Annotated in this window: 61 protein-coding genes (1 of these 61 only partly in view); 41 read left to right on the top strand and 20 right to left on the bottom strand. The window is 57.3% G+C overall.

Annotated elements, in window-relative coordinates; translation table 11 throughout:
• The 13 genes from JK199_RS05770 to JK199_RS05710 all read left to right on the top strand — a co-directional run.
• On the top strand, positions 1-160 hold the final stretch of the coding sequence (locus JK199_RS05770; RefSeq protein WP_212374441.1) for a SurA N-terminal domain-containing protein. Its footprint begins 1760 nt before the window's first position; the window shows 160 of its 1920 coding nt (coding positions 1761-1920); its start codon lies off the left edge, out of view; it ends in the stop codon at positions 158-160.
• On the top strand, positions 157-1695 hold the full coding sequence (gene trpE / locus JK199_RS05765; RefSeq protein ID WP_212374438.1) for an anthranilate synthase component I: 1539 nt from the start codon (positions 157-159) through the stop codon (positions 1693-1695). Before JK199_RS05770 ends, trpE begins: the two co-directional genes overlap by 4 nt.
• 54 nt (positions 1696-1749) lie before the next feature.
• A complete protein-coding gene (locus JK199_RS05760; protein WP_086655196.1) occupies positions 1750-2346 on the top strand; it encodes an anthranilate synthase component II in 597 nt (198 codons plus the stop codon).
• A 1-nt stretch (position 2347) separates the two neighbouring features.
• Positions 2348-3469 (top strand): anthranilate phosphoribosyltransferase, encoded by a 1122-nt coding sequence (gene trpD / locus JK199_RS05755; protein WP_212374436.1) that lies wholly within the window; start codon positions 2348-2350, stop codon positions 3467-3469.
• Positions 3470-3540: 71 nt separating this feature from the next.
• Positions 3541-4338, top strand: coding sequence for an indole-3-glycerol phosphate synthase TrpC (gene trpC, locus JK199_RS05750; RefSeq protein ID WP_370684584.1), 798 nt, complete (start codon positions 3541-3543; stop codon positions 4336-4338).
• A gap of 1 nt (position 4339) precedes the next feature.
• Positions 4340-4816 (top strand): cyclic pyranopterin monophosphate synthase MoaC, encoded by a 477-nt coding sequence (moaC, locus tag JK199_RS05745; protein WP_077929933.1) that lies wholly within the window; start codon positions 4340-4342, stop codon positions 4814-4816.
• Positions 4817-4915: 99 nt separating this feature from the next.
• Positions 4916-5926: a pyruvate dehydrogenase (acetyl-transferring) E1 component subunit alpha gene (gene pdhA / locus JK199_RS05740; RefSeq protein WP_077929934.1), complete on the top strand. Its 1011-nt coding sequence runs from the start codon at positions 4916-4918 to the stop codon at positions 5924-5926.
• A gap of 6 nt (positions 5927-5932) precedes the next feature.
• Positions 5933-7306, top strand: a complete 1374-nt coding sequence (locus JK199_RS05735; RefSeq protein WP_212374432.1) for a pyruvate dehydrogenase complex E1 component subunit beta — start codon at positions 5933-5935, stop codon at positions 7304-7306.
• 10 nt (positions 7307-7316) lie between these two features.
• Positions 7317-8588, top strand: coding sequence for a pyruvate dehydrogenase complex dihydrolipoamide acetyltransferase (locus tag JK199_RS05730; RefSeq protein WP_212374430.1), 1272 nt, complete (start codon positions 7317-7319; stop codon positions 8586-8588).
• A 23-nt stretch (positions 8589-8611) separates the two neighbouring features.
• Entirely contained in the window at positions 8612-10021 is a 1410-nt protein-coding gene (lpdA, locus tag JK199_RS05725) for a dihydrolipoyl dehydrogenase (RefSeq protein ID WP_212374428.1), read from the top strand.
• A gap of 133 nt (positions 10022-10154) precedes the next feature.
• Positions 10155-11129, top strand: a complete 975-nt coding sequence (gene lipA, locus JK199_RS05720; protein WP_212374426.1) for a lipoyl synthase — start codon at positions 10155-10157, stop codon at positions 11127-11129.
• Positions 11129-11605 (top strand): type II toxin-antitoxin system RatA family toxin, encoded by a 477-nt coding sequence (locus JK199_RS05715; RefSeq protein WP_025825073.1) that lies wholly within the window; start codon positions 11129-11131, stop codon positions 11603-11605. Before lipA ends, JK199_RS05715 begins: the two co-directional genes overlap by 1 nt.
• A 142-nt stretch (positions 11606-11747) precedes the next feature.
• On the top strand, positions 11748-12122 hold the full coding sequence (locus JK199_RS05710) for a hypothetical protein (protein WP_086655204.1): 375 nt from the start codon (positions 11748-11750) through the stop codon (positions 12120-12122).
• A gap of 104 nt (positions 12123-12226) precedes the next feature.
• On the opposite strand, the gene JK199_RS05705 is transcribed toward JK199_RS05710, so the two are convergent.
• From JK199_RS05705 to JK199_RS05690, 4 genes are all read right to left on the bottom strand, one after another.
• Positions 12227-12742, bottom strand: coding sequence for a CinA family protein (locus JK199_RS05705; RefSeq protein ID WP_212374424.1), 516 nt, complete (start codon positions 12740-12742; stop codon positions 12227-12229).
• A gap of 5 nt (positions 12743-12747) precedes the next feature.
• Entirely contained in the window at positions 12748-13236 is a 489-nt protein-coding gene (locus JK199_RS05700; protein WP_212374422.1) for a phosphatidylglycerophosphatase A family protein, read from the bottom strand.
• A 2-nt stretch (positions 13237-13238) separates the two neighbouring features.
• Entirely contained in the window at positions 13239-15209 is a 1971-nt protein-coding gene (locus JK199_RS05695) for a lytic transglycosylase domain-containing protein (RefSeq protein WP_212374421.1), read from the bottom strand.
• A gap of 73 nt (positions 15210-15282) precedes the next feature.
• Positions 15283-15900, bottom strand: a complete 618-nt coding sequence (locus JK199_RS05690; RefSeq protein WP_212374418.1) for a YjbE family putative metal transport protein — start codon at positions 15898-15900, stop codon at positions 15283-15285.
• A gap of 158 nt (positions 15901-16058) precedes the next feature.
• On the opposite strand from JK199_RS05690, the gene purB reads away from it, so the two are divergent.
• From purB to JK199_RS05645, 9 genes are all read left to right on the top strand, one after another.
• Entirely contained in the window at positions 16059-17408 is a 1350-nt protein-coding gene (gene purB / locus JK199_RS05685) for an adenylosuccinate lyase (RefSeq protein ID WP_212374416.1), read from the top strand.
• Between the two features lie 133 nt (positions 17409-17541).
• Complete coding sequence (gene purC / locus JK199_RS05680; protein ID WP_025825081.1) at positions 17542-18309, top strand: phosphoribosylaminoimidazolesuccinocarboxamide synthase; 768 nt, start codon at positions 17542-17544, stop codon at positions 18307-18309.
• Between the two features lie 28 nt (positions 18310-18337).
• The gene (purS, locus tag JK199_RS05675; protein ID WP_086655209.1) at positions 18338-18580 is read left to right on the top strand and encodes a phosphoribosylformylglycinamidine synthase subunit PurS; all 243 of its coding nucleotides are present in this window, start codon (positions 18338-18340) and stop codon (positions 18578-18580) included.
• On the top strand, positions 18577-18948 hold the full coding sequence (locus tag JK199_RS05670) for a Rap1a/Tai family immunity protein (protein ID WP_077929945.1): 372 nt from the start codon (positions 18577-18579) through the stop codon (positions 18946-18948). Before purS ends, JK199_RS05670 begins: the two co-directional genes overlap by 4 nt.
• Positions 18945-19646, top strand: coding sequence for a phosphoribosylformylglycinamidine synthase subunit PurQ (gene purQ, locus JK199_RS05665; protein WP_212374413.1), 702 nt, complete (start codon positions 18945-18947; stop codon positions 19644-19646). The genes JK199_RS05670 and purQ overlap by 4 nt, the downstream gene beginning before the upstream one ends.
• Positions 19643-21841 carry a phosphoribosylformylglycinamidine synthase subunit PurL gene (purL, locus tag JK199_RS05660; protein ID WP_212353417.1) on the top strand — a complete coding sequence of 733 codons (2199 nt, stop codon included), beginning with the start codon at positions 19643-19645 and terminating at the stop codon, positions 21839-21841. The genes purQ and purL overlap by 4 nt, the downstream gene beginning before the upstream one ends.
• A gap of 24 nt (positions 21842-21865) precedes the next feature.
• Positions 21866-22096 carry a BolA/IbaG family iron-sulfur metabolism protein gene (locus JK199_RS05655; RefSeq protein WP_077929948.1) on the top strand — a complete coding sequence of 77 codons (231 nt, stop codon included), beginning with the start codon at positions 21866-21868 and terminating at the stop codon, positions 22094-22096.
• Between the two features lie 40 nt (positions 22097-22136).
• Positions 22137-22475, top strand: a complete 339-nt coding sequence (gene grxD / locus JK199_RS05650; protein WP_025825091.1) for a Grx4 family monothiol glutaredoxin — start codon at positions 22137-22139, stop codon at positions 22473-22475.
• A 71-nt stretch (positions 22476-22546) separates the two neighbouring features.
• Complete coding sequence (locus JK199_RS05645; protein WP_212353424.1) at positions 22547-22852, top strand: hypothetical protein; 306 nt, start codon at positions 22547-22549, stop codon at positions 22850-22852.
• Between the two features lie 60 nt (positions 22853-22912).
• On the opposite strand, the gene JK199_RS05640 is transcribed toward JK199_RS05645, so the two are convergent.
• Entirely contained in the window at positions 22913-23329 is a 417-nt protein-coding gene (locus JK199_RS05640; protein ID WP_212374411.1) for a YraN family protein, read from the bottom strand.
• 32 nt (positions 23330-23361) lie between these two features.
• On the opposite strand from JK199_RS05640, the gene cls reads away from it, so the two are divergent.
• Positions 23362-24789: a cardiolipin synthase gene (gene cls, locus JK199_RS05635; protein ID WP_212374409.1), complete on the top strand. Its 1428-nt coding sequence runs from the start codon at positions 23362-23364 to the stop codon at positions 24787-24789.
• On the opposite strand, the gene JK199_RS05630 is transcribed toward cls, so the two are convergent.
• Both JK199_RS05630 and JK199_RS05625 read right to left on the bottom strand, forming a co-directional pair.
• The gene (locus JK199_RS05630; protein WP_077929951.1) at positions 24784-25488 is read right to left on the bottom strand and encodes an endonuclease/exonuclease/phosphatase family protein; all 705 of its coding nucleotides are present in this window, start codon (positions 25486-25488) and stop codon (positions 24784-24786) included. The genes cls and JK199_RS05630 overlap by 6 nt on opposite strands.
• A complete protein-coding gene (locus JK199_RS05625) occupies positions 25485-26573 on the bottom strand; it encodes an AI-2E family transporter (RefSeq protein WP_086655214.1) in 1089 nt (362 codons plus the stop codon). The genes JK199_RS05630 and JK199_RS05625 overlap by 4 nt, the downstream gene beginning before the upstream one ends.
• On the opposite strand from JK199_RS05625, the gene JK199_RS05620 reads away from it, so the two are divergent.
• The 4 genes from JK199_RS05620 to metC all read left to right on the top strand — a co-directional run bounded on the left by JK199_RS05620 (position 26536) and on the right by metC (position 29809).
• A complete protein-coding gene (locus tag JK199_RS05620; protein WP_167552520.1) occupies positions 26536-26754 on the top strand; it encodes a hypothetical protein in 219 nt (72 codons plus the stop codon). The two genes, JK199_RS05625 and JK199_RS05620, sit on opposite strands and share 38 nt — an antisense overlap.
• Before the next feature lie 24 nt (positions 26755-26778).
• Positions 26779-27660, top strand: a complete 882-nt coding sequence (locus JK199_RS05615) for a helix-turn-helix domain-containing protein (RefSeq protein ID WP_212374407.1) — start codon at positions 26779-26781, stop codon at positions 27658-27660.
• 91 nt (positions 27661-27751) lie between these two features.
• A complete protein-coding gene (locus tag JK199_RS05610) occupies positions 27752-28594 on the top strand; it encodes a sulfurtransferase (protein WP_212374405.1) in 843 nt (280 codons plus the stop codon).
• A 3-nt stretch (positions 28595-28597) separates the two neighbouring features.
• Positions 28598-29809: a cystathionine beta-lyase gene (metC, locus tag JK199_RS05605; protein ID WP_212374403.1), complete on the top strand. Its 1212-nt coding sequence runs from the start codon at positions 28598-28600 to the stop codon at positions 29807-29809.
• A 6-nt stretch (positions 29810-29815) separates the two neighbouring features.
• Here metC and JK199_RS05600 read toward each other — a convergent pair whose 3' ends face one another.
• From JK199_RS05600 to JK199_RS05585, 4 genes are all read right to left on the bottom strand, one after another.
• Positions 29816-31315, bottom strand: coding sequence for a YifB family Mg chelatase-like AAA ATPase (locus tag JK199_RS05600; protein ID WP_212374401.1), 1500 nt, complete (start codon positions 31313-31315; stop codon positions 29816-29818).
• Positions 31316-31339: 24 nt separating this feature from the next.
• Positions 31340-32593: a phosphoglycerate dehydrogenase gene (serA, locus tag JK199_RS05595; RefSeq protein ID WP_025825108.1), complete on the bottom strand. Its 1254-nt coding sequence runs from the start codon at positions 32591-32593 to the stop codon at positions 31340-31342.
• Positions 32594-32692: 99 nt separating this feature from the next.
• The gene (gene hisN, locus JK199_RS05590; RefSeq protein WP_212374399.1) at positions 32693-33487 is read right to left on the bottom strand and encodes a histidinol-phosphatase; all 795 of its coding nucleotides are present in this window, start codon (positions 33485-33487) and stop codon (positions 32693-32695) included.
• Positions 33484-34011, bottom strand: a complete 528-nt coding sequence (locus JK199_RS05585) for a c-type cytochrome (RefSeq protein WP_212374397.1) — start codon at positions 34009-34011, stop codon at positions 33484-33486. The genes hisN and JK199_RS05585 overlap by 4 nt, the downstream gene beginning before the upstream one ends.
• Positions 34012-34161: 150 nt before the next feature.
• Between JK199_RS05585 and JK199_RS05580 the strand changes: the two genes are divergently transcribed.
• From JK199_RS05580 to smpB, 4 genes are read left to right on the top strand one after another with little or no spacing between them, the layout of a single operon-like run.
• Positions 34162-34896: a 3-deoxy-manno-octulosonate cytidylyltransferase gene (locus JK199_RS05580; protein WP_212374394.1), complete on the top strand. Its 735-nt coding sequence runs from the start codon at positions 34162-34164 to the stop codon at positions 34894-34896.
• Between the two features lie 8 nt (positions 34897-34904).
• Positions 34905-35801: a prephenate dehydratase gene (locus JK199_RS05575; RefSeq protein WP_212374392.1), complete on the top strand. Its 897-nt coding sequence runs from the start codon at positions 34905-34907 to the stop codon at positions 35799-35801.
• A 10-nt stretch (positions 35802-35811) separates the two neighbouring features.
• Positions 35812-36702 carry a 4-hydroxy-tetrahydrodipicolinate synthase gene (dapA, locus tag JK199_RS05570; RefSeq protein ID WP_212374390.1) on the top strand — a complete coding sequence of 297 codons (891 nt, stop codon included), beginning with the start codon at positions 35812-35814 and terminating at the stop codon, positions 36700-36702.
• Positions 36703-36705: 3 nt separating this feature from the next.
• On the top strand, positions 36706-37203 hold the full coding sequence (smpB, locus tag JK199_RS05565; protein ID WP_212374388.1) for an SsrA-binding protein SmpB: 498 nt from the start codon (positions 36706-36708) through the stop codon (positions 37201-37203).
• 121 nt (positions 37204-37324) lie between these two features.
• On the opposite strand, the gene JK199_RS15950 is transcribed toward smpB, so the two are convergent.
• The gene (locus JK199_RS15950; protein ID WP_212374385.1) at positions 37325-38035 is read right to left on the bottom strand and encodes a cold-shock protein; all 711 of its coding nucleotides are present in this window, start codon (positions 38033-38035) and stop codon (positions 37325-37327) included.
• 309 nt (positions 38036-38344) lie between these two features.
• On the opposite strand from JK199_RS15950, the gene JK199_RS05555 reads away from it, so the two are divergent.
• From JK199_RS05555 to mltG, 10 genes are all read left to right on the top strand, one after another.
• Positions 38345-39406 (top strand): lipid A deacylase LpxR family protein, encoded by a 1062-nt coding sequence (locus JK199_RS05555; RefSeq protein WP_025825122.1) that lies wholly within the window; start codon positions 38345-38347, stop codon positions 39404-39406.
• Positions 39407-39613: 207 nt separating this feature from the next.
• Positions 39614-39970, top strand: a complete 357-nt coding sequence (locus JK199_RS05550; protein ID WP_025825125.1) for a hypothetical protein — start codon at positions 39614-39616, stop codon at positions 39968-39970.
• A 238-nt stretch (positions 39971-40208) separates the two neighbouring features.
• Positions 40209-40958 (top strand): glycine betaine ABC transporter substrate-binding protein, encoded by a 750-nt coding sequence (locus JK199_RS05545; RefSeq protein WP_212374383.1) that lies wholly within the window; start codon positions 40209-40211, stop codon positions 40956-40958.
• 14 nt (positions 40959-40972) lie between these two features.
• Positions 40973-42232: a class I SAM-dependent methyltransferase gene (locus tag JK199_RS05540; protein ID WP_212374381.1), complete on the top strand. Its 1260-nt coding sequence runs from the start codon at positions 40973-40975 to the stop codon at positions 42230-42232.
• Entirely contained in the window at positions 42169-42774 is a 606-nt protein-coding gene (locus tag JK199_RS05535) for a YdcF family protein (protein WP_342356291.1), read from the top strand. The genes JK199_RS05540 and JK199_RS05535 overlap by 64 nt, the downstream gene beginning before the upstream one ends.
• 111 nt (positions 42775-42885) lie before the next feature.
• Positions 42886-43830 (top strand): ACP S-malonyltransferase, encoded by a 945-nt coding sequence (gene fabD / locus JK199_RS05530; protein ID WP_212374377.1) that lies wholly within the window; start codon positions 42886-42888, stop codon positions 43828-43830.
• 19 nt (positions 43831-43849) lie between these two features.
• Entirely contained in the window at positions 43850-44593 is a 744-nt protein-coding gene (fabG, locus tag JK199_RS05525; protein WP_212374375.1) for a 3-oxoacyl-[acyl-carrier-protein] reductase, read from the top strand.
• Positions 44594-44865: 272 nt separating this feature from the next.
• Positions 44866-45105 carry an acyl carrier protein gene (locus JK199_RS05520; RefSeq protein WP_006557907.1) on the top strand — a complete coding sequence of 80 codons (240 nt, stop codon included), beginning with the start codon at positions 44866-44868 and terminating at the stop codon, positions 45103-45105.
• A gap of 83 nt (positions 45106-45188) precedes the next feature.
• Complete coding sequence (gene fabF, locus JK199_RS05515; RefSeq protein WP_035373290.1) at positions 45189-46475, top strand: beta-ketoacyl-ACP synthase II; 1287 nt, start codon at positions 45189-45191, stop codon at positions 46473-46475.
• 11 nt (positions 46476-46486) lie between these two features.
• Complete coding sequence (mltG, locus tag JK199_RS05510; protein ID WP_212374373.1) at positions 46487-47482, top strand: endolytic transglycosylase MltG; 996 nt, start codon at positions 46487-46489, stop codon at positions 47480-47482.
• A 63-nt stretch (positions 47483-47545) separates the two neighbouring features.
• On the opposite strand, the gene JK199_RS05505 is transcribed toward mltG, so the two are convergent.
• From JK199_RS05505 to JK199_RS05470, 8 genes are all read right to left on the bottom strand, one after another.
• A complete protein-coding gene (locus JK199_RS05505; protein WP_077929965.1) occupies positions 47546-48397 on the bottom strand; it encodes a lipid-binding SYLF domain-containing protein in 852 nt (283 codons plus the stop codon).
• A gap of 94 nt (positions 48398-48491) precedes the next feature.
• The gene (locus JK199_RS05500; RefSeq protein WP_212374371.1) at positions 48492-49289 is read right to left on the bottom strand and encodes an inositol monophosphatase family protein; all 798 of its coding nucleotides are present in this window, start codon (positions 49287-49289) and stop codon (positions 48492-48494) included.
• Positions 49290-49403: 114 nt separating this feature from the next.
• Entirely contained in the window at positions 49404-50324 is a 921-nt protein-coding gene (locus JK199_RS05495; RefSeq protein WP_212374369.1) for a lysophospholipid acyltransferase family protein, read from the bottom strand.
• On the bottom strand, positions 50321-51307 hold the full coding sequence (gene lpxK, locus JK199_RS05490; RefSeq protein WP_408742341.1) for a tetraacyldisaccharide 4'-kinase: 987 nt from the start codon (positions 51305-51307) through the stop codon (positions 50321-50323). The genes JK199_RS05495 and lpxK overlap by 4 nt, the downstream gene beginning before the upstream one ends.
• A complete protein-coding gene (locus tag JK199_RS05485; protein ID WP_212374366.1) occupies positions 51307-53319 on the bottom strand; it encodes a glycosyltransferase N-terminal domain-containing protein in 2013 nt (670 codons plus the stop codon). The genes lpxK and JK199_RS05485 overlap by 1 nt, the downstream gene beginning before the upstream one ends.
• Positions 53320-53337: 18 nt before the next feature.
• A complete protein-coding gene (locus tag JK199_RS05480) occupies positions 53338-53826 on the bottom strand; it encodes a DUF934 domain-containing protein (protein ID WP_212374364.1) in 489 nt (162 codons plus the stop codon).
• A complete protein-coding gene (locus tag JK199_RS05475) occupies positions 53813-55507 on the bottom strand; it encodes a nitrite/sulfite reductase (protein ID WP_212374362.1) in 1695 nt (564 codons plus the stop codon). Before JK199_RS05475 ends, JK199_RS05480 begins: the two co-directional genes overlap by 14 nt.
• Positions 55508-55533: 26 nt before the next feature.
• A complete protein-coding gene (locus JK199_RS05470; protein WP_212374360.1) occupies positions 55534-55878 on the bottom strand; it encodes a DUF2849 domain-containing protein in 345 nt (114 codons plus the stop codon).
• Positions 55879-56019 lie beyond the last annotated feature (141 nt).

Here is a 56019-nt window from a genome sequence, read left to right as displayed (position 1 = left end):
CTACCAGCGTCTGAAAACAGCCCTTGCACAGTCCACCGGGGACGATCTGGTTGCGTCCTATGTTGAAGCACTCAGCAAGCGCACACCGCCCGTTATCAACCAGCGGGCCGTGCAGGCAGCGTTGTCTTCCCTTGGATTTGACGGAAGTGCCGCGCCATGAGCGTTACAGCACGCATTGCGGCCTCTCCGTCACGCGAGGCCTGTCAGGACGCATGGAAAGCGGGAAAACCGTCCGTTGTCTTTTCTGTAGAACCGGCAGATCTGCTCACCCCGGTTTCCGCTTACATGCGCCTTGCCGGGTTTGATGGTGGCACGGGGCGTTACACGCTGCTGCTGGAAAGCGTTGAAGGCGGGGTGTCACGCGGCCGGTATTCCGTGATTGCCCTGAAACCGGATCTGGTGTGGACCTGCCACAACGGGCGGGTCACAGTTGATGAAAATCCGGCACAGCCTGATATCCAGACCCGTTCCGTCGATGGCGCGGCTCTGGCCTCCCTGCGCAGCCTGATCCGCGAGACGCAGCTTGATCTGCCAGCAGGCCTCCCTCCCATGATTGCCGGGCTCTTCGGTTATCTGGGGTATGACATGGTGCGGCAGATGGAATATCTGCCTGACGCCCCGCCGGATGACCTCAACCTGCCGGAAGCCGTCATGATGCGCCCCGGTCTGTTTGCGGTTTTTGATACGGTCAGTGATGAGCTGATTCTCGCGGCTCCGGTCCGCCCGACAGCAGGGGAAGACGCCGGGGCCGCGTGGGATAAAGCGCAGACTCTTCTCTCCCGCGCACGTACCTGTCTGGTCGGGGCGTTGCCCGCTGCCTCTGACGCTGCGGCGCCGTTGGCGTTTGAAGCACCGCACTCCACATTCTCGCGCGAAGAGTTCTGTAACGCCGTCAAAAAAATTCAGGACTATATCGCCGCAGGGGATGCCTTTCAGGTTGTCCCCAGTCAGCGTTTTTCTGCTCCGTTTACGCTGCCGTCTCTGGCGCTGTATCGCTCTCTGCGCCGCGTTAACCCGGCACCGTTCCTGTTCCATCTGGATCTTGGGGCATTTTCGCTCGTGGGATCGTCCCCTGAAATTCTGGTGCGGCTGCGTGACGGCACCATGACGGTCAGGCCTCTGGCAGGCACGCGCCCACGCGGCAAGGATGAAGCCGAAGATCTGTGGCTGGAGCAGGATCTGCTCGCGGATGAAAAAGAACGTGCCGAGCATCTGATGCTGATTGACCTCGGCCGTAATGACGTTGGGCGTGTCTGCAAGCCGGGTTCCGTCCATGTCACAGAACGGTTTGTGATTGAGCGTTTCAGTCACGTCATGCACATCTCCTCCAACGTGGAAGGCACAATCCGGCCCGATCTGGACGCTCTGGATGCCCTGATTGCCGCGTTCCCGGCGGGTACGCTCACGGGTGCGCCCAAAATTCGCGCCATGGAAATTATTGACGAAATTGAGCGTAGCCGCAGGGCGACATATGCCGGGTGCATCGGGTATTTCGGGGCAGGGGGCGATATGGACACCTGCATCGGGCTGCGCATGGCCGTTGTTAAAGACGGCATGATGCATGTGCAGGCCGGATGTGGCGTTGTGGCCGATAGCGTGCCCGAACTGGAATATGAGGAAACCCGCCACAAAGCCCGTGCTGTTTTCCGGGCTGCGGAAGAAGCCATTCACTATGCTACACAGGCAAAGGGCTGAGTTCTTGCTCTTCCGTCATTTGACCCGTGTGCCGCATAAGGTCATCATAAAGTCATGATCCTTCTGATCGATAATTATGACAGCTTTACCTTCAACCTTGTCCATTATCTGGGCGAGCTTGGGGAGAGCTGCGATGTGCGCCGCAACGATTCTCTGACGGTCACAGAAGCTCTGGCACTTCAGCCAGAAGCAATTGTGCTCTCGCCGGGGCCGTGCTCCCCGAATGAAGCTGGAATCTGCTGTGATCTGATTGCAGCGGCCGCCGGAAAAATTCCGGTTTTCGGGGTGTGCCTCGGGCATCAGGCAATCGGGCAGGTCTTTGGGGCCAAGGTTGTGAGGGCCGCAACGCCGATGCATGGCAAGATCAATCCGGTCTTCCATAATGGGAAAGACGTTTTTGCGGGCCTCCCCAGCCCCTTTAATGCCACGCGATATCATAGCCTCACTCTTGAGCCGTCAAGCATTCCTGACAGTCTTGAGGTTACAGCATGGACCGAAGATGGCGTGATTATGGGGGTATGCCATAAGCAGCATCCCATCTCCGGTGTTCAGTTTCACCCGGAAAGCATTGCATCAGAATACGGGCACGATCTTCTGAGGAACTTCCTTGAAGACGCGCGGGCCTGGAACAAGAAGAAAACAGCGGCCTGACATGGCGGAGATCACTCTTTCTCCCTCAGCAGATCCGGACGTTTTTTTTACTTCCATCCTCAACACCCTCGCGCATGGGAATACACTGACCAGCGCAGAAGCTGAAGCCGCCTTTGGCATCATCATGGACGGCACACTCCCGGCAGAGCGCGTGGCGGCTTTTCTGATGGCGCTGCGCGTGCGGGGAGAAGACGCCAGAGAAGTGCAGGGGGCCGTCACGGCGTTACGAAACCGTATGGTCTCTGTGCCGCACGTACCCGCAGACACAATCGACGTGTGCGGGACAGGCGGTGACAATTACGGCACCCTCAATGTCTCTACAGCCGTGGCATTTGTGCTGGCGGCCCTTGGCGTGCCCGTAGCCAAACATGGGAACCGGGCCGTCTCGTCACGCGCCGGGGCATCAGACGTTCTGCAGGCGCTGGGCGTGCCCTTGCTGGCAGACCCTCAGCAACTCTCTCTCCAGCTTAACCAGCATAAGCTGGTTTTTCTTGCAGCCCCCCATCATCACCCGGCCATGCGGCATGCCGCCCCGATCAGAAAAGCATTGGGTATCCGCACCCTGTTCAACCTGCTGGGGCCGATGGTGAATCCGGCAGGTGTCAGGCATCAGCTCATTGGTGTGTTTGCTCCGGAATGGTTGCAGCTTGTGGTGGACGTGTTGCATCAGCTTGGCTCGGAGAGAGTCTGGGCAGTCTGCGGTCAGCCTGTGGGAGAAACGCAGGGAATTGACGAACTGACACTGGCTGGCCCCACCCGCGTTGTCGCGCTTGAAAACAGCACAACCCATTCCCTTGTTATAGAGGCCGAGATGGCGGGGCTGCCTTACGCGCCTGTTTCTGCCATTCAGGGGGGCGACGCTCAGCATAATGCTGAAGCACTGGAAGCCTTGCTCCGTGGTGCCCATGGGGCTTATCGTGATACTGTTTTACTGAATGCCGCCTGTGCCCTGCATGTGGCTGGACGACGTTCAATCCTGACGGGTTTGCAGGTAAACCCGCAGGCCTTCAGAGAGTCCGTGGCCGATGTCAGCCGCGTGCTTGATAATGGCGCCGCGCTGGCGGTGCTGACCGGTTTGCGTACATCATCTTCTGGTACGTATGCTCAAGACAAGACAGGATGATTATGAACGAAATACCCAATTCGTCCGCCGCTGGAAATTCCGACGCAGAGGCCTGCATTCAGGCTGATCACATGCCGGATGTACTCTCGCGGATCTGTGCGCGGACAAGAGTTGAGGTTGAGCACCGTTCAACCCTCGTCTCGCTGAAAGAGATGATGGCCAAAGCGCAGGACGTAAAAGACGCTCCGCGCGGCTTTGGGCGCGCCCTGAAGGAAAAGGCTGCTGACAGAACAGTCGGGCTGATTGCTGAAATCAAAAAAGCCTCCCCCTCAGCAGGTATCCTGCGTGAAGAGTATGACCCCGCCCAGATTGCTGTTGGCTATGAACAGGCAGGAGCTGCCTGCCTGTCTGTTCTGACGGAAAGCTCCTGCTTTCACGGCCAGAACGAAGATCTCCAGATTGCGCGCGCGGCCTGCTCTCTTCCGGTCCTGCGCAAGGACTTCATTCTTGACCCCTGGCAGGTTTATGAAAGCCGGGCGATGGGTGCGGACTGCATTCTTATCATCATGTGCATCCTGACAGATGAAGAAGCCCTGAGTCTGGTCGACCACGCCAAGGGGCTGGACATGGATGTTCTGGTGGAAGTGCACGATGAGGAAGAGCTGAACCGCGCACTCGCGCTGGACACTTTCCTGATCGGCATTAATAACCGTAATCTCAAGACGTTACAGACGGATATTGAGACAACAAAACGTCTTACGCCACTGGTTCCGCCAGACCGGATTATTGTCTCTGAAAGCGGCATCAAGACACATGGAGACGTCATGGCGCTGGCCGAAATTGGCGTGACTGGTTTTCTTGTAGGAGAGTCTCTGCTGCGTCAGCCTGACCCCGGCAAGGCGGCCCGTGCGCTGCTCGGATTTGCCTGACGTGCCTGAAAAGACGCTGACGCATCTTGATGCATCCGGTCATGCGCACATGGTGGATATCTCAGAAAAATCTGACACGCACCGCAAGGCAATTGCGACAGGCTCTATTTCCATGCTGCCCGAAACCCTGAACATGATTGTTTCTGGCAGCATGCCGAAGGGCGATGTTCTGGCAACAGCACGCATCGCAGGCATTATGGCGGCCAAGAAAACGGCGGATATCATACCGCTGTGTCACCCGCTGGCCCTCAGTCGTGTTTCGGTTGATCTGCTTCCGGCAGATGACAAAATCGAGATCACCGTTTCTGTTACAACAAAAGGCGCAACCGGGGTCGAAATGGAAGCGTTAACTGCGGTAAGTGCCGCAGCGCTGACCCTGTATGACATGTGCAAGGCGGTTGATCGGGGCATGAGGATTGACGGCATCAGGCTCCTGCATAAAAGCGGGGGACGATCAGGCGACTTTAATGCGGAATAATTGAGAGAAGCTTACGGGCTCCTTCGCCTCGACATACACCCTGTGCCCGTAACTGACTGAGTTAGCAGTATAACTTTTAAAGCCAATAAGGATGAGCCGATGACGGCGGGTCAAAAAAACGTAGCACGCGTGGGAGGCAACGGCCCCTCCTTAACCCGTGAGCAGTTTATTGATGCATTTCACGAGATGTTGCTGATACGCCGGTTTGAAGAAAAAGCGGGCCAGCTTTACGGCATGGGACTGATTGGCGGTTTTTGCCATCTCTATATCGGGCAGGAAGCCGTCGTCGTCGGGATTCAGATGACGCTGAAGGACGGTGACAAGCTGATCACCTCCTACCGTGACCACGGACAGATGCTGGCTGCCGGGATGACGCCACGCGGCGTTATGGCTGAACTGACTGGCCGCGCCACCGGATATTCCCGCGGTAAAGGCGGGTCCATGCACATGTTCTCCCGCGAGAAAAATTTCTACGGCGGACACGGTATCGTGGGCGCGCAGGTCGCACTGGGCATCGGGCTGGCATTCGCCAACAAATATCGTGGAACGGATGAAGTCTCAGTCGCATATTTCGGGGATGGTGCCGTCAATCAGGGGCAGGTGTATGAAAGCTTCAACCTGGCTGCGCTCCATAAGCTGCCCTGCCTGTTTGTGATTGAAAATAACCTCTACGGCATGGGGACAAGTGTGGAACGCGCCTCTGCCTCGCACGAACTCTGGCGGAATGGTGAGCCATGGGGCATCCCCGGTCGTCGTGTTGACGGCATGGATGTTGCCGCCGTGCATGAAGCCGCAGCCGAGGCCGTAGCCCATTGCCGTGCTGGCAAAGGACCGTATCTGCTGGAGATGATGACGTATCGTTATCGTGGTCATTCCATGTCTGACCCGGCCAAATACCGTAAGCGTGAGGAAGTGGATGAAGTCCGCAAAACGCGTGACCCCATTGAACATGTCCGACGGATTTTGGTGGATGCGGGGGTCAGTGAAGATGATCTGCGCAAGATTGAAGACGATATCAAAGCGACAGTGAACGATTCTGCTGAATTCGCGCAGACAAGCCCCGAGCCTGATCCTGCCGAGCTTTATACAGATGTGCTGCTAGAGGCGTAACGGATTATGGCGACAGATATTTTAATGCCGGCTCTTTCCCCGACCATGACGGAAGGCGCTCTGGCACGCTGGGTTAAAGCGGAAGGGGATGCGGTTTCTATTGGCGATGTGCTTGCCGAGATTGAAACCGACAAGGCAACCATGGAAGTGGAAGCCGTCGAAAGTGGCGTTCTGGGCCGTATTCTCGTGCCCGAAGGGACGCAGGATATCGCGGTGAACACCCCGATTGCCATTCTGGTGGCTGAGGGTGAAGCTGTTCCCGATGCAGCATCCGCATCGACAACTACGTCAGAAGCAAAGTCAGAACTGGCCACACAAACGCCGGTTGAACAGCCGTCTTCTGCACCCGCCCACGTTGCCAGCACTCTGCTGAATGCTCCGGAACCGGAAAAAGACTGGGGGCCGACGGCTGAAATTACCGTGCGTGAAGCCCTGCATGACGCCATGCAGGCGGAACTGCGCCGGGACCCCGATGTTTTTCTGATCGGCGAAGAAGTCGCGGAATATCAGGGGGCTTACAAAATCTCTCAGGGCCTTCTGGCTGAGTTTGGTGATAAGCGTGTCATTGACATGCCAATTACCGAGCATGGTTTTACAGGCATGGCGGTTGGCGCAGCCCTGACGGGCCTGAAGCCGATTGTGGAGTTCATGACCATGAACTTCTCAATGCAAGCTATTGATCATATTATTAATTCTGCCGCAAAAACTCTTTATATGTCTGGTGGACAGATGGGGTGCCCCATCGTCTTCCGTGGTCCGAACGGCGCGGCTGCCCGCGTCGGCGCACAGCATTCTCAGTGCTACGGGAGCTGGTATGCCCACGTTCCGGGCCTCAAAGTTGTGGCACCGTGGTCCTCGGCGGATGCCAAAGGGCTTCTCCGCGCGGCCATTCGGGACCCGAACCCGGTTGTCGTGCTTGAGAACGAAATTCTCTATGGCCGCAAATTTCCATGTCCGGTTGATGAAGACTTTATCCTTCCCATCGGCAAAGCCAAGATTGAGCGGGAAGGGCGCGATGTGACCATCGTGACATTCTCCATCATGGTCACAACGGCACTGGAAGCAGCAGAGGCTCTGGCTCAGCAGGGGATTGAAGCTGAAGTCATCAACCTGCGCAGCCTGCGCCCGCTGGATACGGCAACTATTGTAGAAAGCGTGAAAAAAACCAGTCGTCTGGTCACGCTGGAGGAAGGCTGGCCGTTCGCGGGGATCGGTGCCGAAGTGGCGATGCAGGTTATTGAACATGCTTTTGACTGGCTGGACGCACCGCCTGTGCGCGTTGCTGGCGTGGATGTTCCGATGCCGTTTGCCGCCAATCTTGAAAAACTGGCCCTGCCACAGCCCGAGCACGTGGTTGATGCCGTGCGTCGCCTGATCTGAGGAAAAAGAGATGGCTATTGAAGTTCTGATGCCGGCCCTTTCCCCCACCATGACGGAAGGCGCGCTGGCCCGCTGGGTTAAAGCGGAAGGCGATAAGGTTACGATTGGCGATGTGATTGCCGAAATCGAAACCGATAAGGCGACTATGGAAGTAGAAGCCGTCGAAGACGGGATTCTCGGCCGTATCCTTGTGCCGGAAGGCACGCAGGAAATTGCGGTGAATACACCCATCGCACTGCTGATTGCTGAGGGCGAAGCTGTGCCGGAAGCAGGACCGGTCAGGCCGCAGGCTCCGGCGGCCGCAGCCCCGCAGAAGGCAGAACAACCGGCGGCAACTCACCAGAAATCTGCGTCCGCTACTGTTCCCGCCCAGACGACATCGTCCGTTCAGCCTGCCGCCGGGAAACGGATTATTGCGTCTCCTCTTGCAAAACGTATTGCGGGCCAGAAAGGGGTGGATCTTTCCACCATTAAAGGTTCCGGCCCGAATGGCCGTATTGTCCGCCGGGATGTTGATAGCGCCGCGGCTCAGGGCAAGCCGGTCACGTCCGCTACCGGACAGGGAGCTGCCATCGCGCTGTCTTCCTCCAGTCGCTCTGTGCCGCATTCCGGGATGCGGAAAGTCATTGCGCGCCGCCTGACTGAAGCAAAAAGCACAATTCCGCATTTCTACGTCTCGGTCGATGTCGAACTGGATGCGCTGCTTGCTCTGCGCTCTCAGCTGAACGCAACCTCTCCGGAAGAGGGGCCGGATGCTTTCAAGCTGTCCGTCAATGACATGCTGGTCAAAGCCTCAGCGATTGCGCTCAAACGGGTGCCAAACGTGAATGCGTCCTTCACCGATCAGGCCATGATCCTGCACGACAACGTGGATATTTCTATCGCCGTCTCCATTCCGGACGGGCTGATTACCCCCATTGTGACGCATGTTGAGCAGAAAAGCCTGAAGCAGATCAGTCAGGAAACCAAAGATCTGGTGAAGCGCGCCCGCGCAGGCAAACTGAAGCCCGAAGAGTTTCAGGGCGGCACGTTCTCCATCTCCAATATGGGGATGTTCGGCGTGCGTGATTTCTCCGCCATCATCAACCCGCCGCAGGCCGCTATTCTGGCCATTGCAGCCGCAAAAAAGCAGCCTGTGGTGAAGGGGAATGAACTGGCGATTGCAACCGTGATGACGGTCACTCTCTCCGTTGATCATCGCGTCGTGGATGGTGCGGTTGCGGCGGAATGGCTTTCAGCTTTCCGGTCGGTGGTCGAATCTCCTCTGACACTTGTTCTTTAACATCGCGTTTGCAGGAAACGACCATGAGCGGAACCGATTTTGACATTATCGTCGTGGGTGGCGGACCGGGTGGCTATGTTGCGGCGTTACGGGCCGCACAGCTTGGTCTTTCTGCCGCGGTGGTGGAAGCACAGCATCTGGGCGGAATCTGCCTGAACTGGGGCTGCATCCCCACCAAGGCTCTTCTGCGCGCTTCGGAAATTAACCACCTTCTGCATGATCTCGGCACTTACGGGTTCAGTGCGGAAAAGGTGAGTTTCGATTTCTCCAAAATTATTGCCCGCTCAAGAGCCGTCTCCAAACAGCTCTCGGGCGGCGTGGCGCATCTTCTGAAAAAAGCTAAAGTTCGGGTTTTTGACGGCTATGGCAAGCTGGATGGTGTTGCCGGGCGCAAGCGCAAAATTCTGGTGACGCCTGCCAAAGGCGCTCCCGTTACGCTCACAGCAAAGCATGTCATTCTTGCTACCGGAGCGCGCGCCCGTACTCTGCCGGGACTGGAACCAGATGGAAAACTGATCTGGTCTTACCGTGAAGCTCTGGTGCCTGATGAACTGCCACGCCGCCTGCTGGTTATTGGATCTGGTGCGATCGGTAGCGAATTTGCCTCTTTCTATCGCAACATGGGGTCAGAGGTGACGCTGGTTGAAGTCGCCCCACGTATCCTGCCGGTAGAAGACGAAGAAATCAGCGCACTGGCCCGTAAAGCCTTTGAAAAACAGGGTATTCGCGTTCTGACCAGCGCCAAACTCGGCACCCTGCGCAAATCAGCGTCAGACGTAACGGTTCCTGTTGAAGTCAACGGCAAAACAGAAGAGTTCACCGTAGACCGTGTGATTTCTGCCGTCGGGATTGTTGGCAATGTCGAGAATATCGGACTGGAAGGCACAAAAATTAAAACAGACCGCACCCATGTGGTGACGGATGACCTGTGCCGCACAGGGGAGCCGGGCGTTTACGCTATTGGTGACCTCGCCGGGGGTCCCTGGCTGGCTCATAAGGCAAGCCATGAGGCTGTACTGTGTGTTGAAGCCATTGCAGGCAAGACGGTGCATCCGATTGATATTACAAAAATTCCCGGATGCACTTACTGCCGCCCGCAGGTTGCGTCCGTTGGCTATACAGAGGCCCGTGCCAGAGAAGCGGGATATAAAGTCCGTGTCGGGAAATTCCCGCTGATGGCCAACGGTAAAGCACTTGCCATGGGTGAACCAGACGGACTGGTAAAGACCGTTTTTGATGCCCAGACAGGAGAGCTTCTGGGGGCGCATATGATCGGCGCGGAAGTCACGGAAATGATTCAGGGCTATGTGATTGCCCGTACGGGAGAACTGACGGAAGCTGAACTGGCGGAAACCATTTTCCCGCATCCGACAATTTCTGAATCCATGCATGAAGCCGTTCTCGCGGCCTATGACGGCGCGCTGCATTTCTAGTCCGCAGAGCAGACGGCATCATCGCGTGGGTGTGATGCCGTCTGACGCACCAATCTGGGCGTTCTTACCTTGACGCAGCAGTAAGAGCGTTCCAGTTCTTTTTAAACCCGGAGCTGTGGGAGCGGGTGATACCATGTCAACACGCGTCTTGATTGACCATCGGAAAGGCGGAGCCAGTAAAGCCCGCCACCCGGAAAAGGCACACCGGCCGGACAACCCGATTGCCCGCAAACCCGAGTGGATCCGCGTTAAAGCGCCAACGCACCCTGTGTATCACGAAACACGTAAGCTGATGCGGGACAACCGTCTGGTGACGGTGTGTGAAGAAGCAGCATGCCCCAACATCGGGGAATGCTGGTCTCAGCGCCATGCGACCATGATGATCATGGGAGAGATCTGCACACGCGCCTGTTCCTTCTGCAATGTCACCACAGGCCTGCCGCACGCGCTGGATGCGGACGAACCAGCCCGCGTGGCCGAGGCTGTCGCCAGACTGGGACTGCGCCATGTGGTCATAACGTCCGTAGACCGGGACGATCTGGAAGATGGCGGGGCACGGCATTTTGCACGGGTCATCACGTCCATCCGGGATGCCGCACCAGAGACGACCATTGAAATCCTGACGCCTGATTTTTTACGCAAAAACAATGCACTAGAGATTGTTGTTGACGCGCGACCTGACGTATTCAACCACAATCTGGAAACTGTGCCACGCCTTTATCCGAGCATCCGCCCCGGCGCGCGCTACTATCAGTCCATGCGTCTTCTTGACCGTGTAAAGCAGCTTGATGCCTCTATTTTCACCAAGTCCGGCCTGATGCTGGGGTTGGGGGAAGAGAAAATGGAAATCGCTCAGGTCATGGATGATCTGCGCATTGCGGATGTAGATTTTATTACAATGGGCCAGTATTTGCAGCCTACGGTGAAGCACGCGGCCGTTGCCCGTTTTGTCACCCCCACTGAGTTTGAGGAGTATGGCGCAATGGCTCGCGTCAAAGGTTTTCTTCAGGTCAGTTCAAGTCCGCTGACCCGTTCATCCTACCATGCTGACTCGGATTTTGCTGAATTGCGGCAGACACGTAATGCCCGCCTTGCGGGGGCGAACTGATGCCTAAACACGCAGAAAAGCGTGTTCTCGCGTACAGGGCTGACCAGATTTTTGATCTTGTTGCAGATGTTGAACACTACCCGGATTTTCTACCCTGGTGCGTTGCTGCGCGCGTCCGCACGCGCACCGCAACGGAGCTGGTTGCTGATCTGACGGTCGGGTTTGGTCCCTTCCGGGAGAGCTTTACCTCTCGCGTAACGCTCAATCGGCCCGACACTATTACAGTGCAGTATGAAAAGGGGCCGTTCCGCTACCTTAAAAATCTGTGGAAATTCACACCTGACCCTCGTGGCTGTGTTGTGGAATTTTTTGTCGATTTTGAATTCCGGTCCCGCATCCTTCAGGCCGCTATTGGCGTTGTGTTCGGAGAAGCTGTTCGTCTCATGGTTTCCGCATTTCTGCGCCGGGCGCGGGACGTGTACGGACCACCGGAGACAGCGGCATCTTTGCCGGATGAACATCCGGTTGCCCAATAGTTCACCGATAGGTGGGGCAGGCTGCTCCCCCTAAAATACGCAGGGTTGTTGTTACGGGACGCAATTTTCTATACATTACCAATCTGTTGGAAAATTGCTTTTTATAAAAGCAGTCCGGCGTTTTGAATAAGGACAGACGATTATGAAAAAAATCTTTGCTGCGACGGCTCTCATTTCCGCCACGCTGGCTGCAAGCCCGGTTTTTGCGGCTACGCACCACGCCCACAAACATGCTGCGCATGAAGCCGCTGCAAAAAAAGCAGCCAACGGTGATTCCTCCACCGATGACCTGAACAGCAAGAGCCTGTCTGACGCGCAGCGCGCAAATGCCCCTGCTTTTGCTGCCGCCCCGACTGCTCCGACCGCCGTTGTTCCGGGCACGACAGTTGGCGTCCCGGCTGCTGGCACGGGCGTTACCGCTCCGGCAGCTCCCACGGCCCCGGCTCTGCCGAGCGTGACGGCTCCTGCTGCCCCGACCGCAACGGTCCCGGCTAACGCTCCGGTTTCTGGTCAGTAAAAAACAATAAAATCCTGAATTTGCAGCTTAATCTGCATTAAAGGCTTAAGCATCAAGAGCGTTAGAGGGGTGTCCCTCTAACGCTCTTTTTGTATACGAAAACGTTAGCCAACACGCTGCAAAACAAGATTAAGAGCATGCATGGCCGCCTGAGAGCGAATGGCTGTGCGGTCCCCTTTGAAAATCCGGAAGTCTGCCTGCACGTCACCGTCTCGCACGACCGTACCGAACCAGACCAGCCCAACAGGTTTGTCTGCTGAACCCCCACCCGGACCGGCAATACCGGACACGGAGACAGAATGTGTTGCATCCTGCGCGACACCCAGCGCACCAGCAGCCATCTCTCGCACCGTCTCAGCACTGACCGCACCAAACTTCTGTAACGTCGCGGTGCTAACCCCCAGCACAGAATGCTTCATGCTGTTAGAATAGGTCACAAGACCGCCCTCAGTGACATCAGAAGAGCCTGCATGATGCGTCAGAAGTGCCGCCACCAGCCCGCCTGTGCAGCTTTCTGCCGTCACCAGTTTTGCGTCTGCTTTCCGAAGGGCTTCAAGGAGCAGGCCTGACTGCTCTATCAATTCCGACGCGAAGTCGGGGGCAAGAAGAGAGAAAGACATTACGTTCAACCTCGGGACAAGGGAAGATGACGCGCCATTAACCGGGCTGATTTAATGCAGGCAGCGGCCATAGCGCCTGCTATCAGATCATCCCCCATGATCCCTGTGGCACCATGTTTTTGGTCCATATACCCGACAGGTCCCGGCTTTTTGATATCAAACAGGCGGAAGAGGGCAAACGCCAGAACGGCAAGGCCGAGACTTCTGCGGGTTGACGCAGGGTCCTCCGAGTTTTCGGGCAGGCAGGCCAGCAGACTGACCCACATGCCAGCAACCTCATCAATCACAATCCAGCTGTGATCTTCTCCATCTCCCGCCTGATCAGCCGCCCACCAGCCGGCGACGGAAACAGCACCAATCGCCCCGAGCAGGATTTTGGGCCGCCTGAGCAGCGGGAGCCCCAGTACCAACGCGGCCAGAGACCCGACGGTACCGGGCGCACGAGGCGCCAGACCACATCCGCCGAATGTTGCCAGAAAACGGGACGGTGTCATGCTTATTTCCCCATCGCTGCGTAAATGGTCATATTTTCCCACACGCGCTGAACGTAATTCCGGGTTTCCGAGAAGGGAATGGATTCAATCCAGTCAATCATCTCATCCTGAGAGGCTCCGCTGCGACCCGGATCACCCGAGGCAGCAAGCCAGCGCGAAAGCCTTCCCGGCCCCCCGTTATAAGCCGCAGCCATGTAGGGCACGACAGAGCCGAATTTGTCCTGAAGATAAGACAGATAGGCCGAGCCAAGCGCCAGATTATTGTTCGGGTCATGCAAGCCGGATGCTGTTGCCGCCGAGGCAGACACACCAGCCCGATGCACCATATCCCCGGCAGTCGAGGGTTTGAGCTGCATCAGGCCAATAGCATTGGAGGAACTGATAGCGTCCGGATTAAAGTTGCTTTCCTGACGCGCCAGACCCAGCACCAGTCCGGACGGGAGCCCCGACGCCGGAGAAGCATACGGCGCAGGCCAGCCGGAATGGAGCAGAAAAAGCCCGTCACGCCCGAGCTGACGAGAAACCGCGACGGACACATCCGGCAAGCCGAGCTTCATGGCCAGATCACACAAGGCGAGCTTGTCCGAGACGGAAACAAGTTGCTGGCTAAGCAGGGTCAGGAAATCCCGCGCATGCGGTTTATCCCCCCATGACACGAGCAACTGCGCGGCCTGAACAAGGTCACTCCCCGCAAGGCGGCTGGCAGAGGCTGATGGCTCACGCTCCGTAGCCAGAGCTTTTGTAACGGACGGCGGAATATGCTCCGGGGCAAGGAGTGTCGCTGCATTTCCCGCCAGTTGTGCGGCGGCCATCTGGCCATAGAATGTACCGGGATACCCAGCGGCTTTCTGCCAGTCGGCCTGTGCAGATACGTCATCCTGCGCGGCATGGCGGGCCCGCCCGAGCCAGTAAAATCCGCGACTCTTGCTAATCAGAGACGCAGAATCAGCCAGAGGCCTGAAAAAAACGTCTGCCTGCGCGGGATTGTGCATTTTCTGCAAAGCAATCCAGCCACTGAGAAACTGTGAATCCAGACGATTTGCGCCGGTGGTGAGGGTATCGTTCGCCAGAGACAACGCATCATCATTCTGCCCGTCCTGCAGCAGTTCCCGCGCCAGCGCGTCGCGCTCCCGCCAGAAAGCCGGATGGCGGCCTTTTGCTTCGGCCTGCACCCCGGTCGTTTTCCAGAGTGCAGCCGCCTCGGCATCCCGCTTCTGCGTCCGCAGCCAGCGCAGATGGTCCAGAATCAGATATGGATCATCTGCCTCAGAAGCGGGCAGGGCGGCTACCAGAGCATCTGCACCGGGGTCGTTCGCCCGAAAGGCGAGGCGTGCTTGTGCCTGCTTCTGACGGGATGCACTTAGATAAGGAAGAGTCTGACGTGCAGCGGCCAGAGAGCCCGCTTTTTCTTCACGGTTAAACCGAAGCCATGAGGCCTCAGGCGTCAGAACCTGCGGAAATGTGCCGGACAGAGCAGTCGCCGCCGCGGCGGAATCATTCCCGTTCATCCACGCCTGCTTTGCCTCTGCTGCGAGATGGCCGGCAAGCCCGGACGTCGCACTACCCCCTTGGGAGACGCACTGCGCAAGAGCAGGACCGTAACTGAGCGTCTGTGCGCAGAGACGGGCCAGAACAGCAGGATCAGTCTCTTTGGATAAGGCCTGCTGCATCCGGGTCTGCAACAGCTGCCAGCGTGGCCACACCGGGCGCGTTTTTAGAAAATCCGCATAGTCCTGAGCACTTGCATGTGATGAACCGACCAGACTCAGCCAGACGGTCAGGCGGTCGGACACGGAACCTGCTGCATATGTCTGTGAGGCCGGTACAGCCACGGACTGCGGTTCCGTGACCTGAGATGCCGGTCCGGCGGCAGACTGCCCCGTCTGAGCAGGCGCTGAGCACGCGCTGAGAAGCAAAAAAGCCAGCGGCAGAGATGCCTGCCGACGCCATGCGGAAAAATGTAAAACTGACATCCCCGGAAGATCAGCGATCCCGCATGCGCTGGCAAGTCATGATCTGCCGGGCGAAAAGAACGGCGTCTGCCCTTTAGTGAGAGAGCGGCAGATGCGTCCAGACTTCACCGCCGCCTTTCACAATCAGTTCGATGGCAACTGCCAGAACAATCAGCAGACCAACCCAGGAAATCCACTTATACCGGTCCAGCAGACGGGCAATAAAGGATGCAGCAACCCCCATCAGCAAGACTGAAAGCACAAGACCTGCGACCAGCACAGCCGGGTGTTCCGCCGCTGCTCCGGCAACGGCCAGCACATTATCCAGACTCATGGAAAGGTCAGCGAGGAGAATGCGGAACACAGCCTTGCCAAAGCTGCCGGGCGGGGAATCACCCTCGGCGTCGTTATGCTGGCCTGCGCGCATCTCGCAATACATGCGCCAGCACACCCATGCCAGCAGCAGCCCGCCAGCCAGTGTCAGGCCGATAATCTGAAGCAGTTGCACTGCCACAAGGGCCATAAGAATACGGATAATAGCCGCAAGCGCGATCCCGGCAAAAATCGCTTTCCGTCGTTCACTGACAGGCAGGGAACGCACGACCAGACCGATCACAACGGCGTTATCTCCCGCCAGCGTGACATCAATCATCACAACCTGAAGGAATGCGAGAAGGGCTTTCAGGCTGAAAGCATCAAGAAAACCGTGCACGAAAACTCCGATTCGGGAAGCTGAGACCGGGAAAATCAAGGGCTGAACATCCTGAAATAGCCCGGACTGTCAAAGTTTTTTGTTTCACGGGCAGACGTAGCGCCGGGAATCGGGTAGAGAGGCGCGCATTATTCCGCTCTCAGGAGGAACACCGCGTTATGGTGCCGCGCTATACTCGCCCCGTTATGGCCGCTATCTGGTCGCCTGAAAATCGCTACCGCATCTGGTTTGAGATTGAAGCACTGGCCTGTGAAGCCATGGCCGAATATGGCGCTGTGCCAAAAGACGCCGCAAAAGTTGTGCGTGAAAAGGGCGACGCCGCAATGGCCGCGTTCTCCGAGGCCGATCTGGCACGCATTGATGAGATCGAAGCTGAAACCCGCCACGATGTCATTGCCTTCCTGACCTGGCTTGCTGAGAAAGTTGGTCCGGAAAGCCGTTTTGTGCATCTGGGCATGACGTCTTCCGATATTCTGGATACCTGTCTGGCTGTGCAGCTGACGCAGGCGACTGACCTGCTGCTGAAAGATCTGGACGATGTTCTGGATGCCCTGCGCACTCGTGCATTTGAGCACAAACATACCCTGACCATCGGCCGCAGCCACGGCATCCATGCTGAGCCGACCTCCTTTGGCCTGAAACTGGCCGGGCATTACGCCGAATTTGTCCGCAACAAAGAGCGCCTTGAAACCGCCCGTGCGGAAATTGCCACCTGCGCCATTTCCGGTGCTGTCGGCACGTTTGCGCATCTGGACCCGCGCGTTGAATCCTATGTGGCTGAACGCCTTGGCCTGAAGCCGGAACCCGTCTCCACGCAGGTTATCCCGCGTGACCGGCATGCGGCTTATTTCTGTGCGCTCGGTGTTATTGCAAGCGGCATTGAGCGTCTGGCCATTGAAGTGCGCCATCTGCAACGCTCTGAAGTGCGTGAAGCTGAGGAGTTCTTCCATAAAGGCCAGAAGGGTTCCTCCGCCATGCCGCATAAGCGGAACCCGGTGCTGACGGAAAACCTGACGGGTCTTGCCCGTCTTGTCCGCTCCGCCGTAATTCCAGCGCTGGAAAACGTGGCGCTCTGGCATGAGCGCGATATCAGCCACTCTTCCGTTGAACGGAACATCTGCCCCGATGCCACAATCGGACTGGACTTCGCTCTGGCTCGTCTGGCCGGCATGATGAGCAAGCTGCTGATCTACCCGGACCGGATGGCTGCCAATATTGAAAGCCTTGGCGGTGTTGTCCATTCCGGTGAGGTTCTGCTGGCTCTGGCCCGTGCAGGTCTCTCCCGTGAGGATGCGTATCGCATTGTTCAGCGCAACGCGATGGAAACATGGACCAAACTCGGCACACCGGAAGGCCGCACGTTCCGTGAAAATCTGGCCGCAGATCCGGAAATTTCCGGGCGCATTCCAGCTGAAACACTGGACGCCGCAATGGATAGCCGCCAGCACCTGAAGGCGCTGGATGGCCTGTATCAGAAAGTCTTTGGGGAACCCGGCCCGTCGCTGTGAGCAGGGGTCTCCCTATATCCTCCACGGCCGAAGCCTGCTATGACGCGTCTGAAGAAGGGAAGGCTGTTTACAGTCTTCCCCCGGACCGGTTGCAGGGATCGGTTTTAAACGTTCAAGACAGGTAAGGATGACCATGGCCCGTCGCCGCCAGCTTTACGAAGGTAAAGCCAAAATCCTTTTTGAAGGTCCGGAACCCGGCACTCTTGTGCAGTATTTCAAGGATGACGCCACGGCTGGCAACGGTGCGAAAAGCGGCGTCATTACCGGGAAGGGTGTGCTGAACAACCGCATCAGCGAGCATCTGATGCTGCTGCTGCAGGATATCGGCATTCCCACGCACTTCATCCGGCGCATCAACATGCGTGAGCAGCTCGTCAAGGAAGTCGAGATTATTCCGCTTGAAGTTGTTGTCCGCAACATTGCCGCGGGGAGCATTGCCAAGCGCTTTGGGATTGAGGAAGGCACACGCCTGCCGCGGACCATTGTGGAATTTTACTACAAAAACGACGCGCTGAATGACCCGCTGGTCTCTGAAGATCACATTATCGCTTTTGAATGGGCGTGCCCTCATGACCTTGAGGACATGACCTCCATGGCCATGCGGGTGAATGACTTCCTGTGCGGCCTGTTCAGCGGTATCGGCATTCAGCTTGTCGACTTCAAGCTCGAATTTGGCCGATCCTGGGAAGGCGATGACATGCGGATTGTGCTGGCGGATGAAATTTCGCCCGACAACTGCCGCCTGTGGGACAATCAGACCAACGAAAAACTTGATAAGGACCGTTTCCGCCGCGATCTGGGCAATGTCCGGGAAGCCTATCAGGAAGTTGCCCGCCGACTGGGCATTCTGCCCGAAGCAGGCAATGGCGGAGATATGAAGGGTCCGGAGACCATGCAGTGACTATGCCGACAGGAACGGGGGCTTCATCATGAAAGTACGTGTAACCGTCATGCTTAAGGAAGGTGTGCTTGACCCGCAGGGGAAAGCCATCGGCCACGCATTGCACACACTGGGCTTTCCGGGCGTGAATGACGTCCGGGTTGGCAAGATTATTGATCTGGATGTGGACGGCACAGATCGTGCCGCCGTCCAGAAACAGGCCGAAGACATGGCACGGGATCTTCTGGCCAATCTGGTCATTGAAGACTTCAGGGTAGAGGTGCTGGGATGAAGCGTCTCGCTCTGATCGCCCTTGGCGGCACGCTGCTGGCACCTGCTCTGGCGCACGCCCAGCGTATTTCCCCCATGCAGACGGGTAATTTTGCCCGCGTATGCAGCCGTCCGGCTGGCACCACGGTTTGTGATGCCTATATCACCGGTGTTGCAGATGCCGTTGCTCTTTCGAAAATCAATGACCGGAATGAAGGCGATGCTTCTGCTCCGGCCGGCTTCTGCGTCCCGACGTCAGAAAACGGCGCTGCCATGCGCGTCAAAGTTCTGGCATGGCTGAAGGCGCATTCTGAAGCGCTTTCCAAGCCTGTGGGCGAAAGCGTCTTCAAGGCTCTGCATGACTCTTACCCGTGTAACGGCGCAAAATGAAAGCAGCGATTGTTGTCTTTCCGGGCACCAACCGTGAGCGCGATATGGCTATCGCACTGCGGCGTGTTACCGGACAGGAACCCCGTATGGTCTGGCATCGCGATACCGACCTGACCGGGATTGACCTCGTTGTACTGCCGGGCGGCTTCAGCTACGGGGATTACCTGCGCTGCGGCGCCATGGCGGCTCATTCTCCCATCATGACGGCAATCCGCAGCTTTGCGCAAAAAGGCGGCCATATTCTGGGCGTCTGCAACGGCTTTCAGATCCTGACCGAAGCTGGCCTGCTGCCCGGTGCGCTACTCCGCAACGCCAATCTGCGCTTCCTGTCTCAGGACTGCCATCTGCGGGTGGAACGTGCCGACACGCCCTTTACCCACAAGTGGCAGAAAGGGGATGTGTTCCGCACACCTCTGGCCCATGGGGATGGCAATTACACGGCAGATCAGAGCACGCTGGACCGGCTGGAAGGCGAAGGCCTTATTGCTTTCCGCTATGCCACCGCCAAAGGACAGGTGCAGGCCGATGATGATGCCAGCAACCCCAATGGCAGCGTAAACAGCATTGCGGGTATCCTGAGCGAAAATAACCGTATCTGCGGCATGATGCCTCACCCGGAAGATCTTGTTGACCCGCTGATGGGCGGCGTGGACGGTCTGCCGCTGTTTGAAGGTCTTGTGGAGGCTCTTGTCCGGTGAAAAAGACCGTTGATGACTCTCTGGCCCGGGAATTCGGGCTGACGTCTGAAGAATATGCACGTGTTGTGACCATCATGGGCCGCACACCCAGCCTGACGGAGCTTGGTGTGTTCTCGGTCATGTGGTCCGAGCACTGTTCTTACAAATCCTCCCGCAAATGGCTGCGCACACTGCCCACCACAGCCCCCTGGGTTATTCATGGACCGGGTGAAAATGCCGGTGTTGTGGATATCGGGCAGGGTTATGCTGCCATCTTCAAGATGGAAAGCCACAACCATCCGTCCTTTATCGAACCGTATCAGGGTGCCGCCACAGGTGTGGGAGGTATTCTGCGTGACGTGTTTACCATGGGTGCGCGCCCCATTGCCAACCTGAACGCTCTGCGTTTTGGCAACCCGGAAACGCCCCGCACGCGCCAGATTATTGATGGTGTCGTGCGTGGGATTGGCGGCTACGGTAACTGCGTCGGCGTGCCGACGGTTGGCGGGGAAATCAATTTCCATCCGGCGTATGACGGTAACCCGCTGGTTAACGCCATGACGGTTGGCCTCGCCCGGAAAGACCGGATTTTCCTTTCTGCCGCAGCAGGTGTCGGGAACCCGGTTGTGTATGTTGGCTCCCGCACAGGGCGTGATGGCATTCATGGTGCCACCATGTCTTCCGCCGAGTTCGACGAAAATGCTCTGGCGAAGCGTCCGACCGTGCAGGTTGGCGATCCGTTCATTGAGAAGCTGCTGATTGAAGCCTGTCTGGAACTGATGGCAACAGACGCCATCGTCGCCATTCAGGACATGGGGGCCGCCGGCCTGACCTCTTCCGCCGTGGAAATGGCAGGGAAGGGCGGGGTCGGGATCGAACTGGATCTGGACGCCGTGCCGCAGCGTGAGCCGAACATGACGGCTTATGAAATGATGCTGTCCGAAAGCCAAGAGCGTATGCTCATGGTTCTCAAACCGGACCGCACGGAAGTCGCCCGTAAGATTTTCGAGAAATGGGAACTGGACTTCGCCATTATCGGGCATCTGACGGAAACCGGCCATATTGTGGTGAAGCACAAAGGACAGGTGGAAGCCGATATTCCGCTGGACCCGCTGGCGGATCAGGCTCCGATTTACGATCGTCCGGCCGCAAAACCCGTTGTGCCGGAACCGCTTGGCCCGGTGCATGCGCCAGTTTCTCTGGATGCAGCCCTCCTCAAGATGGTTGGCTCGCCAGATCTCGCCTCGCGCGCGTGGGTGTGGAACCAGTATGACAGCACGGTTGGCGGTCAGACGGTCCGCCGTCCGGGTGCGGCTGACGCCGCGATTGTCAAAATTGAAGACACATCACTGGCGCTGGCCATTACAACAGACTGCACGCCGCGCTATTGCCATGCCGACCCGAAAACCGGCGGCGCACAGGCTGTCGCGGAAGCATGGCGTAACCTGACGGCAACAGGCGCCCGCCCGCTGGCCGTGACGGACAACCTCAATTTCGGCAACCCGGAAAAGCCGGAAATTATGGGGCAGTTTGTCGCGGCGATTGAAGGCATGGGCGACGCCTGCCGCGCACTGGACTTCCCGGTCGTGAGCGGCAACGTCTCTCTGTATAACGAGACGCGCCAGCCGGACGGTTCTGCTCTGGCCATTCTGCCCACCCCGGCCATTGGGGCACTGGGTGTACTGGACGATGTGCAGAAAGCCGTCGGTCTGGGCATGGCTGAAAACAAAGCCGTTGTTCTGATCGGGGAGACCCGGGGAGAACTGGGCCAGTCCATCTGGCTGCGTGAAATTCTGGGCCGAGAAGATGGCGCGCCCCCGCCGGTTGATCTGGCCGCTGAAAAGCGGAACGGCGATTTCGTGCGGCAGGAAATTCTCAGCGGCACGGTATCCGCATGTCATGATCTGTCTGACGGCGGCCTGCTGGTTGCTGCGGCGGAAATGGTCATGGCCACGGGTATTGGCTGTGAACTGGAAAGCCCGGACAGCGGCATCCGGCCTGAAGCGTTCTGGTTTGGGGAAGATCAGGCCCGCTATCTGGTTTGTGTGGAAAATGCCTCTGAATTCTGCGCCCGCGCAGAGCAGGCCGGCGTTCCCGCGCGTCTGATCGGCCAGTCTGGCGGAAATGATTTGATTTTACCCAGTGGCGTCACAATATCTGCTGCACGGCTTGTTGCTGCACATGAGGCCTTTTTTCCGGCCCTGATGGCCCGTTGAGTCACTGAAAGGGATCTGTAAGCCATGGCGATGTCCGCCACTGAACTTGAGACGTATCTTCGTCAGGCTTTCCCCGATGCACAGATCAGAATTGATGATCTGGCCGGGGACGGTGACCATTATTCCTGTTCTATCGTGAGTGAGGCTTTCAAAGGCCTCAACCGCGTCAGGCAGCATCAGCTTGTCTATCAGGCCCTGCAGGGTCACATGGGTGGCAAGCTCCATGCTCTTGCACTGCAAACGTCTGCGCCCTGAACGGCGTATTTTTCCGCTTTTTTAGCAAGGATTCAGGTTCATGTCTGAAACTGTCAAACAGCAGATCCAGAACGAAATTGAGACAACCCCCGTCATTCTGTTCATGAAAGGCGATGCCGACTTCCCCCAGTGCGGCTTTTCCGCGCGCGTGGTGCAGATTCTCGAGCATCTGGGTGTTCCGTTCAAGTCCGTGAATGTTCTGGCCGATGCCAGCATCCGTCAGGGCATTAAAGACTTCTCAAACTGGCCGACCATTCCGCAGCTTTACATTAAGGGTGAGTTCATCGGCGGATGTGACATCGTGACTGAAATGTACCAGTCCGGGGAACTGCAGACGCTGCTGAAAGAAAAAAATATCCCTCTTAAGGCTGCTTCCTGATTTTTTAAGTTGTCAGGCAATCAGAGGGCTGTGTAGTCTGGCAACAGACAAACAGAGGTGGGATTTTTTTGATGATGCGTTTTCCGTTTATGCGCTGTGCCTTCGCTTTTGTTGGTTTGAGCGCTGGCGTTTCTGCCGTTAACTCCTCAGCGCACGCGGAACGCGTCATTTCTGATCTGGAAGCCAGTAAGCTGACCTTTGCGTCTCTTACGGCAGTGCCTGCACCTGTGGTGCATGTTCATCGTGCCAGCCATGTTATCCATGTCGCAAGCCATCAGTCTCATGGCGCTGCGTCTCACAGCATGGTGCATCTGGTTTCCTACCATCCTGCCAGACATGCTGCGTCCCATGCAGCGACCCGTCGCCATCGCACCTGATGCGCTTCGGCCTCTAACGTCTTTTAAAAAGCGCGGTCTGCTTCTGGCACCGCGCTTTTTCTACATCTGGCGTATAATATCCCTTACCCAGTACAGCGCGTTCTGCTCATCCACAGCAATCAGGTCAAACCGCAACTCTTCGTAAGACCAGTGCGAATACATCGCCAGCAAGCATTCCGCTGCCCTATAAAGACGCCTTTGCTGTGCAATCGTCAGAGATTCTGCGGCTCCGCGTAACGTTTTGCGCTTTTTTACTTCCACAAAACAAATCAAACTGCCTTTGCGCATGACAATATCAATCTCGCCACGGCGTGTGCGGGCTCTTTTTAATAGAATAGACCAGCCTTCTTTTATACAAGCGGAACAGACGGCCTCTTCCGCGCTCAGCCCGTCCTGATAAGCCTGTGCGCCACGTATCTGCCGCGCAAGCCTTTGTCTTGTCGGTTCCGGTCCGATAGCATCAGATCTGCCTGTCACCGTTTGGTTCCTCTCTGGATGCATTGTGCCCCATGACGTTTGATATTCTGCCGCATTTTTCTCTGGTGACAGTCACGATCATTCGTTTTGTGCTGGTGACAAGTGTTGCGTTGCATATCCTGCTAACAAAAAGAAACACCTCCTCGGCCATAGGCTGGATCGGCATTTGTGTTCTCATGCCCGCTCTGGGAACGGTGCTCTACATCATGTTTGGAATCAATCGTGTACGCCGTCTGGCCAAAAAGCTGGTCAGCGGTCGTTCCTCTCATAAATTTGACGACTCTCACAGTTCATCATGGAACAGGGAACTGAACGGGCAGTTTGCTCCCCTCGCCACGATGGTTGGTAAACTGACCAGCCGCCCGCTTGTAGGGGGCAACAAAATCGTTCTCCTGCATGATGGAGATGGTGCTTATCCACTCATGCTGAACGCAATTGAAAATGCAGACCATAGCATTCTGCTGTGTTCCTACATTTTCCGGAATGACCGGATTGGCGGCGTCTTTATCGAAAAACTGATTGCTGCCCGGCAGCGCGGTGTTGAAGTGCGTGTTCTGGTCGATGGGATTGGAAGCGGTTATTTTCTGTCGCCCGTCTACCGCCGGTTAAGGCGGGCAGGGGTGCCCTGCGCGCGGTTTATGCATTCCATGCTGCCCTGGCGGATGCCGTTTCTGAACCTGCGCGACCATCGAAAAATTCTGGTGATTGATGGCCGGACTGGCTTTATGGGCGGCCTGAACATTGCGGATGAAAATCTCGTATCCCAAAAGCCACCCAAACCGGTTTCGGATACCCACTTTCAGCTTGAAGGGCCGGTCGTCAGACAACTGGCAGAAGCCATTGCCTGGGACTGGTATTTTGTAACGCAGGAAGTTCTTGCCGGAGACATTTACTTCAAGGAACACACCAGCACCGGGGAATCTGTCGCCCGTATTGTCACGGCCGGTCCCGATACAGACCTTGAAAAAATTGAATATACCATGCTGCAGGCCATTACGCTGGCCCGACGGCAGGTCCGGCTTATGACGCCGTACTTCCTGCCGGGGTCGCGCGTCATGTCGGAACTGGCTCTCGCGGCTCTGCGGGGAGTGCAGGTGGATGTTGTTATTCCCCTTCAGAGCAATCACCCACCGCTTGACTGGGCCTGCGCTGCCAATATCTCCCCTTTGCTGGATGCCGGAGTGCGCGTCTGGCGCGTCAACCCGCCTTTTAATCATTCCAAATTGTTAGTGGTTGACCGGGCATGGTCTTTTGTTGGCAGTTCCAATCTCGATATCCGCAGCCTGCGTCTGAACTTCGAGATCAATATGGAAACCTACGATGTGCTGATGGCAGAAATGCTGGATGATTTCATCTGCCACCATCGCAACCGCCGTCTGACGCATCATGATCTGGATAAACGCAATAAACTGATCCAGATCCGGGATGCGGCAGCCCGTCTGTTCATGCCGTATCTATGAGGCAACAGACGCCAGAACCTTGATATCAGGCCGTAACTGAACCGCGATCGGCCGATGGTCTGAAGCAAAAACTGGCAGAACGCGGGCATTCAGGCAGGTCATACCTTCTACAAGGCACCGGTCGATACGGATAGGAAGGAGATCGGCCATACGATGCGTCGGCGCTTTTGGCCCTACGTCACTAAAGCCCGGCACCATCGTCGGCCCGACAAGATTAAAGTCCCCCAGAATAGCGCAGGGTGCGGGAAGCAGCGACGCAATACGCCGAAGCTGCCGCCGGTTCAGCACCTGCCCGTGTGAGAGATGCACATTGGCGAGTGAGAAGGGACCATAATCAATAATCTGGGCATGACGCTTCACAACTGCGCCGGAAGGAATGGTGCAGGCGCGGGGTGTGCGTGCAAAGGGTGTCCGGCTCCAGCATGCAGGCCCGTGAATACGGCCGGGCAGGGGAGCCCGGGCGTAGTATCCGCCCAGGATGTCTGGCAAAACGTCAATTTCAGCCGTGGCTTCCTGCATAAGCAGAATATCCGGGTTTTCGGCTTCTATCAGCGCCACAACATCATGGACTGTCGCCCCGGTTCTGCGCAGCAGGTTCCAGCTTATAATTCTGGTGCTGTCCTGTTCTCCGGCACTCAGGGGCCGGATCTGCTTTTTGCGGCGATGCGCATCCATGAGACGGAGAAAATGACGCCTCATGAAGGCAGTCTCCTTTGATCATCTGAGGAATGTGACGATGGTTGCTGTGCGGCAAATTCAACAGTTAACGTGAAACCCACCGCAAGCAGGATTGGACCCAGAAAAATTCCCAGACCGCCAAAAGCCATAACGCCCCCAATCACGCCCAGTACGGTCAGCAGGTAAGGCAGCTTGCTCCCCCGCGCAATGAAAAGCGGGCGAATAATGTGGTCCGCACCAGAAATCAGCAGGATACCATACAGTAGCAGCAGAACCCCTTTGCCGACGTGATGGTCCGCCATCAGCCACAGGGATGCGGGTACCCAGACCAGTGGCGCGCCAATCGGCAACACTGCCAGAAAGGCTGCGAGCACACCAAACATGACCGGCTCTGAAAGCCCCGTCAGCCAGAACCCGACGCCGGTCAGAATACCCTGAATAATTGCTGTCCCCAGAATGCCGTAGACTGTCCCGCGCACGGTCCCGCCAATAATATGGAGGTGCCGCCCGGCATGTGGCCCCGCAATGCGGGTGATGACGGCCTTGAGCGTATCGCCCAGAGAAGAACCACTCAGCCAGAAAAAGAACGCAATAAAAAGCGCCATCACCAGATGCAGGGCCCCGTTGGCAACCTGCATGAAAAGCACCAGAAGAGACTGGATAATATCACCCGCGTAGGGCCGCAGACTGGCCCCCAGATGATCAAAATCATGGCTCCAGTGCTGCCACTGGCTGGCAAAATCCTGCCCCACCATGGGCAGGGACGTGAGCCAGACGGGAGGAGGGGGAATCTGGTGAGAAAAGCTGAAAAGAGCATTGAGGCGGGAGGCCCAGCGCGGACTGGCGGCTATGGTCGTAGACGCCAGAAAAGCAAGCGGAATAACAAAACCAACAGCACACAGAAACGTCATGACCAGACTTGCGGCCAGAGCGCTCATCCGGCGTCTGAGATGCTGGAAGACGGGCCATGTCGCGTATGTCAGCACGCCGGCCCATAAAATGGCGGAGGAAAACGGAGCGAGGACGATGACGCATCCGTAGGCTATCCCCCCAAGGAGCAGAGCCAGCATGATCCGTTCTGTAGTCAGTGTCAGCCCATCCATCATGACTGCAGTAAACCACGGATTTGGGGCTTTGTCTGGTCTGTTAAAGCCTTTTCAGCCTTACGGCAGAAACATACCGGGGGCTGGTATCTGGGATTGTCAGGCCGTAGCATTGACGGGATTTTACAATATGTTAATTAACGCATTATTAACGATACTATTCGATAAAGAATTTTGTTTATAACACACTGATTCATAAGGTGAGATCATGACTGCCGTCACAATGCATCTTGGTGAGATTGGTCAGCAGTTAAGAGCTTTTCGCCTTGAATCGGGGATGCGGGCTGACGAAATTGCGGCACGTCTTGGGGTCTCCCGCGCAGCACTTTATCGCTATGAAAAAGGCGAAGTGATTAAACTGGACACCGTCCAGAGGCTTGCTGAACTTCTGAATATTTCTCCTCTGACCCTGCTTGGGGTTGGATTCGAATATTATAGTTCTCCAAACAATTTTTTCCAAAAAATTACACAAATTGAAGGCGATATCGAGCAGATCCTTCAGGTCTCAGACCCTGTGTGCTATCAGGTTACATCGCCTGCATATGATGCCATCCTGCTGGAAGCACATGCCAGCCATTCTGAAAAAGAAGTCCGTTCTGCCTCGGCCCAACCGGTCATTCTGGCGCAGTCAAAACGACGTGCGCTGTATAGCCAGCGCAAGCCCTCCATTACCTCTATGCTTCCCGAAAATCAGGTTATAAATTTTCTGACACATGGGGTTGGTGCGGGGATCCCTATGTCCGAAACATTACGGCATAAAGCGCGGCAGGTTGCTGTACAGGAAATACGGAATATTATTACCTTAATTGATTCCGTCCCAATGGGGCTTCAATTTAGCGTCATTCCTAAACATATCACGACGACATCCTGCATCTTCATGCGCCGGAGCGAACTGGCGGCAGTCGCCATTAACCCGTTTCTGTGTGATTGCGCCGTAGAAAATTCTGCAGGCGTTGCCATGATTACGTCATCTCCCGAAGCCGTTGCAACGCACCAGACCATGCTTGAAGCAGTCTGGCAGGCGTCTCTCAAAGGGCAGGACGCCATTGAGTGCCTGAAAAGTCTGGTCGCCCATCACGGAGCCGTCTGAAAACGCCGCTTTTTAAAAGTCTGGCTCATACCTTTTCGGGCAGACTTGCTTTACCGTCCCACAAGACCTTGTTGTTCCGGGATTGAAAGCCATGCCTCCTCTTATCTCTGCCCAGACTCTTGCCGCCGGGCTGGAAAAGCGCACGTTTTGCATTCTGGATGCAACGGCGCTTCTCCCCGGAGAAACCAGCAACCCTGATGAAGCTTTTCTGAAAGCGCACATTCCGGGCAGTCTGCGGTTTGATATCGACCTTTTTTCTGACCCGGAAAGCACACAGCCTCACACTGTCCCTTCTGCGGCCCGCTTTGCGCGATTATTCGGTGCGCTAGGCATCAGCCACGCAACGCCTGTCGTTTTTTATGATCACGGCAACACGGCTTCTGCATGCCGGGGATGGTGGCTGGCCAGACTGTTCGGCCATGAACAGATTTTTGTGCTGGATGGTGGTTTGCCCGCCTGGCAACGTGACCATCACCCCACAGCGACAGGGCCCGCGCACCACCCAACAGCCCAGCCTTACACAGCCCGGCCCCATTTTTCTCGTGTGAAGGGACTGGGGGATATGCTGGACATTGTTTCCGGCAGCGTTCAACCCATTCTGGATGCCCGATCCGCCGCACGATTTTACGGAGAGGTGCCGGAGCCTCGCCCCGGTCTTGCCTCTGGCCATATGCCGGGCGCTTTCAACCTGCCTTATAAAACGCTGCTCACAGAGAACGGACATTTTCTCCCTGCAGAGCGCATCCGGGACATTTTTCTGGAGCTAGGCTTGCCGCAAACAACGCCTGCCGTGACAACCTGCGGGTCCGGTATGACCGCCTCTGTTCTGAACGTCGGCCTTGCTCTGGCTGGTTTTGACGAAGGAGCACTCTATGACGGATCATGGGCAGAATGGGGCGCAACGCCAGACGCACCTGTGACGAAAGGATGCTGAAGAATGACTTCTGAAACCACCGTAACCCAAGGATGGGACAAGCTTTCCTCCACGCTCACCCGGCTGGCCAGACCCGAAATTCTGCCCGAAGGTTCGCCCGTTAATATGCCTATGACGCGCGGCTCCACAGTCCTGTTTCCCACATTGAAAGACATGCAGAAGCAGGGCCAGAAGCGCTTTGACCATGAGTATATCTACGGCGCTATGGGCACCCCGGTTCAGCATGAACTGGAAAAAGCGATCGCGGTGATTGAAGGCGGCACGGACTGTCAGGTGGTCTCTTCAGGCCTCGCGGCCTGTACCACGCCCCTCCTTGCGTTTCTGAACGCCGGGGAGCATTGCCTGCTGCCAGATTCCGTCTACAGCCCGACCCGTCGCTTTGCGGAAAATGTGCTCAAACGCTTCAGCGTGGAAATATCCTATTATCCACCCCGCGCCTCAGCGGAGGAACTTGGCAGCCTGATGCAGCCCAATACGCGTGTCCTGTTTGCGGAAAGCCCCGGCAGTCATACGTTTGAAGTGCAGGATATCCCCATGCTGGCCCGGATCGCGCATGCGCATGATGCCAGACTGATGCTGGACAATACGTGGGGCTTTGGGATTTTTGCGCCGTTTGCGCACGGCGTCGATATTTCCATTCAGGCGCTCACCAAATACCCCTCCGGTCATTCCGATGTAATCGCGGGTGCTGTCACCGTGGCGACAACAGAAGACTGGCACCTGTTGCGGGACACGGCCATTCAACTGGGCCAGCTTGCCGGACCGGATGATTGCTGGCTGACCCTGCGTGGCCTGCATACTATGGGTGTGCGCCTGTCCCATCAGGCGCGCTCCGCTTTGCAAATTGCGCAATGGCTGAAAAACCGGCCCGAAGTGGCCCGTATTCTGCATCCGGCCTTCCCGGACTGTCCCGGTCATGAAATCTGGAAACGGGATTTTACGGGAGCAGGCAGCCTGTTCGGCTTTGTGTTGAAAAACACGTTCAGCCAGAAGGCTATGGAAGCCATGATTGACTCACTCAGGATGTTTGGCATCGGCGCATCATGGGGTGGGTATGAAAGTCTTGTGCTGCCGACCAGCAAAAGCATTACCCGTAACTTTCCCTCGGTTGAGACCGAAGGGCCTGCACTGCGGCTGCAAATTGGGCTGGAAGCGCCAGAAGATCTCATCGCGGATCTGGAGCAGGGGCTGAGTATTCTGAAAGCTCAGAACTGAGGCGCTCTAATCCTGCCCGGAGCGGAGACGAAAGGTCGCAGCTTCGGCAATATGGGGAGACTGGATCTCAGTCTCCTCGGCCAGATCGGCAATAGTGCGGGCAACACGCAGCATGCGGGTATAGCCTCGTGCTGAAAAACGGAACCGTGTCGCCACTTTTTGCGCCAGTGTCTGAGCGGCGTCCGTGACTGGCATCTGCTCAAGAGTTGCCTGTGCGTTTTTCACGCCGTCCTGCCGGGCATATTGCCGTTGCCGGGCAATTGCCACCCGTTGCGCGACCGGGGCACTGGACTCTCCTGACGGACCAGACAGATAATCCAGCGGCACAAATGGCTGCATGGCGACATGGATATCAATCCGGTCCAGCAACGGGCCGGACAGCCGTGCCATATAATCTTCCCCACACCGTGGGGCTTTGCGGCACTCCTTGCTGGCATCCCCCAGATAGCCGCAACGGCATGGGTTCATCGCGGCAATCAACTGGAAACGGGCAGGGTACGTCACATGCAGGGCAGCCCGGGCAATACTGACCCTGCCAGTTTCCAGAGGCTGGCGCAGTGCCTCCAGTGCGGAGCGGGAAAACTCCGGCAGTTCATCCAGAAACAGAACCCCGTGGTCTGCCAGACTAATTTCACCGGGGCGTGCTTTGTTTCCGCCCCCCACAAGGGCCGGCAGCGTGGCAGAATGATGCGGGTCTCTGAACGGTGGCCGCCTGACGGGGCGGCCGTCTTTTAGCAGCCCGGCAGCGCTGTAAATGCGTGACACATCCAGACTTTCCCGCTGCGTAAGATCCGGCAACAGGCTGGGCAGACGCGCCGCCAGCATGGATTTCCCGGCTCCCGGCGGCCCTGAAAGCAGAATGGAATGGCCGCCTGCCGCCGCAATTTCCAGCGCCCTGCGCCCTGTTTCCATCCCCTTAATCTCGGAAAGGTCCGGTAACGGCTGGTCTGCTGGGACCGGCTCCATCTCCGAAAACACGGGCGGAGTGAGTGTCTGAAGACCTGTGAAATGATTGATCAGCGCCAGAAGTGTTGGCGCGCCCAGAATGGCAATATCGCCCCCGCACAGAGCTTCCTGCGCCTGCATGGCCGGGCAGATCAGCCCCAGAGAGAGCGCGGAGGCTTCAATCGACGCCGAAAGCACACCCGCTACCGGATTCAGCCGGCCATCCAGAGATAACTCACCCAGCGCCGCAAAACGTGCCACCTCTTCATACGGCAGCACTTCCATGGCACAGAGCAGAGCCAGAGCGATAGGAAGATCGAAATGCGATCCCTCTTTGGGGATATCCGCTGGTACAAGATTGATAACAATCCGCTTGGCGGGAAGCGCCATCCCCATAGACGTCAGGGACGCACGCACGCGCTCCCGTGCTTCGGCCACTGCTTTGTCTGGCAGGCCGACAACCAGAAATGCCGGGAGGCCGGATGAAATCTGGACTTCAACCCAGACTGGCCGCGCCTCTATCCCGGCAAAAGCAAAACTCCGGATGCGGGAATTAATCATTCCCACCCCCGATGGTCATAAAAATCAGTGCCCCTGATAAATCAGGCGCGCACGAATGGTGCCTTCAAGATCACGCAGAGCATGCAGAATGGTATCGTCTGTGTCCTTGTTTCCGCCCGTATCTGCTTCCACAACCACATACCCGATTTCACCATCCGTCTGGAGAAACTGTGCGGTGACGTTGCAGGTCTGCTTCAGAAAAATCTCGTTCAGGCGCATCATCATGCCCGGCACGTTGTGGTGAACGTGCATGAAGCGTGTGCCGCGCGGGCTCTGCGGGAGCTGCACGCCGGGAAAATTCACCGCCCCGAAGGTTGAGCCCACATCGGAATACTCAACCAGCTTGCGCGCCACTTCCACACCAATACGTTCCTGCGCTTCCGCAGTAGAACCACCGATATGCGGGGTCAGGATCACGTTATCCAGTTCCATCAGCGGCGTTGCCAGCCGATCATTCGGGCCTTTGGGCTCCTTGGGGAACACGTCCACTGCCGCCCCCAGAAGGTGCTTATCTTTCAGGGCTTCAGCCAGAGCCTCCAGATCAACCACATTGCCGCGTGCGTTATTGATCAGGAAGGAGCCTTTTTTCATGGCCCGGATCTGTTCTGCGCCCATCAGATTAGCGGTGCTGGCCAGTTGCGGCACATGCAGGCTGACAACGTCACTCTGGCTCAGCAGATCTTCCAGCGTATCCACCGGGGTTGCGTTACCGTGGCCGAGTTTATCGACAACATCATAATAGATCACGCGCATCCCAAAGGCTTCCGCCAGAACGGAAAGCTGTGAGCCAATGGAACCGTACCCCACAATTCCCAGCGTCTTGCCGCGCACTTCCCAGCTATTAGCAGCAGATTTGTTCCACAGCCCCTGATGGCAGCCAATGGAGCCGGGGAAAATACGGCGCATGAGCATCACAATCTCGCCCATGACCAGTTCCGCCACGGAACGCGTGTTGCTGTAGGGGGCATTGAACACCGGGATACCGTTCATCCGGGCGGCTTCCAGATCAACCTGATTGGTGCCGATGCAGAAGCAGCCGATGGCAATCAGGCGGTCTGCACCTTCAAGAACCTCTTTTGTAAGCTGCGTGCGGGAGCGGATCCCCACAACATGCACGCCTTCCAGAGCTTTTTTGAGGGCATCGCCTTCCAGCGCTCCCTTGTGGCGCACCACGTTCTCGTAGCCACTGGCTTTCAGCAGCGCGACAGCACTGTCGTGAACGCCTTCAAGCAGGAGAATGCGGATCTTATCCTTGGGGAGGGACAGTTGCGTGCTCATGAGGAATGACCATACCTGTTGTGCCGAAGCGCAGGCCTATCGCAAAATGCGGTAAATTCATAGGTCTGACGCAGTGAATCGTTAAAATCAGTGTGCCTGTCAGTCATGCCCGGCAAGCGTACGCACGGCTTCGGCATGGAGTGCTGCATCGCCAGCAGCCAGCACCGTCCGGTCTCCATCCAGCCTCAGCGGGCTGCCGTCCCACGCTGTAATTTTGCCACCAGCACCTTCAATAACCGGCACCAGAGCCGCCCAGTCCCACGGGTTCATATCGCATTCTGCAATCAGATCGACCTGACCAAGCGCCAGCAACCCATAGGCATAGCAGTCCCCGCCCCATGTCATACGTCTGGCACGGGCTTTCAGGGTTTTCCACCGCTCATGCGGAGCACTCTCCAGCATTTCAGGCGATGTGCAGGAGAGTTCCGCATCTGCCAGACGTGGGCACGAGCGCGTGACAGGTGACCCACCAAGAGGCGAGATAAAACGGGTAGGCTGTCCGGCCACACCAATCCAGCGTTCCTGCAGAACAGGCTGGTCAATCACGCCCAGCACAGGCTGGCCGTCCCGCAACAACGCAATCAGCGTGCCAAACAGGGGGCGTCCTGTCACAAAGGCGCGTGTGCCATCTACCGGGTCCAGCAACCACCGATACCGGGCTGCGTCATTCGCAAGCCCGAATTCTTCCCCAAATACGCCATGGTCTGGCAGGCGTTCAGCCAGAATAGCGCGCATGACGCGCTCAGCCGTCCGATCCGCAATCGTAACTGGGCTTTCATCCGCCTTGTCTGACACACTGATGCCACGCCGGAACCACGGCCGCACTACGCAGCGGGCTGCCTCAGCCATCATGGTGGCCACATCCAGAAACGGTGTCAGATCATCATCACTCATGGCGTTACCTTTGGCTGAGGAGCAGGAGCGGGGGCGTCAGCATCCCCCAGTGTGTGCAGATACGCGATAATATCCGCCCGCTGGGCCGGGTCCTGCAAACCAACCAGAGACATCCGGGTGCCGGGCGCAAAGCGGGAAGGGGAGGTCAGCCAGTCTGACAGCGCCTGATCTGACCAGACATGCCCATGCTGCCCTTTAAGGGACTGAGAATACGAATAGCCTGAGAGCCCGGCAATCTGCCGCCCGGCAACCCCCGCCAGATTAGGCCCCACACCGTCAGAGGCTCCGTCATTCACCGCATGGCAACTGGTGCAGACCTGATGCACAAGAGCATCCCCTCTCTCTACATCCGCATGCGCCATGAAGGGGGCGATCGGTTTATTCTCCAGACCAGGAAGAGAAAATGCAGGTTTTGCGGGAGCGGTGTGCGGCACAAAGGCTGTACCCGCGGCATAACAGACCCAGACGCCAACCCCGGAAAGCAGAAAGGCCACCCCGAGCCGATTAAGAAACTTGCTGTCCATACGAGAAGCCGGGTCCTCCGGTTGCGTTTGGCTCACGCCTTTCCTACACTGCGCGCCGCTTCCTGATAACAAAGGGCACCGTGCCGGTTTCGGCAGCGTTTTCACACTGTTTCCAAGGCTATATTCCGTGCCGTATTCCAGAGCAAGCTGATGATTTCCCCGCTTGTCATCATTCCCGCCCGGCTTGCCTCCACACGCCTGCCCGGCAAACCGCTGGCCGATATCGCGGGGCGCGCCATGATTCTGCGCGTGCTGGATGCGGCAATTGCTGCGGATGTGGGGCCTGTTGCGGTTGCTGCGGCGGATCAGGAAATTTGTGATGTCGTCACAGAGGCCGGTGGCCGTGCGGTGCTAACAGACCCGGACCTTCCGTCTGGTTCCGACAGAGTCTGGCAGGCAGCACAAACTCTGGACCCTGACGGCGTCCATGACGTGATTATCAACATGCAGGGTGATCTGCCTACCTTTGCACCGGATGATCTACGTGCCGTGATGCGGATTATGCCTGACACGACCTATGATATTGGCACGCTGGTCGCGCCTGTCCTGTCTGACGAGGAAAAAGACGCCTCTTCCGTCGTGAAAGTTGCCTGCCATTTTGAAACTGACACCCTCTGCGCGCCGGCTCTGTATTTTTCCCGATCTGCGATTCCCTGGGGTGAGGGAGCATTATGGCATCATGTCGGTGTCTACGGCTGGCGACGGGGCGCGCTGAAACAATTTGTCTCCCTGCCGGAATCCGGCCTTGAACGACGCGAAAAACTGGAACAGCTTCGCGCTCTGGAAGCCGGAATGCGCATTGGCTGCACCCGTATTGAGACCGCCCCCTTCGGCGTGGATACCCCGGCGGATCTGGACCGGGCCCGGCAGTATTTTAAGGCATGACACCCGCAATGACTGACAAGATCATCGCCTTTCAGGGCTCTCTGGGAGCTTATTCCGACCTCGCGTGCCGCACCGTCAAACCCGGCTGGCGCACACTGCCCTGCAAAACCTTTGCCGGAGCTATAGAGGCCGTCCATACGGGCCGCGCAGACCTCGCCATGCTGGCGTGTGAAAACAGTCTGGCGGGGCGTGTGCCGGACATTCATACGCTATTGCCAGCGTCCGGCCTGCACATTGTCGGGGAGCATTTCCAGCGGATTGAGCATTGCCTGCTGGGTGTCCCCGGAGCAACGCTTGCAGACATAAAGCGGGTCCACACGCACCCCGTGGCCATGGGGCAGATCTGCAACCTGCTGCGTGATCGCGGTCTGACACCTGTAACGGAGTTTGACACCGCAGGCGCTGCGGAACTGGTCGCGCTGTGGGGGAAAAAAGAAGAAGCCGCCGTCGCGTCCGAACTGGCAGCGGAGCTCAACGGGCTGGAAGTTCTGCTGAAAAATGTGGAAGATGCGAAACACAATACAACGCGCTTCTACATTGCATCCCGCACGGCAGAGCGGCCACCCTGCGGTACCCCGCATGTGATGACGACGCTGATTTTCAACGTCAAAAACATTCCCGGAGCACTTTATAAAGTGCTGGGAGGCTTTGCGACCAACGGCCTGAACATGACCCGGCTGGAAAGCTACATGACAGGCGGAAGTTTTGCTGCAACCCGCTTTCTGATGGACGTAGAAGGCCATCCGGAAGAAGACCGGCTTGGCAAAGCGTTGTCAGAACTTGAATTTTTTGCCGAGAACGCCGAAATTCTGGGCGTATACACGCAGTCGCCGTTCCGGCGGCATATGACCAGCACATCCTCTGAAGACCAGACTTCAGGGATTGCAGACGCCATTTCGGGATAGACGACAGCTCATGTCAGACACACGCTTTACAGGCTCCATCACCGCTCTGATTACCCCCATGAACCGGGATGGCAGTCTGGACTTCACATCTTTTGAACATCTGGTGAACTGGCAGATTGAAGAAGGAACGTCCGCCCTCTGCGCCATGGGGACAACGGGGGAAAGCCCGACCCTGTCACATCAGGAACATCACGAGGTTATTGAACGCGCCATCAAGGTCTCTGCTGGCCGCGCACCCGTGATCGCAGGCGCGGGCTCCAACAGCACAGCAGAAGCTGTTGATCTGGCCCGCCACGCTGAAAAAGCCGGAGCCTCCGCGGTTCTTGTCGTGACACCCTATTACAACAAGCCAACGCAGGAAGGCCTTTACTGGCACTTTATGGCGGTTGCAGATGCCATTTCCATTCCGGTCGTGCTCTATAATATTCCGGGCCGGTCGGTTGTTGAAATCAGCGTAGAAACGACCGCACGTCTGGCTCGCCACGCCAATATTATTGGCGTGAAAGATGCCACAGCAAATCTCCTGCGTCCGCTCCAAGTGCGTCGGGCCGTCAGCAAGCCATTCAATCAGTTGTCTGGTGAAGATGGTACGGCGGTCGCATTCCTCGCTGCAGGTGGAGATGGCTGCATCAGCGTCACCTCCAACATCGCCCCCGCGCTGTGCGCGCGTGTGCAGGCTGACTGGCAGGCAGGCCGTGTGGCTGACGCCATTGCCGTGCAGGACAAACTCCTGCCGCTGCATGATGCACTGTTTTGTGAAAGCAATCCGGCACCTGTCAAATACGCCGCAAGCCTTCTGGGCCTAGCCGGGGAAACATGCCGCCTTCCGCTCGCGCCCCTTACGGAGTCTTCACGCCAGCTTGTTAAGGCCGCGCTGGTTGATGCCGGACTGCTGAACTAAATCATGGCGAAGAAACCCGCAAAGGCGACCATGATTTCTCATGGTATTGCCGCACAAAACCGCAAGGCACGCTTTAACTACACGATTACGGAAACCGTTGAGGCGGGGATTGTCCTGAAAGGGGCTGAAGTTAAAAGCCTGCGTCTGGGAAGGGCGACAATCGCGGAAGCCTTCGCCGCAGAGCGCGACGGAGAGCTTTGGCTGCTCAACAGCTATATCCCTGAATATCAGGGGGGCGTTCTGTCCCGTTTTGATACACGCGCCCCGCGTAAACTCCTGCTCCACAAGAAGCAAATTGAGAAATTTCTTGGCGCGGTGGCGCGGGAAGGGGCGACTCTGGTGCCTCTCGATATTCATTTCAACGCCCGTGGCTGCGCAAAAGTCACACTTGGGTTGGGTGAGGGCAAAAAGAGCGTTGATAAACGTCATGCCATAGCCGACCGTGACTGGCAGCGCGACAAGGCGAGGCTGCTTCGTAACAAAGGCCGCGGAGACTACTAACCCCCAGCCTTTCTCAGCCCGCCGTGTTCCGATTATTTTAGGATTTGCCAAGCAAGATTGCAGGCATAAAAAAACCCCGCACAAGGCGGGGTTTTTCTGTTTTATACGGTGAGTATAAAACTTAGTCTGCGTCGATTGCAGCGGCTTCCGGACCTTTCTGGCCCTGAACAACGCGCACATTCGTCACCTGACCTTCGTTGAGGCTGGCAAGACCAGACCGCTCAAGAGCAGAAGCGTGAACAAAGATGTCTTTGCCGCCGCCATCAGGCGTGATGAAGCCAAAACCTTTGGTCGCGTTGTACCATTTTACGGTACCACGGACTTCTTCGGCAGAGGACAGATCCGGAGCCGGACGGGGGGCGCGGCCACCAAAGCCACCAGCAGCGCGCGGTGCGCCACCAAAACCACCAGAGCGCGGACGTTCCGGCTGAGCCGTGCTTTCATCAACGGAAATGACTTCAGCAACCTGACGGCCCTTCGGACCCTGACCAATGCGCACGGACAGGGTAGCACCGGGGCTTACGCCATCCTGGCCAGCCTGAGACAGGGCATTGGCATGCAGGAAGACATCGCCAGAACCATCGGACAGTTCAACAAAGCCGAAGCCTTTTTCGCTGTTGAACCATTTGACAGTCGCTCCGATTTCCGGACCGGAAGCGATAACCTGCGGGCCACCACCTCCTGCGGGTCTGCGCGGAGCATATCCGCCACGGTCACCACCGCCGCCGCCAAAAGCGGGACGTTCGCCATAGGAAGGCGTTGACATAAAATCATCGTCAAATCCGCCGCGGCGCGGAGAACGAGAGCTGCGGTCGGTCCTGTTACTTCTCAACGGTCTTGATCCTGGAGCATGGAGAAGGCATTTGCTTCTCCAGATATTGAAAAACGGGTAAGGTGGTCTACAACCACACCCAGTGATGACTTACCATACCGGCATTGTCGTCGCTATAGAAAAGCATGGAACTGACCCGGGTTTCATCTCTTTTCCGGACTATAACATTTTTGTGACACCCAGACCGGAAATACGGACCTCACCCCTTCTCCCGCAGGGCGGATGGCCGGAAATCAGGGTTTCTTGTTGCCGCGCAATCAATTAAAGAAAATAAAACTGACTCTGCATTGGCAGAACGAGAGGAAAGCTATGTCCGCCGTCATGAAATTACCCCACGTGAGGTATATTGCTGCCGCAACCCTTATGCTGGCTGGCACTGCTCTGGCCCCTCGCTCCGTTGCGCATGCAACGCCTTTGCAGGACAAGCAGGGCACATGGACTCTGCAAGGTGAGAACGATGCCGTTTCGACTCTGAAAGGCACATCTGACCAGTACTATACCAGCGGCCTGCGGCTGAACTGGACCTCTGGCACCGATACGCTTCCCACCCCCATAGCCGCCATTAACAAGGCCATCTGGGGCAATGGGGTGCAGCGCATCAGCATGGGTCTCCAGCAGATGATTTTCACCCCGCGTGACACCCAGTCTTCCAGCCCGTGGGGGGCTGGCCAGCAGCAGTCAAGCCTGCTGCGTGACCGGCCTTACTCCAGCCTTCTGCTGGGCACCATCAACCTGATTAATGATACAGACACCACCCGGAGCGTGTTTGGTATTCAGGCAGGTGTGATGGGGCCTGCGGGCCTTGGTCGCCAGCTTCAGAACGGCTTCCATGGTGCGATCGGGGATACCAAAAATCAGGGCTGGCAGCACCAGTTGCAGAATCAGCCTATTTTTCAGGTGCAGGGTGGGCGGACATGGCGTCTGCCGATTGTGGATCTTGGCCCCATTCAGTTTGATACGCTGCCCTCAGCCGCAGCCGCCATTGGCGACTACCAGATTTACGGCAAAATCAGCGATATGATCCGCTTCGGGCAGGGGCTGGACAGTGACTTTGGCACACCCACCATTCAGGCTGCGGGTACGGACGGAACGGACGCCTATAAAGCAACCCGACCAGTCGCCTGGTACTTTTTTGGCGGCGTGACGGGTGAGGCCGTGGCGTATGATGCCTCTCTTGAAGGCAACACCATGCGCAGCAACTCCTTGCATGTGAACAAGAAGTGGGACGTGGGTGAAATTCACGCAGGTCTTGCTGTGATGTTCTACGGCCTTCGCGTCTCTTACAGCCAGGTCTGGCAGACTCAGCAGTTTGACGGTGCCAAATCAGGACTGTTCAATTACGGGTCACTCATGGTTTCAGCCAAGTTCTGATCCGGACGACACAAAAATAGGCATATGCCCAATAAATAGGCGTTAACTTTCCGTAATTGTTCTTTTTTTGTGGTTTTTGCGCAACTTTATGAAGTTTCTGCCTCATTCTGAGGCGCAGAACCACGTTTTGTCTTGGCGTTAAGGAAATCGCCATTTTACATTTGACCTCAGAAAGACCTCTGGTGTTCGATGGAAATGGAACTTCTGATGCCGCGTAAGAATGATGCCCCGTCTGTCAGCAATGTCGTCCCGTTCCAGATGGAAATTCTGTCTGGCCACCGGGAATATCTCTCCCGCTGGCTGCATGCAGGACAGCCCATGGGCGTCTGTGATGCTGACATTTTTTCCGTTGAGCAGCGGCAGGCAGGGGTCTCTTCGGGCTACGTTCTGATCTGGGTCCGGGAAACACCGGACCCGGCCTACAAAGTCTATTCCCGCGGCAATAGCTGGGTTGTGATGGACGCTATCCGGGAAAATGTTCTGGGCCAGTTCCGCTCCTTTGCAGACGCGCTGCACATGGTGCGTCCGGTCCTGCCGCGCCCCGAGAAAATAGTCGCTGCATAAGATGCATTGTGGCGTTACCGCGCCGCACTTTCTCTTCAGACACGGTCTTCTTCTGCAACACTCTGATGCGCGGCGTCAGAGTGTTTTTTATTGGCGTTTTTCCGGTTCTGCCCGTCCGTGAGAAAGACGCCGCGTGCCACAAGAAGAGCAGTAAAGCGATTTCAGGGATTGCACATCTGCGCTTCTCCTGCTGCAAGGTCTCAATAAGACCTGTAAGCCTGACGTTAAGGATGATGATATGACGACGATAACTCTCGCCCACCCGGACTCAACAGTGCATGAGGCGACAGCGGCGGCTATCATCCGGGTTCTTGAAGCCAATGACGTAGAGCCGGAGATTGTCATTGGGCCGAAATCGGCTCTGGCCGACATGCTTAAAAACGGTGAGATTGATCTCTATGTTTCCGCATGGTTGCCTGATGATGATTCCGATCTGCTCGCCCCCGGCGTCACCCCCCTCGGCAAGCTGTTTCAGCCCAGCGCATGCTGCTGCATTTCACGCGAGGATGGCCCAGTTGTCTCCCTGACAGACGTCGCACAGGCAGGTCAGGAACTGTCCCGGACCATCATCACCCCGGCGTCACTCCGCAAGCATGTTGAACAGATGCTCACGGATTACGCACTGGCAGACGCAGGCTTTACCCTTAAGGTCTTGCCGGATGAAGAAGCTCTTGCGTCCATAACGGCAGCCCTGAACAGCAAAGACTGCATCCTCATGCCGCTTGTTCAGCCTTGCTTCCTGTTCCATCAGGGAGGCTTTCGTATTCTGTCTGACCCCAAGGGCAGCATGGGCAAGGAGCAGGAAGCCAGTATGCTGATGCGCCCCGGCCTGACAGACGACATGGATCAGGACTTACAGGACGAACTGGATGAACTGATGCTGAGCACCAAGGTGATCAGCGCCATGGATTTTGCCATGCGCACAGAAGGTCTGACTGCGGATGAAGCCGCAGAATCCTGGCAGCGGGGCAAACTGCTGCCTCGCTAAAGGAGACACTGCGCATGACAAACCAGAAAGGCTCCGACACACGGGATACTGAACTGGCGGCACAGTATGAAGCCTATCCCTACCCAGAGCGTAATCCGCAGGATGAAGCCACACGGTTGCTGATTGGCAGCCCCAGCCATCTGCGTGAAATTGACTATTGGGTTTTTGGCGCACGTCGCCCCCGCAACCAGCCGCTCCGTGCCCTGATTGCCGGGTGCGGCACCGGGGATGGTGCAATCATGCTGGCGACCCAGATGGCGCGCGCGGGAAGACCGGGGGAAGTTCTCTGTGTCGATCGCTCCCGCCATGCGCTGTCCATTGCGCAGGAACGCGCCAAAATTCGGGATCTCAGCAATATCCGGTTTGTCGAAGGGTCGCTGACAGACCTGCCGAACCTTGATCTCGGTCTGTTTGATTATATCGATTGCTGCGGCGTGCTGCACCACCTTCCGGACCCTGACGCCGCGCTGGCGGGGCTGGAAGCCGCTCTTGCTCCCGGCGGCGGCATGGGGCTGATGGTCTATGCGCCGTATGGCCGCACCGGCGTCTATATGCTGCAAGACGCTCTGGAGGAACTGGCTCCCTATAAGGAAGCGCCCGCAACACGGCTCGACATGGCCAGACGCGTGATGCGCAATCTGCCTGCCACAGCGTGGCTCAGGCAAAATGGGAATTTTGGAGACCATCTGAGCGGCGGAGATGCGGGGCTGTATGATCTGCTCCTGAACCCAAGAGACCGCGCTTATACCGTTGGCGCGTTTCTGGACCTGCTGGATGGGGCAGGGCTGGAGGCCTCCAGCCTGATGGAACCCGCCCGGTATGATCCGGCTCTTTTCCTTCCTGACCCCAGAATCCGGGCCCGCATTACGCAACTCCCGGCTCGGCAACAGGCCACGATTGCGGAATCCCTAACGGGAAACATGGCGACGCACGTTGCCTATGTTGTCCGCAAAGGCGCGCGCATTACGCCCTCAGATGCTTCCTCATTTGATGCCGTTCCGGTCATGCGTGAAATCCCCGGCATTGAACTGGCAAAACAAATGCGTGCCGACCACACACTGCCTTTCGCATTCGGGACGCTGGTCGTGCCTATCCCGTTACCACCACAGGCTCGGGGGCTTCTGCCTCTTATTGACGGGGAACGCACAGTGGGCGATCTGGCGGCTGTCCTCGCAACGCGCGGCGTTCCGGAAAACAAGTTCCGCACCGTATGGCAGGAGACCTTTCAGACACTGGAGCGCCTGAACCGCGTGCTGCTTCTGCCGCCTGCATGAGGTCCGGCGCGCCTTCCGGCAGGAGAGACAAACAGCCAACTCTTCCGATTATTATTTTCGGAGCGGCTCTTCGTGCAGACGGAGCGCCGTCTCCCGCCTTGCAGCACAGGGTGCAGGCCGCTGTGCAGTTTGGAGCAAGACAGCACAGACCGCTTTACCTTGTAACAGGTGGCGTTCCGCGTAACGGCGTGACGGAAGCCGCAGTCATGCGAGATCTGCTTCTGGCGGCCGGTGTTTCCTCAGAAAACATTCTTGAAGACCCTGCCGCAACGGATACGTTCGATTCAGCCATCAACTGCACAAAAATTCTGGAAAAACAGGGATTTCCCGGCTCCGTTATCGCCCTCAGCACCAGCACCTATCACAAACCGCGCTGCCTTTTACTCATGCGTCTGGCGGGCTGGACGGTGCAGGCTGTGCCTTTCCCATTCCCCGTAACCGGCCGGAACACAAAACTCCGCACACTCCTGCGCATTGGGCATGAACTGATCGCCTCCGTGTGGGACGCTTTTCTGGTCATATGCTGGCGTATTGTGCGCTGAGCACGGGCGGCGTATCCTGACCGCCTCTCCTTTCAAACAGCACTCGATGAACTGCGTTTGATCTGATTTCAGCCTGACAGGCTTGAAGAACCTCTTGAAACAGTAGGTATTATGGCTGTTTACGCTTTTATCTTTCCGGGGCAGGGAAGCCAGTCCGTCGGTATGGGGGCAGAGCTTGCCGCCGCCTTTCCTTCAGCACGCGCCGTGTTTGAAGAAGTGGATGATGCACTGGGTGAAAAACTCTCCCAAACCATTTTTGAAGGGCCCATGGAGGCTCTGACCAGCACGGAAAACGCGCAACCGGCTCTGATGGCTGTGTCCATGGCCGTTCTTCGCGTTCTTGAAGAACAGGGCGGTCTGGATCTGGCTGGAAAAGTCACGCTGCTGGCCGGGCACTCACTGGGTGAGTATGCAGCTCTTGCTGCCGGTCGTGCATTTGGCGTTGCTGACGCCGCGCGTTTGCTGCGCACCCGTGGCCTTGCCATGCAGAAAGCCGTGCCGGCAGGTGAGGGCGGTATGGCGGCTCTGATCGGCGCCACTCTGGCCCAGACACAGGAAATCTGTGAAAAAGCCGGGCAGGGCGGTGTGCTGGAAATCGCCAATGATAACGGCGGTGGCCAGATTGTTATTTCCGGCACGATGGCCGCGATTGATAACGCAATCACGCTCGCAAAAGAAATGAAGATCAAGCGCGCCGTGAAACTGCCCGTCTCAGCACCGTTCCATTGCTCCCTGATGCGCCCGGCAGAAGACGTTATGGCTGAAGCTCTGGCAAAAGCAGATATCGCAGCCCCGGTCATCCCCGTGATTGCCAATGTTACTGCCGACAAGGTGAGCGATCCGTATGCGATTCGTCAGGCCCTGACAAAGCAGGTGACAGGTCGTGTCCGCTGGCGCGAAAGCGTGGAAGCCATGACAGGCATGGGTGTCGATACGTTTATTGAAATTGGCGCAGGAAAAGTGCTTTCAGGCCTTGTGCGCCGCATTGATCCGGAAGTTTCCACCAGCTCTGTCGGCACGCCCGCAGAGATCGAAACTCTTCTGAAATCCTTTTAAAACAACGGAATAAGAAATTATGTTCAGGCTTGATGGAAAAACCGCCCTTGTGACGGGTGCGTCCGGCGGTATTGGGCGTGCAATTGCCGCTGCCCTGCATGCTCAGGGTGCGACAGTCGTTCTGTCCGGCACGCGGGAAGCCGTGCTGCAGGAGCAGGTTGCAGAACTCGGCGGGGAGCGGGCGTTTTACGTCACCGCCAACCTCTCCGACGCCGCGGAAGCCGATGCCCTTGTTGGCAAGGCAGAAGAAGCCGCAGGCGCACTACTGGATATTCTGATCAACAACGCAGGCCTGACGCGGGACACACTGGCGCTGCGCATGAAGGATCAGGACTGGGATCAGGTTCTGAATGTCGACCTGTCTTCCCCGTTTCGTCTGTGCCGCGCCGCCCTGAAAGGCATGCTCCGCCGCCGTGCTGGCCGCATTGTGAACATTGCATCCGTCGTCGGCACGACTGGCAACGCCGGGCAGGCCAACTATTCCGCCGCGAAGGCCGGAATGGTCGGCATGAGCAAATCTCTGGCGCAGGAAGCCGGTTCCCGCGGCGTGACAGTCAACGTCGTCGCACCCGGCTTTATTGTGACACCCATGACGGATGTTCTGCCGGACGCACAGAAAGAGAAACTGACCAGCGCCATTCCGCTTGGCCGCCTTGGCAAACCGGAAGATGTCGCCTCGGCCGTTCTGTATCTGTGTTCTGAAGAAGCCGGGTGGGTTACAGGCTCAACGCTGCATGTTAATGGCGGCATGGCTATGGTATAAACACGACCGGGACGCTATTGCTTCAACAGGTCGTGCAAATTGTTTCCGGATGTGGCAGACAGGCTCGGCAAATGAGCCGGATGTAGGTATCCGGAACACACCAGAACGGTTCATGTTGGCGTGAGCCGGAAAAACGTGCTAAGCGCCCGCAACCCTGTTGCACAGGAGAGGAGAGAGCGACATGCTCAACCTGACCCGCAACAGGCAAACTGGCAGACTTAAGCGCCTAGATAACTTGCCCGCTTTACAGGGCACATAGGAAGCAGAGACAGATGAGCGAAATCGCTGACAAGGTTAAGAAAATTGTGGTCGAGCATCTCGGCGTTGAAGAAAGCAAGGTCACGCCGGAAGCGTCGTTCATCGACGATCTGGGCGCAGACAGCCTTGATACCGTTGAACTCGTGATGGCTTTTGAAGAAGCTTTCAACGTCGAGATTCCGGAAGACGCTGCTGAGAAGATCGCCACGGTTAAAGACGCGATTGACTACATCGAGAAGCAGAAAGCCGCCTGATTCAGGCCGTTATTTTTGCGGACTAACAGAAGGTCCCTCACTCCTTGAGGGGCCATACAGATTCAAGCGGGGAGCGGGCTGGTTTGTTGCAGTCGGCCGGAGCAAATTCGGGCCGGAGACGCGTCGTCGTCACCGGTATGGGCATGGTGGGTCCTCTGGGCCTCGGTGTCGAAAACGTATGGTCACGTCTGATCGCAGGGGAAAGCGGGATTGGTCGAATCACGCATTTTGACCCCAGCGATCTGCCTGCGCAGGTTGCCGGACAGGTGCCGGAAGGACCGACTTCTGAAGGAAAGCTGACGCTTTCTGACTGGGTCTCGGTCAAAGACCAGCGCAAGATGGACCGTTTCATTCATATGGGACTGGTCGCAGCGACTGAAGCTGTGGAGGATTCCGGCTGGAAACCTCAGACTGAAGAAGAAAAATGCGCCACAGGTGTGATGATTGGCTCGGGCATTGGTGGTCTCCAGACCATTTATGACGCCTCCATCACGGTGCATGAAGGGCGTGCAAAACGTCTCTCCCCCTTCTTCATTCCATCAGCCCTCATCAATCTTGTCTCCGGGCATGTGTCCATCAAATACGGTTTTCAGGGGCCTAACCATTCTGTGGTGACAGCCTGTGCAACCGGTGTGCATGCCATTGGTGACGCCGCACGGCTCATCATGTTCGGGGATGCGGATGTGATGGTGGCAGGTGGTGCGGAAGCTACTGTCTGCCCGCTGGGAATTGCCGGGTTCTGCTCCGCCAGAGCGCTTTCAACCGGGTTTAATGCAACACCGGAAAAAGCCTCTCGCCCGTGGGACAAAGACCGTGACGGTTTTGTCATGGGGGAAGGCTCCGGTGTGGTCGTGCTCGAAGAGTACGAACATGCCAAGGCCCGTGGCGCCAAGATCTACGCGGAAATCGTAGGGTATGGCATGTCCGGGGATGCCTACCACATTACGGCACCGGCAGAAGGGCATTACGGGGCATTCCGCGCCATGCGCTCAGCTCTGAAAAGCGCTGGCGTTACACCGGCAGATATCGGCTACGTCAATGCCCACGGTACCTCCACAATGGCGGATGACCTTGAGCTTGAAGCTGTCGAGCGTCTGTTTGGGGATGATGCCCGCACGCTGGCAATGTCTTCCACCAAATCCGCCACCGGGCATCTGCTGGGTGCTGCGGGGGCGATTGAAGCCATTTTCTGCATGCTTGCCATCCGTGACAACGTGGCACCTCCCACGCTTAACCTTGATAACCCGTCACGCGAGAGCGTGATTGACAGGGTCGCGCATACAGCGCAGCAGCGGCAGATTAATGTTGCTCTGTCCAACAGCTTCGGCTTTGGCGGCACAAATGCCAGTCTGGTTGTGCGCGGCGTCTGATACAGGACGATATGCGCAGGTTCTTGTCGGTCGTGTTCCTTCTGCTCTTTCTGGGAGCAGGGGGAACCACCCTTAAAGCATGGTTTGATTATAAAAATCCGGGGCCACTCGCTCAGGAAACCGATGTTGTCATTCCGCATGGCGACTATCTCAGCACAATTCATACCTTACAGCAGGCTGGAGTTCTCCACTCCGGGGTCTGGACAGAACGCCTTTCTCTGGCTGCTGTGCTGCTAACCCGCAAAGACGGCCAGCTCCATGCCGCGGAACTGCATTTCCCGGCCTTTGTCTCCATGCAAGAGGCTTTGCGTATTCTACGCCACGGCCGCCCGGTTCTACACAGGCTGACCATTCCGGAAGGGCTGACAGCGCATCAGATTCAGGCTTTGCTTCAATCCGCCCTTTTTCTGACAGACGATGCCCCGTTGCCGCCTGAAGGTAGCATCATGCCAGAAACCTATAGTTATTTGCGGAATACCAGCAGGCAGAAGATGCTGGAACGCATGCAGGCCTCCATGACAAAAGCGGTTCAGACATTGTGGGAGAAACGGACCCCGGTGCCGGAAATTCCTGATGAACAGGCGTTTGTGACGCTGGCTTCTCTGGTGGAAAAGGAAACCGCTCTTCCTGCGGAGCGGCCACTTGTGGCACGGGTCTTTATCAACCGCCTGCAACAGGGGATGAAGCTCCAAACGGACCCGACGGTGATTTATGCCCTGACGAATGGGGCCTCTCCCCTAGGCAGGCCGCTGACACATTCGGACCTTCAGATCACCAGTCCATATAACACCTACGCCAACGCAGGCCTCCCACCGGGGCCAATCTGCTCACCCGGCCTCTCCTCGCTGGAGGCCGTGGCACACCCGGCGAGCGGAACCATGTTGTATTTTGTGGCGAACGGGCAGGGAGGCCATAATTTTGCGGCCAGCCTCGCTGAACATAATAAAAATGTGCAGATTTTCAGGCAAAAGAAACAGGCGGATCACGTCCTCACGCCCCGGCAATAGGGGCACGAGGTAACGTTATAGAAGGTAAGGTATAGAAGGCGCGATGGCTTCGCGCCCTCAGGCTCATTTTATCGGAGCCAGATTTTCATGCTTTACGCTGCCCATACTGCCCGAGCCAGTCGTGCTGACGGCATCGCTGCCGATTGTGTCCGTGTCGGTTGCGGCACTCCGCCGTGCTGAAGTGGCCGTTTTGCCCGTGGTCCCTGTAGAGGGAGCCATTTTGCCATAACGGGTCAGCACACTGCGCAGCGGGTCCGCCCCCGGATTGTTGACGCGCATGGACACGACGATATCTTCCGGCCCTACGCTCTGACTGTAATAAGACCGGTTGGCATCACTGTTGACTGTCAGCTTTGTGCCACCCAGCGCCGCGCCAGCAAAAAGCCCCTGAGATTTCTGCGCAACGAGAATGTCCGTATTGCTGGCCCCTGCATTACCCCGCTCAACATTGCTGCTGAGGGTCGCGAAGGAAACGCCCGCATTGGCACCAAACTGAAACTGGCTATCCAGCAACGCCTGCAACCCACGGTCCGTCATGACAAAAAACATGGCCTGAGAATTCTGCACGCCGAGCTGAATACCAAAGGATGCCGTGCTGAGCGTATAAAATGCCGGATCAGACCATGACCCGCGCGCATCACGCGCCAGCAGCAGGCAGCCACCACCAGCCCCGCCAAAAGCGATAGACATCCGGAAAATGGAGGGACACACCATCACGGCACGGGCTTTGCCCAGATTGATGGCGACATTGCTTTGCGCCGTCGCCCCCACAAAAATGTCCTGCACCGTCAGCGCAGCCTTATCGACCAGCGTTTGTCCGCTATCGGCTGCATGTGCCAGAACGGGTGCGCAACTCAGGGCAGTCGCCATCCCCAAAGCAAGGGAAAAGGAGGAAAAACGGTGAAATGACCGCATTCTGGTCGTCTCCATTATGGGCCTGAATGAGTGGCCAAGCCTTACGTCTCGTTTGTGGCGGCAGAATGGCCCGAATACCATCCCTCTCCACAGCTTAATCGAGAGAAATTCCTACGGCAGAGGACAGAGCCTGCGCAATATGCGGGTTTGCCGCAAGGATTGTTGCCGGGCCTGTCAGCCCGCCGTCCCGCAGAAACGGGGAAACACACGCGCCGGCTTCCGCCAGCAGGGGGAGTGCTGCCGCAACATCCCAGAGATTAATGACAATTTCGATATAGCCATCAAGACGCCCACATGCGACGTCAGCCAGCGCCAGCGCACCGGAACCACCAGACCGCGGCATGGCGCCCAGATCCATAATGGCGTCAATTTTTTCCATAAAAACAGGTTTTGGAACCCGGTTGCTCCAGCCCATCTCAATCATGGCGCTGGCAGGGTCCGTCACCGGTGAAGCCCTGATCCGCTTCCCGTTGAGAAACGCACCGTGCCCACGCAGAGCCGTGTAAACCTCTCCAAGCGCAGGGGCCTCAATCACACCTGCTACCGGCTCATCCCCGTCCAGCAGGCCCAGAGAGACACACCAGCGGTTCCGGCCCCGGGCATAGTTGGAGGTTCCATCAATCGGGTCAACAACCCACCGCAGGCTCCCCGCACGGGCAACGCCTCCTTCTTCCCCCTGAAAGCCATCATCCGGAAAGAGTGCCTGCATCCGCCGGGCAATAAAGTTTTCAACAGCGCCATCAGCTTCCGTCAGCCAGTCCTGCGCGGATTTCTGCTTTCCCTCCGGGCCACCCGGAGCAGGCCGCATGGACATAGCAAGACCCGCGGCATCCTGCACCACAGCACGGGCGGCTTCCAGACGGCAGGCAAGGGCGGGGCTGGGTGAAGGCATGCGGAAACGGCTCCAGTTTCAAATCATTTTATAAAACAGGAGCATATCCTGAAGTCCGGGTGGAGGCGACCATCTTTCTCCTCAGAACAGCACTGGCCCGCCGGCCATATCGGCTCAGGCGTGTTTTTTATAAAGTTCTTTCGGCCAGCGCCGATGCAGCCACAGCCAGCTTTCCGGTTTACGCCGGATCCAGCTTTCAAGCCGGTCATTTACCTGCTGCACCAGCAGGCGCAGATCCTCTTTTTTATCGCCGGTATCCGGCAACGCCATCGGTGGCTCCACCACAATCCGTAAACGCGCCGGCCCAAGCCGTTCCACATAGCCGGGAATGACTGCGCACCGGTAGCGCAGCGCCATCGCCGCGAGAGCCGGGGCCGTCATGGCAGGACGTCCGAAAAATGTGGCTTCAACGCCGTCATTCATTTTCTGGTCTACCAGCATCCCTAAACGCCCCCCTTTGGAGACGTAAGCCAGCGCCTCCCGTGCGCCACGGGCGCCCTTGGCAAAAAGAGGCATGGGGGTAGGGGCCATAGCCGCGTCCCGCAAGTCACGGATCATACCGTCAATCAGGGGGTTTCCGGCGGCGCGGTAAAAGGAGGCAAAGGGCGTGCCATGCCGGGCAACACCCGGTGGCAGCATCTCCCAGTTGCCAATATGGCCAGAGACAAACAGGACAGCGCCGCCACGCTTTGCCTGTTCTTCCAGATAGTCGGCCCCCTGAACTTCAAACCCCGGCCCGCTTGGCGTGTTTTCCTTCAGGCTGGATAAATGCGGAAGCTCACCGACCGTACGCCCCAGATTTTCCCACACGCCTTTTACGATACGTGCCCGCTGCACCGCATCAAGCTCAGGCATGGCCAGTTGCAGATTTTTATCTGCTATTTTTGAAACCGGCAGAAGAGGCCCCAGAACCCGGCAAAGCCCCCCGGCAAAACTGGATGCCCGCGCAGGCCCCATCTTTAAAAACAGATCAAGCAGTTTCTGTGCCGCCCATGCTTCCAGACGCATCAGCCGCGTTACGGGCGCGACACTCATAGCGCCCTCTGGCCCAAAAGCTGATCCAGCAACGCTTCAGGGGCTTGCGGGTCTGACCAGTTCAGCCCGACGCCCACAGTCATGAGTTCTTTTCTGAAGGCCAGCGGAAACCGGACCGTGTCCTTGGGCGTCGTGACAAGCTGTGCATCAGCCTGCCGGGCAAGTGTAGCGAGATGCGTCATATCTCGCTCTTTATAAAAATAATGATCAGGAAAAGCGAGGCACTGCACGGGCTCAACGCCAGCCCGCCGCAAACCTTCAAAAAATTTGGTGGGTCGCCCGAGCCCGGCGAATGCCAGACAGCGCTTGCCTTTAAGGGCAAGCACATCCTGCCCGGTTTGCAGGTCAGCCCGCAAAACGCCCGGTAAGTGCTCCGCATACTGCGTGAGAAAACCAGTCTGATCTGCGCCAATCAGCAGAACAGCAGATGCTCGCGCCAGAGCCGCAGCAGGAGCCTCCCGCAAAGGCCCGGCAGGCAGAACATGCCCATTGCCCAGTCCCACCGCGCCATCCACAATCAGTAATGAGAGATCTTTGTACAGGCCCGGATTCTGGAAACCATCATCCATAATCAGGCAGGACGCTCCTGCGGCAACAGCCGCACGGGCAGACGCCGCACGGTCCCCGCCAACCCATGTCGGACATTGCTGGGCGAGAAGCAGCGCTTCATCCCCCACATCCCGCGCAGAATGGCGCGCAAGATCAACCAGCGTCGTTGTTTTAATGCGGCCGCCATACCCCCGGGTGAGCGCATGAACGGCCACCTGCCGCGCCTTTAACCGGGCGATGAGGTCCAGCACTACAGTCGTCTTGCCAGTGCCACCCGTCGTCAGGTTCCCGCAACACAGAACAGGAACAGAGGCTTTCCACCCTGTTTTTTTCTGCCGGTTTGCCGCACAGGCGGCCACCAGCGCAGCACAGGGCGCAAGCAGCAAGGGCAATAGTCTCGCCTGAGGGTCTGACCAGAAGCGGGGAGGGCGGATCATGCGGGCAGAAGTGCCAGAATTTTATCCGCCAGTTGCTCTGGCAGAGCCATATTGGCGGTCGCAACAGCCTGTGCCTGCTCTGCACAGGCTTTTCGACGGGCCGGATTTTCCAGCATAGCACTCACCCAGTCCACAAGGTCTGCTGCCGTAGAAACGGTCACGACGCTCTCACCCAGAATGGCAAATGCCTCCTGAAAATTCTGAATACGGGGGCCGGTTGCCAGCGCACATCCCAGCCGGGCGGGTTCAAAAGGATTATGCCCGCCGCCGCCTGTCCTGACATTCGGCAGACTGTTCCCGATAAAGGCAAAATCCGCCAGCCGGTAAAACAGTCCAAGTTCACCAAGCGTATCACACACCCAGACTGAGTCCGTTCGGGCCGGAACCTGCCCCTGTGCCCTGCGCGGAGCGCCTCCAAAAAGTGCACTGATTGCCGCACCCCGCTCCGGATGGCGCGGGACAATAATGGTCAGAAGGGATGGAAAACGTGCCTGTAAAATCTGGAGGACCGGCCGCAGTGCATCCTCTTCACCCTCATGGGTGGACGCCGCCAGAAAAACGGGGCGTCCGGCAAGCTGCTGCTGCACGGATTGCAGCACCACCTGATCCACAGGCAAGGGCGGGGCTGCTGTTTTAAGGTCACCAGTTATTGCCAGAGATCTTGCTCCAAGCTGCTGGAAATGCTGAGCATCCGCGTCAGATCGCGCGGCAATCCATGCACACCGCTCCAGCATCTGCCGCGCGACAGGACGAAACCTGTGCCAGTTTTTAAAAGATCGCTCTGACATTCGTCCATTAACAAGCGCCACAGGAATATTCTGCTGGTGACACAGGCCAATCAGATTCGGCCAGAGCTCACTTTCCGTGAAAACCACGGCCTGCGGTTGCCAGTTCGCCAGAAACCGTCGTCCCCAGCGCGGCACGTCAAGCGGCACAAACTGATGCACAAGCCGCGGATGCGTCAGACGGTGCTGCAACAGGCGGGCGGCTGTCACCGTTCCGGTTGTCAACAGCACTGTGACGTTTGTTTTTTTCTCCAGACACCGCTGCACCAGAGGCAGAATAGAAACAAGTTCCCCCACGCTGGCCGCATGGAACCAGATCAGCGGACCTGCGGGGCGAGCGCGTGAGGCAAAGCCCATTTTTTCCCGCACCCTGTCTGGCAGTTCCTTCCCGCGCACCTGCCGCCAGCGCAGCAGAAAAGGCAGGGCAGGGGCCAGACCCGTCGCAACCCAGTGCCAGACCCGGGATGGCTGGAGAGACAGAGGGGTAAGCCAGATTTTCTCTTTCTGGCGTCCGGGACGATCCACCCATGGCTGCTCAGCTTCAGCCATAACCTGCGTGATAGCCTCGGCAAGAAGACGATCCGCACTATGCTCCGCCTGAAGCTCTTTATCCCGCGCAAGAATAAGAGGGGCACCGCAGACAAAATGCCCGCGCCCGAAGGGCAGCGGTAAAATCATCTTGTCCCATGAGTTCAGACGGATCCCCCGGCAGGTCGCACCGACGGGTATAATCGGTTTTTTAACAAGGGCAGCCAGTGCCGTAGCGCCTTGCTGTGCCTCTCTGCGCGGGCCTCTGGGGCCATCTGGCGTAATGGCGACAATGCCGCCATGCCGCAATCTGGACCGCAAGCTCCGCAAAGCCGCTGCTCCGCCCTTGTTTTTGCCGCGTGTGTCCGATGATCCGGCGATAGACCAGATCCGCCATTTCCCGACGATATCTGCAATCAATCGCCCATCCCGGTTCCGGCTGATCAGAACATGCAGGCGCATGGACGGGTTTTGCGGCTCCGCCCACCACCACAGAGCAGGTGTGAGAGGCAGGACCTCATGCCAGAAAGCCACAACAGCCGTGCGGCCATCCTCACACGTGAGAAACTTGCGCGCCTCCGGGTCGATACTGAAGGTCCAACGCGTTGTGCGCAGGGTGAAACCCAGATAACCCCGGATTGTGCTGATAAGGAATTTTCGAAAAAACGGCCCGGCGGAGAACGAAAGACGCGGCACAGCACCCGTTCTCCCGCGCTACGCCAGCCTCCGCCTGAGAGCAAAGCCTTCTGGCTGCTCATCCAGAACAGATGGCTGATACGCCACCGTAAATGCCTCATGCGCCTTCCGCCAGACAGCAGGATCAGCTTCATCCGGCAGGACAACCGTCGTTACCCCACAACGGAGCAGAAATTCATACTGGTCCGGCAGAATATGCCCGCCAGCGCGAATTTCACCTTTAAAACCATGATGCTCCCGCAGTGCGCGCGCCTGCGTGAAAGGCCGACCATCCCGAAAAACCGGAAAGGTCAGCACAACAACATCCAGCCGGGGCAGGGCATCACGCAGAGTCTCAACCTCATCGGCGGAACTCAGCACCACACCCAGCCGCGCATCATCATTACGGCCAAGCCCTTCAGAAAGACGGGCCAGCGGCACCAGAACATTGCCTGCCGGAAGAGGTTCACCCTCAACGGCAGTCTTCCACGTGTCCTGAATAATCTGGCCGTTTTCAAGCAGGGGCATATGCGGCGTCCTTGAATGGTGCTGTGCCGAGACGGCGGCATGTTTCAATAAACCGTTCACCCGCCGTCCGTCTGGAAAGATACGTATCAATGATCCGGGCGATTGCATCAACCGTTTCATCTTCCGACATAGCCGACCCCAGAATTTGTCCCACCGAGGCATCCGCCCCTCCGGCGGACCCGCCAAGCGTAATCTGGAACGCTTCTTCCCCCCGTTTATCAACGCCCAGAATACCAATATGCCCGGCATGGTGATGCCCGCAGGCGTTGATACAACCAGAAATATTCAGCCTTAACGGCCCGATTTCCCGCTGGAGATCGGCATTGGCAAAGCGGGAGCTCAGTTTTTGCGCAATCGGGATGGACCGTGCGTTGGCAAGCGCGCAATAATCCAAGCCCGGGCAGGCAACGATATCGGTAATAAAGCCGATATTAGCTTCCCCAAGCCCGTTTTTCTCCAGAGCCTGCCAGACGTCATACAGGGCATCCTGCCGTACATGGCCCAGCACCACGTTTTGCAGATGCGTGATCCGCAATTCCCCAAAACTGTAGCGGTCCGCGAGATCCGCCAACAGATCCATCTGCGCTGAGGTCACATCCCCCGGAATCCCACCAGCCGGTTTGCACGACACGGTGACGGACGCATAGCCGGGCTGTTTGTGAGCATGCGTATTGGTTCTGACCCACGCATCAAACGCACGATCACTTTTACGCTGGGCCACCAGTTTTTCAGCAGCATCTCCCGCCGGAGCAAAATCGGGCGCGCCGAAGCGTGCACGAATGGCTTCAACGGTGGCTTCCGGCAGGCGATAGCGAGACCGGTCCATCGCAGAAAATTCCGCATTGACCTGACTGAGGAATTCTTCCGCCCCCAGGGCCTGCACCAGAATTTTGATCCGGGCCTTGTAGATATTATCGCGCCGCCCGTGTGCGTTATAAACGCGCAGAATGGCTTCCAGATAAGCAATCAGGTCTTCTTCCGGCAGATCATCGCGCAACCTGACGCCGATAATAGGGGTTCGCCCCAGCCCTCCGCCGACAAAAACCTCAAACACCGGACGGCCATTATCGCCTTCACGCGCAATCAGCCCGATATCATGGAAGCGGGCGGCCACACGGTCCTGCTGGCTGCCGGAAATCGCAATCTTGAATTTACGAGGCAGGAACGTGAATTCCGGATGCAGTGTGGACCACTGCCGCAGAATTTCCGCATAGACACGCGGGTCCAGCACCTCATCCGCTGCGGCACCGGCAAACTGATCCGCCGTAACATTCCGGATGCAGTTTCCGCTGGTCTGGATGGCATGCATGTCCGCATCAGCCAGAACATTCAGGATTTCCGGGGTGTCTTCCAGCCGGATCCAGTTGAACTGGATATTCTGCCGGGTGGTGAAATGTCCGTAATCCCGGTCATACGTCCGGGCAATGTGCGCCAGTGTGCGCATCTGCGCCGCATCAAGCACGCCATACGGAATGGCAACCCGCAGCATATAGGCGTGGAGTTGGAGATACAGGCCATTCATCAGGCGGAGCGGCTTGAATTCTTCTTCTGTCAGGGCACCGGACAGGCGGCGTTCTACCTGATCCTGAAACTGGGCAACGCGTTGCTTCAGGAACGTGCGGTCAACAGCATCATAAGCATAATGCCCGACAGGCAGCGCGGCAGAGGGAGCGTGAGACATTGGTAAAGCCAATCTTGATCGTCTGTTCAGGCGTGCGGCGCGGGGTGGGGTGCGTGCCAGTCCGGCGTGAAATCAGGATGCACAGTGGGCCCGGCAGCACGGATTCTCTCACGGCTGGTAACAGGCAGCGGGCCGGATGCCGTCTGCGTCACCTGCACGCCGTAAATACCAACCAGACCGTCTTCCTGCGCGTGCGCGGTCCGGGCCTTTAAAGCCTCTTCCACCGTGCTGTTAGGATAGAGCTTTGCGTCCTGAATCAAAGTCTTCCACTGCCCATTGGCGGCCAGCCAGACAATGCGGCCATCAAGAAGACGATTGGCCGTGATGACACTGTTGCCTTCAACATCCCGACGACTGTTTCTGCGGTCCACAGCATATCCCTTTCCGGAACAATCCCTGAGGAAAATTACATCAGGCGTGATATATTATCAATATACCACGCCTGATTTTGAGTGATCGTGAAAGAAGCACGAAGGAGCCCGATAGATACTCTTGCCATCAGGCTCGGAAAA

Origin of the sequence: Acetobacter persici (assembly GCF_018256955.1) — a bacterium.
GTDB classification, from domain to species: Bacteria; Pseudomonadota; Alphaproteobacteria; order Acetobacterales; family Acetobacteraceae; genus Acetobacter; species Acetobacter persici.
The sequence above is the reverse complement of the archived record's forward strand: the minus strand, read 5'-3'. Positions and strand labels throughout refer to the sequence as shown.

Bases quoted from the DNA above. Each gene is read 5' to 3' on its own strand.
- JK199_RS05700 (WP_212374422.1), bottom strand. From the start codon at position 13,236: ATGACACCGTCCCGTTTTCTGGCAACATTCGGCGGATGTGGTCTGGCG.
- JK199_RS05585 (WP_212374397.1), bottom strand. From the start codon at position 34,011: ATGGACAGCAAGTTTCTTAATCGGCTCGGGGTGGCCTTTCTGCTTTCC.
- JK199_RS05710 (WP_086655204.1), top strand. From the start codon at position 11,748: ATGAAAAAAATCTTTGCTGCGACGGCTCTCATTTCCGCCACGCTGGCT.
- cls (WP_212374409.1), top strand. From the start codon at position 23,362: ATGACGTTTGATATTCTGCCGCATTTTTCTCTGGTGACAGTCACGATC.
- trpD (WP_212374436.1), top strand. From the start codon at position 2,348: ATGGCGGAGATCACTCTTTCTCCCTCAGCAGATCCGGACGTTTTTTTT.
- JK199_RS05550 (WP_025825125.1), top strand. From the start codon at position 39,614: ATGCCGCGTAAGAATGATGCCCCGTCTGTCAGCAATGTCGTCCCGTTC.
- JK199_RS05610 (WP_212374405.1), top strand. From the start codon at position 27,752: ATGCCTCCTCTTATCTCTGCCCAGACTCTTGCCGCCGGGCTGGAAAAG.
- mltG (WP_212374373.1), top strand. From the start codon at position 46,487: ATGCGCAGGTTCTTGTCGGTCGTGTTCCTTCTGCTCTTTCTGGGAGCA.
- JK199_RS05600 (WP_212374401.1), bottom strand. From the start codon at position 31,315: ATGATTAATTCCCGCATCCGGAGTTTTGCTTTTGCCGGGATAGAGGCG.
- serA (WP_025825108.1), bottom strand. From the start codon at position 32,593: ATGAGCACGCAACTGTCCCTCCCCAAGGATAAGATCCGCATTCTCCTG.
- JK199_RS05540 (WP_212374381.1), top strand. From the start codon at position 40,973: ATGACAAACCAGAAAGGCTCCGACACACGGGATACTGAACTGGCGGCA.
- dapA (WP_212374390.1), top strand. From the start codon at position 35,812: ATGTCAGACACACGCTTTACAGGCTCCATCACCGCTCTGATTACCCCC.
- smpB (WP_212374388.1), top strand. From the start codon at position 36,706: ATGGCGAAGAAACCCGCAAAGGCGACCATGATTTCTCATGGTATTGCC.
- JK199_RS05615 (WP_212374407.1), top strand. From the start codon at position 26,779: ATGACTGCCGTCACAATGCATCTTGGTGAGATTGGTCAGCAGTTAAGA.
- JK199_RS05495 (WP_212374369.1), bottom strand. From the start codon at position 50,324: ATGAGTGTCGCGCCCGTAACGCGGCTGATGCGTCTGGAAGCATGGGCG.
- grxD (WP_025825091.1), top strand. From the start codon at position 22,137: ATGTCTGAAACTGTCAAACAGCAGATCCAGAACGAAATTGAGACAACC.
- JK199_RS05760 (WP_086655196.1), top strand. From the start codon at position 1,750: ATGATCCTTCTGATCGATAATTATGACAGCTTTACCTTCAACCTTGTC.
- JK199_RS05630 (WP_077929951.1), bottom strand. From the start codon at position 25,488: ATGAGGCGTCATTTTCTCCGTCTCATGGATGCGCATCGCCGCAAAAAG.
- purC (WP_025825081.1), top strand. From the start codon at position 17,542: ATGGCCCGTCGCCGCCAGCTTTACGAAGGTAAAGCCAAAATCCTTTTT.
- JK199_RS05625 (WP_086655214.1), bottom strand. From the start codon at position 26,573: ATGATGGATGGGCTGACACTGACTACAGAACGGATCATGCTGGCTCTG.
- JK199_RS05620 (WP_167552520.1), top strand. From the start codon at position 26,536: ATGATCCGTTCTGTAGTCAGTGTCAGCCCATCCATCATGACTGCAGTA.
- purB (WP_212374416.1), top strand. From the start codon at position 16,059: ATGGTGCCGCGCTATACTCGCCCCGTTATGGCCGCTATCTGGTCGCCT.
- JK199_RS05500 (WP_212374371.1), bottom strand. From the start codon at position 49,289: ATGCCTTCACCCAGCCCCGCCCTTGCCTGCCGTCTGGAAGCCGCCCGT.
- JK199_RS05730 (WP_212374430.1), top strand. From the start codon at position 7,317: ATGGCTATTGAAGTTCTGATGCCGGCCCTTTCCCCCACCATGACGGAA.
- purS (WP_086655209.1), top strand. From the start codon at position 18,338: ATGAAAGTACGTGTAACCGTCATGCTTAAGGAAGGTGTGCTTGACCCG.
- JK199_RS05505 (WP_077929965.1), bottom strand. From the start codon at position 48,397: ATGCGGTCATTTCACCGTTTTTCCTCCTTTTCCCTTGCTTTGGGGATG.
- JK199_RS05655 (WP_077929948.1), top strand. From the start codon at position 21,866: ATGGCGATGTCCGCCACTGAACTTGAGACGTATCTTCGTCAGGCTTTC.
- JK199_RS05480 (WP_212374364.1), bottom strand. From the start codon at position 53,826: ATGCCCCTGCTTGAAAACGGCCAGATTATTCAGGACACGTGGAAGACT.
- JK199_RS05695 (WP_212374421.1), bottom strand. From the start codon at position 15,209: ATGTCAGTTTTACATTTTTCCGCATGGCGTCGGCAGGCATCTCTGCCG.
- JK199_RS05545 (WP_212374383.1), top strand. From the start codon at position 40,209: ATGACGACGATAACTCTCGCCCACCCGGACTCAACAGTGCATGAGGCG.
- lipA (WP_212374426.1), top strand. From the start codon at position 10,155: ATGTCAACACGCGTCTTGATTGACCATCGGAAAGGCGGAGCCAGTAAA.
- JK199_RS05520 (WP_006557907.1), top strand. From the start codon at position 44,866: ATGAGCGAAATCGCTGACAAGGTTAAGAAAATTGTGGTCGAGCATCTC.
- JK199_RS05735 (WP_212374432.1), top strand. From the start codon at position 5,933: ATGGCGACAGATATTTTAATGCCGGCTCTTTCCCCGACCATGACGGAA.
- JK199_RS05475 (WP_212374362.1), bottom strand. From the start codon at position 55,507: ATGTCTCACGCTCCCTCTGCCGCGCTGCCTGTCGGGCATTATGCTTAT.
- trpE (WP_212374438.1), top strand. From the start codon at position 157: ATGAGCGTTACAGCACGCATTGCGGCCTCTCCGTCACGCGAGGCCTGT.
- metC (WP_212374403.1), top strand. From the start codon at position 28,598: ATGACTTCTGAAACCACCGTAACCCAAGGATGGGACAAGCTTTCCTCC.
- JK199_RS05715 (WP_025825073.1), top strand. From the start codon at position 11,129: ATGCCTAAACACGCAGAAAAGCGTGTTCTCGCGTACAGGGCTGACCAG.
- fabD (WP_212374377.1), top strand. From the start codon at position 42,886: ATGGCTGTTTACGCTTTTATCTTTCCGGGGCAGGGAAGCCAGTCCGTC.
- JK199_RS05535 (WP_342356291.1), top strand. From the start codon at position 42,169: ATGGCAGGAGACCTTTCAGACACTGGAGCGCCTGAACCGCGTGCTGCT.
- JK199_RS05645 (WP_212353424.1), top strand. From the start codon at position 22,547: ATGATGCGTTTTCCGTTTATGCGCTGTGCCTTCGCTTTTGTTGGTTTG.
- JK199_RS05580 (WP_212374394.1), top strand. From the start codon at position 34,162: ATGATTTCCCCGCTTGTCATCATTCCCGCCCGGCTTGCCTCCACACGC.
- lpdA (WP_212374428.1), top strand. From the start codon at position 8,612: ATGAGCGGAACCGATTTTGACATTATCGTCGTGGGTGGCGGACCGGGT.
- JK199_RS05575 (WP_212374392.1), top strand. From the start codon at position 34,905: ATGACTGACAAGATCATCGCCTTTCAGGGCTCTCTGGGAGCTTATTCC.
- fabG (WP_212374375.1), top strand. From the start codon at position 43,850: ATGTTCAGGCTTGATGGAAAAACCGCCCTTGTGACGGGTGCGTCCGGC.
- pdhA (WP_077929934.1), top strand. From the start codon at position 4,916: ATGACGGCGGGTCAAAAAAACGTAGCACGCGTGGGAGGCAACGGCCCC.
- JK199_RS05670 (WP_077929945.1), top strand. From the start codon at position 18,577: ATGAAGCGTCTCGCTCTGATCGCCCTTGGCGGCACGCTGCTGGCACCT.
- purQ (WP_212374413.1), top strand. From the start codon at position 18,945: ATGAAAGCAGCGATTGTTGTCTTTCCGGGCACCAACCGTGAGCGCGAT.
- JK199_RS05555 (WP_025825122.1), top strand. From the start codon at position 38,345: ATGTCCGCCGTCATGAAATTACCCCACGTGAGGTATATTGCTGCCGCA.
- hisN (WP_212374399.1), bottom strand. From the start codon at position 33,487: ATGAGTGATGATGATCTGACACCGTTTCTGGATGTGGCCACCATGATG.
- JK199_RS05705 (WP_212374424.1), bottom strand. From the start codon at position 12,742: ATGTCTTTCTCTCTTCTTGCCCCCGACTTCGCGTCGGAATTGATAGAG.
- trpC (WP_370684584.1), top strand. From the start codon at position 3,541: ATGCCGGATGTACTCTCGCGGATCTGTGCGCGGACAAGAGTTGAGGTT.